The sequence below is a fragment of the Streptomyces krungchingensis genome (genome assembly GCF_054729265.1).
In genome coordinates this window covers 55,141-112,039 of record NZ_JBPUKY010000002.1, presented here as the reverse complement: position 1 = coordinate 112,039, position 56,899 = coordinate 55,141, and the positions used below count along the sequence as shown (strand labels likewise).

The 56,899-nt window shown below is 71.7% G+C and carries 49 protein-coding genes (2 of these 49 running past the window's edge); 18 read left to right on the top strand and 31 right to left on the bottom strand.

Features of this window, described 5'->3' with window-relative positions:
• The 3 genes from pgm to ACSYGO_RS41140 all read right to left on the bottom strand — a co-directional run.
• A protein-coding gene (pgm, locus tag ACSYGO_RS41150) for a phosphoglucomutase (alpha-D-glucose-1,6-bisphosphate-dependent) (RefSeq protein ID WP_435228378.1) crosses the window boundary here: on the bottom strand, nt 1–384 show its 5' portion. It extends 1,257 nt beyond the left edge of the window; 384 of the gene's 1,641 nt are visible here — the first part of the coding sequence; its start codon is at nt 382–384; its stop codon lies beyond the left edge, outside the window.
• A 145-nt stretch (nt 385–529) separates the two neighbouring features.
• Entirely contained in the window at nt 530–1,462 is a 933-nt protein-coding gene (locus tag ACSYGO_RS41145; protein WP_460389867.1) for an MASE1 domain-containing protein, read from the bottom strand.
• A 285-nt stretch (nt 1,463–1,747) separates the two neighbouring features.
• Nucleotides 1,748–2,584, bottom strand: coding sequence for a PP2C family protein-serine/threonine phosphatase (locus ACSYGO_RS41140; RefSeq protein ID WP_460389866.1), 837 nt, complete (start codon nt 2,582–2,584; stop codon nt 1,748–1,750).
• 387 nt (nt 2,585–2,971) lie between these two features.
• Here ACSYGO_RS41140 and ACSYGO_RS41135 point away from each other — a divergent pair, with 387 nt between their 5' ends.
• From ACSYGO_RS41135 to ACSYGO_RS41120, 4 genes are all read left to right on the top strand, one after another.
• Complete coding sequence (locus ACSYGO_RS41135) at nt 2,972–4,414, top strand: family 2B encapsulin nanocompartment shell protein (protein WP_426676354.1); 1,443 nt, start codon at nt 2,972–2,974, stop codon at nt 4,412–4,414.
• A gap of 25 nt (nt 4,415–4,439) precedes the next feature.
• Nucleotides 4,440–5,489: a family 2 encapsulin nanocompartment cargo protein terpene cyclase gene (locus ACSYGO_RS41130; protein ID WP_426676355.1), complete on the top strand. Its 1,050-nt coding sequence runs from the start codon at nt 4,440–4,442 to the stop codon at nt 5,487–5,489.
• A 74-nt stretch (nt 5,490–5,563) separates the two neighbouring features.
• Entirely contained in the window at nt 5,564–6,439 is an 876-nt protein-coding gene (locus ACSYGO_RS41125; RefSeq protein ID WP_426676356.1) for a geranyl diphosphate 2-C-methyltransferase, read from the top strand.
• A 379-nt stretch (nt 6,440–6,818) separates the two neighbouring features.
• On the top strand, nt 6,819–7,136 hold the full coding sequence (locus tag ACSYGO_RS41120) for a UBP-type zinc finger domain-containing protein (RefSeq protein ID WP_460389865.1): 318 nt from the start codon (nt 6,819–6,821) through the stop codon (nt 7,134–7,136).
• An 87-nt stretch (nt 7,137–7,223) separates the two neighbouring features.
• On the opposite strand, the gene ACSYGO_RS41115 is transcribed toward ACSYGO_RS41120, so the two are convergent.
• Nucleotides 7,224–7,481: a WhiB family transcriptional regulator gene (locus ACSYGO_RS41115; RefSeq protein WP_426676894.1), complete on the bottom strand. Its 258-nt coding sequence runs from the start codon at nt 7,479–7,481 to the stop codon at nt 7,224–7,226.
• A gap of 414 nt (nt 7,482–7,895) precedes the next feature.
• Here ACSYGO_RS41115 and ACSYGO_RS41110 point away from each other — a divergent pair, with 414 nt between their 5' ends.
• Complete coding sequence (locus tag ACSYGO_RS41110; RefSeq protein WP_426676358.1) at nt 7,896–8,783, top strand: oxygenase MpaB family protein; 888 nt, start codon at nt 7,896–7,898, stop codon at nt 8,781–8,783.
• A gap of 134 nt (nt 8,784–8,917) precedes the next feature.
• On the opposite strand, the gene ACSYGO_RS41105 is transcribed toward ACSYGO_RS41110, so the two are convergent.
• The 3 genes from ACSYGO_RS41105 to ACSYGO_RS41095 all read right to left on the bottom strand — a co-directional run bounded on the left by ACSYGO_RS41105 (nt 8,918) and on the right by ACSYGO_RS41095 (nt 10,945).
• A complete protein-coding gene (locus ACSYGO_RS41105; protein WP_460389864.1) occupies nt 8,918–9,595 on the bottom strand; it encodes an alpha/beta fold hydrolase in 678 nt (225 codons plus the stop codon).
• A 316-nt stretch (nt 9,596–9,911) separates the two neighbouring features.
• Nucleotides 9,912–10,448: a hypothetical protein gene (locus ACSYGO_RS41100; RefSeq protein ID WP_426676360.1), complete on the bottom strand. Its 537-nt coding sequence runs from the start codon at nt 10,446–10,448 to the stop codon at nt 9,912–9,914.
• Nucleotides 10,445–10,945 (bottom strand): ATP-binding protein, encoded by a 501-nt coding sequence (locus ACSYGO_RS41095; RefSeq protein WP_460389863.1) that lies wholly within the window; start codon nt 10,943–10,945, stop codon nt 10,445–10,447. Before ACSYGO_RS41095 ends, ACSYGO_RS41100 begins: the two co-directional genes overlap by 4 nt.
• Before the next feature lie 285 nt (nt 10,946–11,230).
• Here ACSYGO_RS41095 and ACSYGO_RS41090 point away from each other — a divergent pair, with 285 nt between their 5' ends.
• Complete coding sequence (locus ACSYGO_RS41090) at nt 11,231–11,461, top strand: DUF397 domain-containing protein (protein ID WP_063611268.1); 231 nt, start codon at nt 11,231–11,233, stop codon at nt 11,459–11,461.
• Between the two features lie 97 nt (nt 11,462–11,558).
• Nucleotides 11,559–12,479 carry a helix-turn-helix domain-containing protein gene (locus ACSYGO_RS41085; protein ID WP_460389862.1) on the top strand — a complete coding sequence of 307 codons (921 nt, stop codon included), beginning with the start codon at nt 11,559–11,561 and terminating at the stop codon, nt 12,477–12,479.
• A gap of 96 nt (nt 12,480–12,575) precedes the next feature.
• Here ACSYGO_RS41085 and ACSYGO_RS41080 read toward each other — a convergent pair whose 3' ends face one another.
• Nucleotides 12,576–13,394 carry an SAM-dependent methyltransferase gene (locus ACSYGO_RS41080; RefSeq protein WP_460389861.1) on the bottom strand — a complete coding sequence of 273 codons (819 nt, stop codon included), beginning with the start codon at nt 13,392–13,394 and terminating at the stop codon, nt 12,576–12,578.
• 282 nt (nt 13,395–13,676) lie between these two features.
• Between ACSYGO_RS41080 and ACSYGO_RS41075 the strand changes: the two genes are divergently transcribed.
• From ACSYGO_RS41075 to ACSYGO_RS41065, 3 genes are all read left to right on the top strand, one after another.
• Nucleotides 13,677–14,060 carry a hypothetical protein gene (locus ACSYGO_RS41075; RefSeq protein ID WP_460389860.1) on the top strand — a complete coding sequence of 128 codons (384 nt, stop codon included), beginning with the start codon at nt 13,677–13,679 and terminating at the stop codon, nt 14,058–14,060.
• A 185-nt stretch (nt 14,061–14,245) separates the two neighbouring features.
• Nucleotides 14,246–14,797, top strand: coding sequence for a cysteine hydrolase family protein (locus ACSYGO_RS41070; protein WP_426676365.1), 552 nt, complete (start codon nt 14,246–14,248; stop codon nt 14,795–14,797).
• Entirely contained in the window at nt 14,794–15,738 is a 945-nt protein-coding gene (locus tag ACSYGO_RS41065) for a GlxA family transcriptional regulator (protein WP_460389859.1), read from the top strand. The genes ACSYGO_RS41070 and ACSYGO_RS41065 overlap by 4 nt, the downstream gene beginning before the upstream one ends.
• A gap of 34 nt (nt 15,739–15,772) precedes the next feature.
• On the opposite strand, the gene ACSYGO_RS41060 is transcribed toward ACSYGO_RS41065, so the two are convergent.
• Nucleotides 15,773–16,885, bottom strand: a complete 1,113-nt coding sequence (locus ACSYGO_RS41060) for a PP2C family protein-serine/threonine phosphatase (protein WP_432189982.1) — start codon at nt 16,883–16,885, stop codon at nt 15,773–15,775.
• Between the two features lie 235 nt (nt 16,886–17,120).
• Here ACSYGO_RS41060 and ACSYGO_RS41055 point away from each other — a divergent pair, with 235 nt between their 5' ends.
• On the top strand, nt 17,121–19,865 hold the full coding sequence (locus ACSYGO_RS41055) for a SpoIIE family protein phosphatase (RefSeq protein WP_426676367.1): 2,745 nt from the start codon (nt 17,121–17,123) through the stop codon (nt 19,863–19,865).
• 30 nt (nt 19,866–19,895) lie between these two features.
• Here ACSYGO_RS41055 and sbnA read toward each other — a convergent pair whose 3' ends face one another.
• Genes sbnA through ACSYGO_RS41030 form a run of 5 tightly spaced genes read right to left on the bottom strand, consistent with a single transcriptional unit; the run spans nt 19,896 to nt 28,994 of the window.
• Nucleotides 19,896–20,918 carry a 2,3-diaminopropionate biosynthesis protein SbnA gene (gene sbnA, locus ACSYGO_RS41050; RefSeq protein ID WP_426676368.1) on the bottom strand — a complete coding sequence of 341 codons (1,023 nt, stop codon included), beginning with the start codon at nt 20,916–20,918 and terminating at the stop codon, nt 19,896–19,898.
• A 34-nt stretch (nt 20,919–20,952) separates the two neighbouring features.
• Complete coding sequence (sbnB, locus tag ACSYGO_RS41045) at nt 20,953–22,023, bottom strand: 2,3-diaminopropionate biosynthesis protein SbnB (protein ID WP_426676369.1); 1,071 nt, start codon at nt 22,021–22,023, stop codon at nt 20,953–20,955.
• The gene (locus ACSYGO_RS41040) at nt 22,020–23,024 is read right to left on the bottom strand and encodes a TauD/TfdA family dioxygenase (RefSeq protein WP_426676370.1); all 1,005 of its coding nucleotides are present in this window, start codon (nt 23,022–23,024) and stop codon (nt 22,020–22,022) included. The genes sbnB and ACSYGO_RS41040 overlap by 4 nt, the downstream gene beginning before the upstream one ends.
• A gap of 55 nt (nt 23,025–23,079) precedes the next feature.
• Nucleotides 23,080–26,382, bottom strand: a complete 3,303-nt coding sequence (locus ACSYGO_RS41035; protein WP_426676896.1) for a non-ribosomal peptide synthetase — start codon at nt 26,380–26,382, stop codon at nt 23,080–23,082.
• The gene (locus ACSYGO_RS41030) at nt 26,382–28,994 is read right to left on the bottom strand and encodes a Pls/PosA family non-ribosomal peptide synthetase (RefSeq protein WP_426676371.1); all 2,613 of its coding nucleotides are present in this window, start codon (nt 28,992–28,994) and stop codon (nt 26,382–26,384) included. The genes ACSYGO_RS41035 and ACSYGO_RS41030 overlap by 1 nt, the downstream gene beginning before the upstream one ends.
• 400 nt (nt 28,995–29,394) lie before the next feature.
• Here ACSYGO_RS41030 and ACSYGO_RS41025 point away from each other — a divergent pair, with 400 nt between their 5' ends.
• Nucleotides 29,395–29,604, top strand: coding sequence for a hypothetical protein (locus ACSYGO_RS41025; protein WP_426676372.1), 210 nt, complete (start codon nt 29,395–29,397; stop codon nt 29,602–29,604).
• Nucleotides 29,605–29,641: 37 nt separating this feature from the next.
• On the opposite strand, the gene ACSYGO_RS41020 is transcribed toward ACSYGO_RS41025, so the two are convergent.
• Complete coding sequence (locus tag ACSYGO_RS41020; protein ID WP_426676373.1) at nt 29,642–31,147, bottom strand: sensor histidine kinase; 1,506 nt, start codon at nt 31,145–31,147, stop codon at nt 29,642–29,644.
• Nucleotides 31,140–31,826, bottom strand: coding sequence for a response regulator transcription factor (locus tag ACSYGO_RS41015; RefSeq protein WP_426676374.1), 687 nt, complete (start codon nt 31,824–31,826; stop codon nt 31,140–31,142). Before ACSYGO_RS41015 ends, ACSYGO_RS41020 begins: the two co-directional genes overlap by 8 nt.
• Nucleotides 31,827–31,974: 148 nt before the next feature.
• Between ACSYGO_RS41015 and ACSYGO_RS41010 the strand changes: the two genes are divergently transcribed.
• Nucleotides 31,975–32,775 carry a PepSY domain-containing protein gene (locus tag ACSYGO_RS41010; RefSeq protein WP_460389858.1) on the top strand — a complete coding sequence of 267 codons (801 nt, stop codon included), beginning with the start codon at nt 31,975–31,977 and terminating at the stop codon, nt 32,773–32,775.
• A gap of 69 nt (nt 32,776–32,844) precedes the next feature.
• On the opposite strand, the gene ACSYGO_RS41005 is transcribed toward ACSYGO_RS41010, so the two are convergent.
• Both ACSYGO_RS41005 and ACSYGO_RS41000 read right to left on the bottom strand, forming a co-directional pair.
• Nucleotides 32,845–33,372, bottom strand: coding sequence for an MmyB family transcriptional regulator (locus tag ACSYGO_RS41005; RefSeq protein ID WP_426676376.1), 528 nt, complete (start codon nt 33,370–33,372; stop codon nt 32,845–32,847).
• A gap of 174 nt (nt 33,373–33,546) precedes the next feature.
• Nucleotides 33,547–34,062: a lamin tail domain-containing protein gene (locus ACSYGO_RS41000; RefSeq protein ID WP_426676377.1), complete on the bottom strand. Its 516-nt coding sequence runs from the start codon at nt 34,060–34,062 to the stop codon at nt 33,547–33,549.
• 629 nt (nt 34,063–34,691) lie between these two features.
• Between ACSYGO_RS41000 and ACSYGO_RS40995 the strand changes: the two genes are divergently transcribed.
• Nucleotides 34,692–36,713, top strand: coding sequence for an ATP-binding protein (locus ACSYGO_RS40995; protein WP_460389857.1), 2,022 nt, complete (start codon nt 34,692–34,694; stop codon nt 36,711–36,713).
• 51 nt (nt 36,714–36,764) lie between these two features.
• Here the strand turns inward: ACSYGO_RS40995 and ACSYGO_RS40990 are convergent, their stop codons facing one another.
• The 8 genes from ACSYGO_RS40990 to ACSYGO_RS40955 form a co-directional block, all read right to left on the bottom strand.
• The gene (locus ACSYGO_RS40990) at nt 36,765–37,805 is read right to left on the bottom strand and encodes a LacI family DNA-binding transcriptional regulator (protein ID WP_460389856.1); all 1,041 of its coding nucleotides are present in this window, start codon (nt 37,803–37,805) and stop codon (nt 36,765–36,767) included.
• A 26-nt stretch (nt 37,806–37,831) separates the two neighbouring features.
• Nucleotides 37,832–40,297 carry a glycoside hydrolase family 3 C-terminal domain-containing protein gene (locus ACSYGO_RS40985; protein WP_460389855.1) on the bottom strand — a complete coding sequence of 822 codons (2,466 nt, stop codon included), beginning with the start codon at nt 40,295–40,297 and terminating at the stop codon, nt 37,832–37,834.
• Between the two features lie 23 nt (nt 40,298–40,320).
• Nucleotides 40,321–42,075 (bottom strand): discoidin domain-containing protein, encoded by a 1,755-nt coding sequence (locus ACSYGO_RS40980; RefSeq protein ID WP_460389854.1) that lies wholly within the window; start codon nt 42,073–42,075, stop codon nt 40,321–40,323.
• Nucleotides 42,076–42,215: 140 nt separating this feature from the next.
• On the bottom strand, nt 42,216–43,310 hold the full coding sequence (locus ACSYGO_RS40975; RefSeq protein WP_460389853.1) for a DUF1996 domain-containing protein: 1,095 nt from the start codon (nt 43,308–43,310) through the stop codon (nt 42,216–42,218).
• Nucleotides 43,311–44,088: 778 nt separating this feature from the next.
• Nucleotides 44,089–44,748, bottom strand: a complete 660-nt coding sequence (locus tag ACSYGO_RS40970) for a hypothetical protein (protein WP_460389852.1) — start codon at nt 44,746–44,748, stop codon at nt 44,089–44,091.
• A gap of 26 nt (nt 44,749–44,774) precedes the next feature.
• Complete coding sequence (locus ACSYGO_RS40965; protein WP_426676384.1) at nt 44,775–46,022, bottom strand: MalY/PatB family protein; 1,248 nt, start codon at nt 46,020–46,022, stop codon at nt 44,775–44,777.
• 323 nt (nt 46,023–46,345) lie between these two features.
• Nucleotides 46,346–46,978, bottom strand: a complete 633-nt coding sequence (locus tag ACSYGO_RS40960) for an HAD family hydrolase (RefSeq protein ID WP_426676385.1) — start codon at nt 46,976–46,978, stop codon at nt 46,346–46,348.
• An 8-nt stretch (nt 46,979–46,986) separates the two neighbouring features.
• On the bottom strand, nt 46,987–47,742 hold the full coding sequence (locus tag ACSYGO_RS40955; protein ID WP_426676386.1) for a DeoR/GlpR family DNA-binding transcription regulator: 756 nt from the start codon (nt 47,740–47,742) through the stop codon (nt 46,987–46,989).
• A gap of 73 nt (nt 47,743–47,815) precedes the next feature.
• On the opposite strand from ACSYGO_RS40955, the gene ACSYGO_RS40950 reads away from it, so the two are divergent.
• Nucleotides 47,816–49,021, top strand: a complete 1,206-nt coding sequence (locus ACSYGO_RS40950; protein ID WP_426676387.1) for an MFS transporter — start codon at nt 47,816–47,818, stop codon at nt 49,019–49,021.
• Between the two features lie 95 nt (nt 49,022–49,116).
• On the opposite strand, the gene ACSYGO_RS40945 is transcribed toward ACSYGO_RS40950, so the two are convergent.
• From ACSYGO_RS40945 to ACSYGO_RS40930, 4 genes are all read right to left on the bottom strand, one after another.
• Entirely contained in the window at nt 49,117–50,190 is a 1,074-nt protein-coding gene (locus ACSYGO_RS40945) for a MerR family transcriptional regulator (protein WP_426676388.1), read from the bottom strand.
• Nucleotides 50,191–50,346: 156 nt separating this feature from the next.
• Nucleotides 50,347–51,168: a class I SAM-dependent methyltransferase gene (locus ACSYGO_RS40940; RefSeq protein WP_426676389.1), complete on the bottom strand. Its 822-nt coding sequence runs from the start codon at nt 51,166–51,168 to the stop codon at nt 50,347–50,349.
• A 178-nt stretch (nt 51,169–51,346) separates the two neighbouring features.
• Entirely contained in the window at nt 51,347–51,997 is a 651-nt protein-coding gene (locus tag ACSYGO_RS40935; protein ID WP_426676390.1) for a response regulator, read from the bottom strand.
• Nucleotides 51,994–53,193, bottom strand: a complete 1,200-nt coding sequence (locus ACSYGO_RS40930) for a sensor histidine kinase (RefSeq protein WP_426676897.1) — start codon at nt 53,191–53,193, stop codon at nt 51,994–51,996. Before ACSYGO_RS40930 ends, ACSYGO_RS40935 begins: the two co-directional genes overlap by 4 nt.
• 538 nt (nt 53,194–53,731) lie before the next feature.
• On the opposite strand from ACSYGO_RS40930, the gene ACSYGO_RS40925 reads away from it, so the two are divergent.
• Nucleotides 53,732–54,286, top strand: coding sequence for a GlcG/HbpS family heme-binding protein (locus ACSYGO_RS40925; protein ID WP_426676391.1), 555 nt, complete (start codon nt 53,732–53,734; stop codon nt 54,284–54,286).
• Between the two features lie 159 nt (nt 54,287–54,445).
• Nucleotides 54,446–55,042: an ankyrin repeat domain-containing protein gene (locus tag ACSYGO_RS40920; protein ID WP_426676392.1), complete on the top strand. Its 597-nt coding sequence runs from the start codon at nt 54,446–54,448 to the stop codon at nt 55,040–55,042.
• 112 nt (nt 55,043–55,154) lie between these two features.
• Here ACSYGO_RS40920 and hemC read toward each other — a convergent pair whose 3' ends face one another.
• Nucleotides 55,155–56,090: a hydroxymethylbilane synthase gene (gene hemC / locus ACSYGO_RS40915; RefSeq protein WP_426676393.1), complete on the bottom strand. Its 936-nt coding sequence runs from the start codon at nt 56,088–56,090 to the stop codon at nt 55,155–55,157.
• 477 nt (nt 56,091–56,567) lie between these two features.
• Here hemC and ACSYGO_RS40910 point away from each other — a divergent pair, with 477 nt between their 5' ends.
• A protein-coding gene (locus tag ACSYGO_RS40910; protein WP_426676394.1) for a hypothetical protein crosses the window boundary here: on the top strand, nt 56,568–56,899 show its 5' portion. It continues 151 nt past the right edge of the window; 332 of the gene's 483 nt are visible here — the first part of the coding sequence; its start codon is at nt 56,568–56,570; the stop codon falls past the right edge of the window.

The window sequence follows — 56,899 nt, the reverse complement described above, 5'->3', positions numbered from 1 at the left end:
GGTGAGGATGGCGTGCGAGACCGCGGGAGTGGGCGTGTAGCCGTCGGCTTCGTCGATGAGGACCGACACGTCGTTGGCCGCGAACACCTCCAGGGCGGTGACCTTCGCGGGTTCCGACAGCGCGTGGGTGTCGGCGCCCAGGAACAGCGGGCCGTCGATGCCCTGGCTCTCGCGGTACTCGCAGATGGCCTGGCTCGTCGCGGCGATGTGGTCCTCGTTGAACGCGGTCGCCAGGGACGATCCGCGGTGTCCGGAGGTTCCGAAGGCGACCCGCTGGCCTGGCTCCGCCGGGTCGGGGTGGAGCGCGTAGTACGCGGTGACCAACCGGGCGACGTCGACGAGGTCCTCGGGGCCGGCCGGCCGGCCCGCTCGCTCGTGCTGCATGTGCCCGCACCTCCACATCGGTGGTTCTTCGTTTGTCGTCCCATCTTTCCCCACCGGGCTCCGCGGTCGCACCGGGCCGTGACGACGGGACGCACAGTGCCGGAACGGCCGCTGCACCACTGCCGGATCGTCGACGCCCGCGCCCTCAGCCGTCGTTCTCCATGGGCGGCGGTCTGGAGGAAGCCTCCCCGGCGGTCAGATGTTCCAGGACTTCCACGAGTTCCTTGCAAGCCTGCTCCACCGAGCGCCTGGTGTTGCGCTGCTCGATGATCACGGCCGACAGGAGCAGCGCGGTCAGGGCCGCGGAACCGTTGAACACCTGGAGTTTGACCATCACTTCGATGTCGCTCAGACGGTCGAACGCACCGGTCCGCTCCGTCGCCGCGACGGTGGCCATGACGGAGGCGAAGAGGGCGCACAGCACACTGCCGCCGTGCTGGAAACGCAGTGCCGCCCAGATCAGCAGCGGATAGAGGAGGAAGAGCATGCTGAGGGGGCTGAGGGTGGCGAACGGGACGAGACCGAGGGCGATGAGTATCAGGACCGCGGCCTCCTTCCAGCGCGCGGGACGCAGCGGCGTGCGGACGCGGGACAGCATGAGCAGGACCGGGGTGACGATCAGGACGCCCATCGCGTCGCCCACCCACCAGGTCAGCCACACCGGCCAGAACGAGTCCGCGGCGAGCCTGCCGACGAGGACGAGGATGCCGGCCCCGGTCGTCGCGCTGATCAGCATTCCGGCGAAGGCCCCGAGGAACACGAGCGCGAGGCCGTCGCGCAGTCGGCTGAGCTCGGTGCGGAAACCCGCCTTGCGCAGCAGGAGGTAGGAGCAGAGCGGGGCGACGGTGTTGCCCGCGACGGTGACGATCACGTCGGGCCGGAACGAGGTGATGGACAGGACGATGAGCAGGGCACCGAGCGCGACGCCGGGCCACACCCGGACGCCGAGGATCAGCACGGCTGCGACCGCGACGCCGGTGGGCGGCCAGATGGGCGTGAACACCGCTCCGTCGAGGACGAGGTGTCGCAGGAGTCCCAGTCGGCCCGCACCGTAGTAACAGGCCGCGACCGCAAGCATCTGAAGACCGGCGCCGACCGGTCGAGACAGCTGCTCGGTACCCACCACAGCAGCCATCAGACACCGACGTGGCCCCGTCGGCGAGGCGAGGGGCGGGCCGTCCGGCCCTATGGCTGAACCTCTGAAGCGGCTCGCGCCCCGGGCCTGGTCCCGCGTACGCCCCGAACCCCAGAACCGGTCCCGCGTCCGGCCCGAACCCCGGGCCCGGTCCCGCGTCCGGCCCGAACCCCGCCGCCTACGCCGGGTGCGGCACGGGCCCCGGGCTCGGTCCGGATGCGGTCCGGACTACGACCGGCCGTGCGAACCCGGCGAGTCGTGCCGCAGCACCAGTACGGCCGCGTCGTCCTCGTGGCCGACGCGCTCGGCCCCTTTGATCACGGCTTCCGCGAGCTTCCCCGCCCCCACGCCGGCGACGGCCGCGACGCCGGCGAGGCGGATCACCTGGTCGAGCCCCTCGTCGATGCTCATCGACGGTCCCTCCACGACACCGTCGGTCAGCAGCACGAAGACCCCGCCCGAGCTCAGCCGCTGACAGGTCACCGGGTAGTCCGTGCCGCCCAGGATGCCGAGCGGTGGCCCGCACTCGTCCTCGGCGATGCCGGACCGCCCGTCCGCGGTGGCCCACACGCAGGGGATGTGTCCGGCCCGCGCGCTCTCCAGCACTCCGGCGGCCGGGTCGAGCCGCACGAACGTGCAGGTGGCGAAGAGGTCGGTGCCGAGGGTCAGGAGGAGCTCGTTCGTCCGGGAGAGGAGTTCTCCCGGATCGCCCGTGACGGAGGCCAGCGCCCGCAGGCCGACCCGGACCTGGCCCATGAAGGCCGCAGCCTCGATGTTGTGGCCCTGGACGTCGCCGATCGACAGGCCGATGCAGCCGTCCGGCAGTCTGAAGGCGTCGTACCAGTCCCCGCCCACATTGAGGCCGTAGCAGGCCGGCGCGTACTCGACGGCCAGGTGGAACCCCGGGGCGGTCGGCATGTCGCCGGGCAGCATGCCGCGTTGCAGGGCGATGGCCAGTTCCACCTGGGAGCGCTGGAACTCAGCGCGTTCGCGCACCTGGGTGGTCAGGGAGCCGAGCCTGGCCAGCAGCTCGTCGCCGTCGCCCGTCAGGCGCTTGCGGCCCATCGACCACTCCAGAAGGAATACACCAGTACCAATAAAAGGCGTGAAACAGCTTCAATCGGATGATAGCCGCCTCATCGAGGCGGCGGCCCGAGTCCGCCGACGGACGCCCCTCGCCGGTCCGGCACCGGACGGTCCCGGCCGTCGCCGGTGAGCCGATCGCGCGTACACCCACGGCACACACGTTCCCGGAGCGTGTGAACGGCGCGCGATCACCGCCCCACGTGCCACCTGCCTCATCCGGCGGGTTTGCACCACCAGAATGCGCAAACCGCCCCTCGTACGCCGTACCGCACAGCCCGTCACAGCTGTTTGCCTGGGATCTGCGCAGACGGACCTCGCGCACCGCCGACCGCTTCGCTCACCCTCGTTCACCTCCCAGGAGGGAATGTGTCCGTAACGGACAGCGCCACCGGTCCCGCCACCGACGAACCCGCCCCCGACACCGCCGACCAGCAACAGCTGACAAGTCTGAGCACCCACGCGGCGCGCAGACTGACCACGACCACCAAGTCCGCTCCGCAGATGCAGGCCATCACCTCACGATGGCTGCTCAAGATGCTGCCCTGGGTGGACGTCAAAGGCGGCGCCTACCGGGTCAACCGCCGCCTTCAGCTCAGCGTCGGCCGGGGCAGGGTGCAGTTCGAGCAGAACGGCGGGGACGACATCAGGGTCATTCCCGAGACGCTGACCGAACTCCCGGTCCTGCGTGGCTACTCCGACAACGCTGTCCTCGGCGAGATCGCCACCCGCTTCCGGACCCGGCGGGTGCGGGCCGGGCAGGTCCTCTTCGAGGCCGGGCAGCCGGTCACGGAGGCGTACCTGGTCGCCCACGGGAGGTTCACCCGCTACACCGCCGGCAAGTACGGCGAGGAGGAGGTCCTCGGGGTCGTCACCGACGGCGACCAGATGGGCGACGAGGCCATCGGCCAGCCGGACCCGCTGTGGCTGAGTTCGGTCCGGGCCGAGACGGCCGGCACCGTCCTGGTGCTGCCCTGGGACATCGTCAGGGAGTTCATCGAGCGGGCACCGTCCCTCGCGGCGCACCTGGCGGCGTACGCGGAGCGGCAGCAACTGCCGATGAACCGCAAGGGCGAGGCCGACGTCCCCGTCCAGGCCGGACACTCGGGCGAGCCGACCCTGACGGGCGGGTTCGTGGACTACGAACTGGCGCCGCGCGAGTACGAGTTGTCGCTCACCCAGACGGTGCTGCGGGTCCACAGCAGGGTCGCCGACCTCTACAACGACCCGATGGACCAGACCGAGCAGCAACTCCGGCTCACCGTCGAGGAGATCCGCGAGCGCCAGGAGTGGGAGCTGCTCAACAACCCTGAGTTCGGGCTGCTGCACAACACCGACTACGGCCAGCGGATCAGCACCTTCTCCGGCCCGCCCACCCCGGACGACCTCGACGACCTGCTGGCCATGCGGCGCAAGACCCGGCTCTTCCTCGCCCACCCGAAGGCCATCGCGGCCTTCTTCCGGCAGTGCAACCGGCGCGGCCTGGTGCCCGGCACCGCGAACGTCGACGGCCACGAGGTTCCCGCCTGGCGCGGCGTCCCCATCTTTCCCTGCGGCAAGATCCCGATCAGCCCCCAGCACACGACCAGCATCCTCGCTCTGCGCACCGGGGAGGAGGACCAGGGCGTCATCGGCCTCCACCAGACCGGCATCCCCGAGGAGTACCAGCCCGGACTCAATGTGCGGTTCATGGGCATCAACACCGCCGCGATCATCAACTACCTCGTCACCGCCTACTACTCGCTGGCGATCCTCGTGCCCGACGCGGCGGGGCTTCTGGAGAACGTCCAGATCGGACGGACCGCCGAATGACATCGCGCAGGAGAGGGGGAACGCGATGAGCGCGCCGCCGGTGTCCGCCGCCCCCTTCACGCCCCCGGGTCCGCCCGATCTGGCGGGCTCTCTCAGAGCCCGACGCGGCGGGGCCGTTCCCGGTCTGCACCACAGACCCGCGGTGCCCGCCGATCCGGCGAAGGTCGAGGAGGTGGATCGCAGGCTGGAGGCCTGGGCCCGAGGACTCGACCTGTTCCCGGACGCCTGGTTCGAGGACTTCGCGGGCTTCCAGTTCGGCCGGGCCGTGGTGCTCCAGCACCCGGGCGCGGCCGACCTGGAGCGCCTCACCACCGCCGGCAAGCTGCTGCTCGCCGAGAACGTCGTCGACGACTGCTACTGCGAGGACAAGGGCGGATCGCCCCGGGGCCTCGGCGGCCGGCTGATCATGGCCCAGTCCGCCATCGACCCCTTCCACGGCACCCCCGAGACGGAGACGCAGTGGAGGGGCGGGATGCAGGCCGACGGGCCGCTGCGCTCGTACCACTGGGCGCTCCAGGAGTACGCGGCCTTCGCCACGCCCAGTCAGACCGACCGTTTCCTGCACGACATCGCCCGGCTGCACCTCGGGTATCTCGCCGAGGCCGCCTGGGCGGAGACCCGGTACGTGCCGCGGGTGTGGGAGTACCTGGTGATGCGGCAGTTCAACAACTTCCGCCCCTGCCTCTCCATCGTCGACGCCGTGGACGGATACGAACTGCCCGAGGCCGTCTACGCCCGGCCCGAGATCCAGCGGATCACGGCGCTCGCCTGCAACGCCACCACGATCGTCAACGACCTGTACTCCTTCACCAAGGAGCTGGCGAACGATCCCACGCACCTCAATCTCCCGCAGGTCGTCGCCGCCGACGACCGCCGCGGGCTGAAGGCCGCCTATCTGAAGTCCGTCGAGATCCACAACGAGATCATGACGGCCTTCGAGGAGGAGGCCGCCGCCCTCTCCGCCGGCTCACCCCTCGTCGAGCGCTACGCCGAGGGTCTCGCCTCCTGGGTGTCCGGCAACCACGAATGGCACGCGACCAACACCCACCGCTACCACCTGCCGAACTACTGGTGACCGCTCCCGACCCCTGCAATCCGTCACCCGCACCGTCCCTGACCTGTCGTCAGAAGCATCGCGAGGAGTCACTGTTGACCACCGCCCCCCACATCACCCCGGCAGCCTCGGTCCCGGCCCAGTCCACGTACCAGTCCCGCGTCGCCGACTACTGGAACGCCGAGGAGAACCCGGTCAACCTCGAACTCGGCAAGATCGACGACCTGTACCACCACCACTACGGGATCGGCGCAGCCGACGACTCCGTGCTCGACGAACGGGACCCCGTCCGGCGCCACGAGCGGATCACCGCCGAACTGCACCGCCTGGAGCACGCCCAGGCCGAACTCCTCGCCGCCCATCTCGGCCCCCTCGCCCCCACCGACCGGGCCTTCGACGCCGGTTGCGGGCGCGGCGGCGGCAGCGTGGTGGCCCATCTGCGGTACGGCTGCCGGACGGACGGCGTCACGATCTCCGCCAAACAGGCCGAGTTCGCCAACGCGCAGGCTCGCAAGCGCGGCATCGACGGCAAGGTCCGCTACCACCATGCCAACATGCTCGACACCGGCCTCCCGTCCGGGGAGTTCGCCGCGTCGTGGAACAACGAGTCGACCATGTACGTCGAGCTCGACCTGCTGTTCGCCGAACACGCCCGGCTGCTGCGGCGCGGCGGCCGCTACGTCGTGATCACCGGCTGCTACAACGACACCTACGGGCAGGCCTCGCGCGAGGTCTCCCTCATCAACGCCCACTACATCTGCGACATCCACCCCCGGTCGGCGTACTTCCGGGCCCTGGCAGCCAACCGCCTGGTGCCCGTGCACGTCGAGGACCTCACCGAAGCCGCCCTCCCCTACTGGGAGTTGCGCAGTCAGGCCGACGAGCTCGTCACCGGCATCGAGGAGACGTTCATCAACGCGTACAAGAACGGCAGCTTCCAGTACGTGCTGATCGCCGCAGACCGGGTCTGACGCCGACCGCGCCGCCCGGTCCACCGACGCGGCCCCGGGGAGAGCCCGCGACGAGCTCTCCCCGGGGTCGCCGTGCCCCGCGGAAGGGCCCTCCGCGGGGCCACCGCGCCCACTGAAAGGCCGCATGTCCGGGGCCGCCGTGCCAACTGAAAGGCCGCATGTCCCGGGCCGCCGCGCCCACTGCAAGGCCGCATGTCCGGGGCCACCGCGCCCACTGAAAGGCCGCATGTCCGGGGCCGCCGCGCCCACTGAAAGGCCGTATGTCCCGGGCCGCCGTGCCTAGTAGAAGGGTGCGTCGTACCCGGACCCGCGCGTGCGCTCACCGAGGCGACGCGTTTTCATGGTGGGGACCGGTCGCAGGCCGAACCGAGGAGGTCCGATGGTCACGTGGGCAGTCGCCGAGGACGGCGGACGGCCGGAGGGCGGCGTCTGCGCGCACCTGGCCGCGGATCTGCCCGATCTCCCCCTCTCCCCCGGTGCCGGCTGCGAGGACTGCCTCACCGAGGGCATGCGTTGGGTGCACCTTCGGCTGTGCCTGACCTGCGGCCACGTCGGCTGCTGTGACAGTTCCCGCGGTCAGCACGCCACAGCGCACCACGAACGGACCGGACATCCCCTCGCCCGGTCCGTGGAACCGGGCGAGACCTGGGCCTGGTGCTACGAGGACCAGGTGTTCCTCCGCCCGGCACAGGGTTGACCGGACCTGCACCTGGGCGGGCGGCGCAGCTCCGTCGAGCCCCGCCCGTCCCCCCGGTGGTGTCATGTCCCCGTCCCCCCGGTGGTGTCATGTCTCGGGGCTTCGCGCGCTCCCGGCCATTCGGTCGCGGCGCAGGCTGCGGCGTTCCTCCGCCGACATCCCGCCCCACACCCCGTCGTACTCGGCGTGGCGCAGCGCCCAGTCCGCGCAGGCCCGGACGACGGGGCAGCCGTGACAGACCGCGCGGGCCTGCTCGATCTGGCGCAGCGACAGTCCGTCGTCTCCGATGGGGAAGAAGAGCTCCGGGTCCTCGGAACGGCAGGCCGCCGACTCGCGCCAGTTCACGGCGGGGATCCCGTAGGTCCGGCCGCTCCCGGTCGCCTTCGCCCCACGACGCGGCATCCTCTGTGCTTCTTGCATGGCTCGTCCCGTCCTCCGCCGCTCCTCGGGCCGCTCGCTCGGAGGCAGCCGGTCCACGCGGCGCGCTCCACGCCGCCCTACCCGGCAGAGGTACTGTCAATGTAGGCGTTTCCGGGGATTCGAGCCATGGTGGATGCTGCTGCCACAGGAGGTGCCCTCCGTCGCCCGATGCGGGGAGCGCCGCATCCGAAGGCCGCCGGGACGCCGAAGAGACGGCGGGCAGCACATCGCCCTCGCCCCGTGGCGGGACGGCGTGCCGTACCCCCCGGGTCTTTCGTCGACGGCAGCGGAAGACCCGGGCGCCGCACCGGCACCACGAGACCGGGAGGCCCAGCACCGATGAGACGCACCGGCACGGAACCACCCGGCCTGCGGGAGCGGCTGGGGAACAGCCTCTTCGCCCGCGTGGCGGGCCCGGAGGGACCCAGGAACCGCGCCCGGATCCACGGCACTCCCGGCCCGCGCTGGTTCGGCCCGGACCGTCCGATCCGCAGGGTGCACGGAGACGCGTCGATGTTCATCGGCGGACTCTCCGCGCTGCTGCTCCAGTCGCTTCATCCCCTCGCCATGGCCGCCGTCGACGCCCATTCCGGCTATCGCGGCGACCCCTGGGGAAGGCTCCAGCGCACGAGTACGTTCCTCGCCACCACCACGTACGGCACGGCCGACAGCGCCCAGGAGGCGTGCGACCGGGTCAGGGCGGTGCACGAGAGGGTGCGGGGCGTCACCGGCGAGGGAATGCGGTATCACGCCGCGGACCCGCATCTGCTCGGCTGGGTGCACGCCGCGGAGGCCTACAGCTTCCTGCGCGCCCACCAGCGTTACGGCGTACGGCCGTTGTCCTCCAAAGGATGCGACGGCTACGTCGCGGACATGGCCCGGGTGGCCACGGCGCTGGGTGTCCCCGACCCGCCGTCGAGCCTGGCCGAGCTCCAGGCGCGGCTGGCCGCCTACCGTGCGGAGACGCGCGCCACTCCGGAGGCGCGGGCAGCCGCGCGTTTCCTCCTGTTCGACCCGCCCGTGCCTCTGGCGGTCCGTCTTCCGTACGGGGTCCTGGCCGCCAACGCCGTCTCGCTGCTGCCTTCCTGGGCCGCGGCCGAGCTGCGGCTGCCGAGGCTGCCCGTGGTGGACAGCCTGTGCGTACGGCCGCTGGGCTGCGCCGTGACCTCGGCGGTCCGGTGGGCGATGGCGCCGTCGCGGCCCCCGACGGCGGTGCCGGCCGCCTGACGGCGGGCGTCCTGCGGCTGTGCATCACCTCCGGCTGTACGCCGTCTCCGGCTGTACGTCACCTGCGGCGCTCGACGGACGGGGCTGCCAGGCCCGCCGGCGTTCGCGGACGGGCGGGTGCGCGGGGTGCACGGTCAGCCCGCGGCGCCGGGGCCGGACGCGGCCAGCGCCGTGATGGCCGAGACCGCGGCCCGGTTCCATGCCCCGCGCGGCCGGAGCATGGCGTGGTCGCCACCCGCCATCACCACGGCATCGGCCCGGGCGCCCGCCTCGCGGGCCCGGTGCACGAAGGACACGGAGGCGTCGGGATCGGTGACCCTGTCCCGGTCGCCGTGCAGCACGACGACGTCCTTGCCGCGCAGGTGGGCCACCGGCTCGCCGTCGGGGCACCACGGGGCCAGGGCCAGGACACCTTGTACTTCTGCGGCCGCGGCCGCTCTCAGGGCCGCGCGACCGCCCATGGAGTGGCCCACGAGGACGACGGTCACGTCCCCGGTGAGGCGGGAGAGTTCCCTCAACGCTCTGCGTGCGTCCCGCAGGGGGTCGGCGTCGGGTTCGTTCCATCCCCTCAGGCGGTAGCGCACCTCGCCGACGAGGACGTCGTCGGGTACCGCTGCCGCCGCTGCCCGGATGAAAGGCCTCATCCGGAGCGCGGCCAGGTGCCAGGGCCTGGAGGGGGCCCGGCTGTGGGCCGTGCCTCCGTGCAGGAAGAGGACGGCGGTGCGGACCTCGGCGGGGGCGTGGTGCGTCACCAGCGCGGATGCGGGCCCGTCCGCCCCACCAGGGACGGATGTCTTCTGCTGCGCCGTCATCGGTGCTCCCCGTCTGCCACGCGTTCGCCCTCGCTCGGATCTTCAGTCTGTCACCGCTGATCCGTGGCGGGGCGCCCGGTGGCTTGGTCGGCCGGGTTCGCTCCCGCCCTCGGCCGCCTTGCGGTGTTGTCCGAAATCAGCCGTCCCGGGGCGTCCGGATGCGATGCCGTGCGGGATCCATGGGGCGCAGGGAAGCGATGCCGTGCGGGATCGATCCGATGCGGTGAAGCGATGCCGTCGCGATCGACGCGATGCGGCGGCGTTGCGGTGCCGGGGGCGTTGCGGTGCGGGATCGACGGCGTGCAGAGTCGATCCTTCAGTCCGTCAGCGCGGCGGCCAGTTCCTTCGTGGCCTGGACGAGTTCTCCGTCCGACTCGGCGAGGAGACCCCCGATGTCACCGCGGTGGGCGCGGACGGCCTGGCGGGCCTCGCGTTCCCAACCGACGTAGTTCTCCCGGCGGTTGAGCAGCTTGGGATAGGCGACGGCGGTGCTCTCCCATTGTCTGGCGTCCGCGATGTTCTTCAGCAGCTGGAGGATCTGTACGCGGCAGGCGACCTCGGAGTCCTGGGCGAGCTCCCACAGGAAGGGCACCGTCGCGGCGGTCGCCTGGTCCACGACGAAGCCGTACTGGCAGATGCGGTCGCGGAGACGCGCGAGGGCGGCGACGGCCGTGTCCGCGTCCTCCGAGGTGATCGCGCCGAGCAGTTCGGGGATCTCCGCGGCGGACCCGGTGGAGTCCCGCAGTTCACGCCACGGGACGTGACTCAGGCTCTTCAGGGGTGTCTCCATGTCTGCTTCTCCAGAAGGGGGCTGCTGCGCGCTCGACCGCTGTGCCGGCGGGGCGGGTCTCATGTCGGGCCCCAGGCCTCGGTGCCGTCGGGTGGAGAGGGAGCGCGCAGCATGGCCCAGACGATTTTGCCCGCGGGGAAGCGTGTCCAGCCCCAGTGCTCGGACAGGGCGTCGACGATCCCGAGGCCTCTGCCGTGGTCGTCCTGGGCGACGTCCGCGGGCAGGTGCACAGGCGGGCGGTCGTACGGATCGGTGACCGCGCAGACGAGGTGAGCGCGCCTGAGCGAGAGCTTGAGCCACACCTCCCTGCGCTCGACGGGGACCTTGGACGCCGCGTGCAGCAGCGCGTTGGTGGCCAGTTCGTTGACGACGAGCACGGCTTCGTCGCCGCAGGCGCCCGACTCCCATGCGGCGAGGGTCCGGCGGGTGAAGTCCCTTACGTGGACGAGGCCCTGCTGCGCGTCGGTGACACGCATCCTGGCGGGCCCCGGGAAGCGGCTCGCCGTCCGGTGACCGACGAGCCGCAGCGGGGCCGTGGCGTCGGGGTGCGCTCCCCTCACAAGCGGACGCGACCCGTCGTTCGGACCGTCCCCCGACGCGGTCCGAGCGGCGGAGCGTGGTGCTGAGCGCGCAGGTAACGACACGGCATTCTCCCTGATGGAACGTCAGGCTCGCACGGCTGCAGCGGCGTTGACTCCTCCGCTATTATCCACTCCGACAGCGCTCGGCGTGCAATTTCACGGGAAATTGCACGAGTGGCGACTCGAACAAGCCACGCTCGTCGGGTCCCGTCCCGCAGGGCGGCCGCGTCGAGCCCGTCATCGAACGTGAGCGAGGAGAGTCCGGTGCCATCAGTGCGAAACGGTGTGCCTGCCAGTTCACTGGCCGTCGACTGGGTCAAGAGCCGGCACAGCAACGCGGAGGGCAACTGCGTCGAGGTCGCTTCCCTCGCCGGGGGCGGGATCGCACTGCGCAACTCGCGCGACCCCGACGGACCGGCACTCGTCTACACCCCGTCCGAGCTGGCCGCTTTCCTGGCCGGGGCGAAGGACGGGGAGTTCGACCACCTGGTGTGAAGTGGAGTCACGTGGCCCACTTCTCCGGAGGCGTGCGGCAGTACGACTCGGGATGCGATGATGAACCCCGTCGTCTGCCGGTCTACTGGGAGTCAGGATGTCCGCCGAGTCACCTCGCATCTCCCGCCTCGAACCCTATCTGAAGCGGACCGAGCCCGCCCCGACACTGCTGAAGATGCTGGTCGGCGTACAGCTCGCGGGCATCCGCGAGGACGCCGGCCTCTCGCAGGACCAGGCCGCCCGTGAGATCGGGTTCAGTCCCGCGAAGCTGTCGCGGATCGAGGCCGGCAAGGGCCGTCGCCCGCCCACGGAGCGCGACGTCCAGGCCCTGCTGAACCTGTACAGGACCGGCGAGCACGAGACGTCGATCCTTCTCCAACTGCTGCGGCGCGCAGGTGAGCCCGGGTGGTGGCAGCGCTACGACAAGCGACTGATGCCCGAGTGGTTCGACCGGCTGGTCGGGCTCCAGGAGGCCGCGGCCGCCATCCGCACCTTCGAGATCCAGTACGTCCCCGGCCTGCTGCAGACCGCCGCCTACGCCAGGGCGGTTGTGGAGCGCGGGCTGCCGACGGCACCGTCCAGCGAGGTGGAGCGCCGGGTCGAGATGCGGATGCGCAGGCGTGAGCTCCTGCATCGCGCGGACACCCCGCAACTGTGGGCGGTCATCGACGAGTCGGTGCTGCTGCGTGTGCTCGGCAGTCGTGACGTCATGCGCGAGCAGCTGCAGTATCTGATGGACATGGCCGAACGTCCCCATGTGACGCTGCAGATCGTGCCGTTGGACGTGACGAACGCCTCCGCGCCCGCGATCCCCATCACCTATCTGCGCTTCGGCGGTCTCGACCTGCCCGACATCGTCTATCTGGAGCACATCAGGAGCGCGAACTTCCTGGAGGACCGGGACGAGACCGAGGAGTACCGGCTGGCGCTGGACCGGCTCGGCGACGAGGCCCTCACCCCGCGCGAGTCGCTGGAGCTCCTGAAGAAGACGGCGGCGGACCGCTACGCCGCATCCTGAACACGGTCACGGGTACGCCCGCCGCGGTGCGGGCGTACCCGAAGGCGTCGCGTCGGCGCACCGGGCGAGGGACGGCCCGCTCGGTGCGCCCAGTCGCTAGGGGAGCCGGCCGACTCCGCCGAACTCGACCCACTCCTGCGTGAGCTGACGGGGCGCCACGTCGTTGTCGGGTCGCCACGTGGACACCTCGACCAGCCCCGGCTCCAGGATCTCGAGGCCGTCGAACAGCGCCGCGACGTCCTTCTCCTGACGGACCCTGCCCCAATGCCCCTGGGTGACCTGGGCCATGAAGTCGGTGACGAACTCCCTGACCTTGGCGTCCTCGCTGACCAGTTGACACATCACCATGAAGCTGCCGGGCGCGAGGCGTTCGGCCACGCGGCGGACCACGGCGGGCGGACCGTCGGTCTCGCTGTCGGGGATGCAGTGGAAGACCGAGTTGAACAGCACGGCCACCGGCTCCGAGAAGTCGACGAGGCGCTGTGTGTCCGCGTGGGCGAAGATCTCGTCCGTGCTCCGCAGGTCCGCGTGGATGACCGCGGTGCAGTCGTTCTGGTCGAGCAGCGCCCGGCCGTGGACCAGCACCATCGGGTCGTTGTCCACGTACACCACGCGCGATGCGGGATCGACGCGCTGTGCGACCTGGTGGACGTTCTCCTGGGTCGGCAGGCCGGATCCGTGGTCGAGGAACTGCCTGATGCCGTGCTCGGCCGCCAGGGTCCTGACCACCCGCTGGAGGAAACGCCGGTTGTTCAGCGCGAGTGCCCCCGTGCTGGGCACGACCTTGTCGAGCTCGGCGCAGGCCGCGCGGTCGGCCGCGTAGTTGTCCTTGCCGCCGAGATAGTGGTCGTACATGCGCGCGGCCGTGGGCACGGTGGCATCGATCTTCGTGGACAACTGCCTACCAGCCTGCATCGTTCCCCCTGCTCCAAGCAGCTTCAAGTGGCCCGGCTAGGCAGACCATCCTAGGGAAAGGGCATTTGATCGTGCCAGCCCTTCGCCCAGAGGTCCCCCGGACGGCACCTCGAACCTTCCCGGCTGACGAACATTCAATTCACGTGCGCGCCAGGAGATTTGCGAACCGGATCCTTTCACGGCCCGCGCTGCGGGGCACGGGCGCGGCAGCGGACAGGGTCCGTACACGGCTGATCGTCGCGCCCCTTCCCGGGCGGGGTGGTGTCTGCCAAAGTCCCGATCATGAAGGACATACGAAGACAACAGGTCGGCCTGCTTCCGGGAGTCGCGCTCGCCGCCGCGCTGCCCGGCATCACCCTCGACGAGACCGGCAAGAGCACGCTGCTCGGTTACGTCGTCGCGTACGTCGTCTTCGCGGGCGTCAGCACCGCGATCTGGGCCACCCCCAAGGACCCGCGACAAGGCCTTCTGCTGCCCCTGCTGGCGATCATCGGCCTGCTCCAGGACACCCTCGTGTGGTACCTGATCGCATGGCTGTCCGACGTCCACGTGCGCAGCGTGTGGTGGGCGCTGGCGGGAGCCTTCGTGGTGCGGGCGTGCTGCTGGGCGGCCGTCTGGTGGCTGCCTTCCGGGACGGACGACGCGCAGGGCGCCACGGAGTCGTGACGCCGCTCCTGGCCGGCACGTCCGCCCGCCGTCGGGAGCACGCGTCGCCGGGCCCGGTCCGTGAGCGGACCCGGGCCCGCCGCTCGGCGATGCGTTCCGGAGGCGTTCCCACCGACCGGATCGTTCCGCCACAGGCCTGGATCGGGCCTGGGGTTCATGCGTCGCGGCAGCTCAGAATCGATGCCATGAACCGAGCGCTGATAGTCGTGGATGTCCAGGAGTCCTTCCGTGCCCGCCCGTTGTGGGACGAGATTTCCGATCCCGGGATCGCCGAGCCGGTCAACCGGCTGGTCGCCCTGGCCCGGGCGGCGGGTGACCGGATCTTCTGGGTGCTGCACACCGAACCGGGAAGCGGCGACGTGTTCGATCCCCGGTCCGGGCACGTGCGCCTGTTGGAGGAGCTGGACGGGCCGCGGCCGGACGAGGCGGTGCTGTACAAGACCTCGCACAACGCCTTCACGACGACCAACCTCCAGCAGCTGCTGACCGAGGCCGGGGTCGGCGAGCTGTGGGTCTGCGGGATCCGTACCGAGCAGTGCGTCGAGACGACGACGCGTGTGGGCAGCGACCTCGGGTACCGCATGGTCTTCGTCACCGACGCCACCGCCACGAATCCGATCGGTGACCTGAGCGCCGCCGCGATCATCGAGCGGACCGAGGCGGTCCTCCGTGACCGCTTCGCGCGCATCGCCTCGGTGGCCGAGCTGGAGGCCGAGCTGGAAGTATCGCCGGTGTGAGCCGAGTCGTCTTCGTCCTTCTGCCCGGGGTCCACCTCCTGGACCTGGCCGGTCCGGCCCAGGTCTTCAGCACGGCGGCGGACTTCGGGCAGCCGTACGCCCTCACGTACGTCGCCGAGCGGGAGCAGGTGGTCAGCGCGCAGGGGCTGCGGCTCGCCGCCGACACCCGGTGGCCCGAGCTGGGCCCCGACGACCTCGTCGTCGTGCCGGGGTGGCGGGCTCCCCGCCTGTGCCAGGGTCCGGAACCCGGCGCGGAGACGCTGGAGCGGCTGCGCACCCATCACGGCGCGGGCGGCACCGTCGCCAGCGTGTGTGCCGGGGCGGAGGCGCTCGGCAGGGCCGGTCTGCTGAACGGCCGGCGCTGCACCACGCACCACGACGTGCAGGACGAACTGGCCTCCCGGTATCCCCGGGCGACCGTCGTGCGCGACGTGCTGTTCACCACGGACGACCGTGTGGTGACGTCCGCGGGCATCGCCAGCGGCATCGATCTCGCCTTGCATCTGCTGGCGGTCCGGCACGGTCCGGCGCTCGCGGCCCAGGTCGCGCGGGACATCGTCGTCTACGCCCGGCGCAACGGCGACGAGCCCCAGGCGAGCGCCATGCTGCGGCACCGTTCGCACCTCGACGACACCGTGCACAGGGTCCAGGACCTGATCGAGCGACGCTTCACCGAGCCGCTGCCGCTGGCGGCCCTGGCCGCGTACGCGGGAGTCAGCGAGCGGACCCTGACCCGTCTGTTCAGCCGGGCCACGAACGGGCTGACACCGTTGCGTTACCAGCAGACCCTGCGGCTGGAGCGGGCCGAGCACCTGGCGGGGCACGGGGCCACGCTGGATGCCGCCGCCCGCGAGGTGGGCTTCGAGGACGCCCGGATGCTGCGGCGGCTGCGCTCCCGGGACCAGCGGGTGGGCGTGGACGCACGGGGCCGGGCGCAGTGACACCGGAGCCCGGCGCGCACACGGCACAGCCCGCCTACGCCGGACTCTCCCGGCCCTGTGTGTTCGGGCAGCGCACCGCGAGGGCCGCGATGTCGTCGTCGAGCCGCCCCCCGCTGTAGTCGATCAGGTCGTGGTGCAGGCGGTCCAGCAGTCCACGGGGCGGTTGCAGGGTCTGCCCCCGCATCCAGTCCGACAGCGGGAAGAACGCACCGGTCCGGTCCCGGGTCTCCGAGACGCCGTCGGTGTAGAGCAGCAGCTGGTCGCCCGCGCCCAGAGCGACCGTGTCGACGCAGTAGTGGTGCCCGATGAGCTCGGCGAGGTTGAGCGGGGGCGAGGCGATGGTGGGCTCCAGCACGCGGATCCTGCCGCCGTGCACGAGCAGCGGCGGCGGGTGCCCGCAGTTCAGGATGCGGACGCGGCCGCCGCCGTGGGGGATCTCGGCGATGAGCGCGGTGGCGAAGCGTTCGGGCAGGTCCTGGCCGGGAAACGAGGCGCTGTGGCGGTTGATGCTGGCTTCCAGGCGGTGGATGACGCTCCTCAGGTCGGACTCGTCGTACGCGGCTTCCCGGAAGCAGCTGATCACGGCCGAGGCCGCGCCGACCGCGGACAGGCCCTTGCCCCGTACGTCGCCGATGAGCAGCCGTACCCCGTACGGCGTGCCGACCGCCTCGTAGAAGTCGCCGCCGATCCGGGACTGCTCCTGGGCGGCGAGGTACAGGGACTCGATCTCGACGTTCTCGATACGGCGCGGCAGGGGGCGCAGCAGTACCTTCTGGGCCGCGTCGGCGACGAGCCGGACCTGGAGGAGGATCTCCTCCCGCTGGAGTCGGACATGGCTCGCGTACGCGGCGGCGAGGGTGACCGCGATGATGGCGGCCGAGGTGTACTGCGTGCCCAGGTCCTCGTAGAAGAAGCTGAGGACGATCATCACCACGAGGCAGAACCCGCCCAGCAGGATCGTGGGGACGACGGTCCACATGGCGGCGGCGAGAGCGGGGGCGGCGGGCAGGAGGCGGCTGAAGGCCATCTCCCTCGGCGTGGAGAACGCCAGGCCCGTGATGAGGACGGTCAGGATCACCGGTGACAGCTGGGCAGCTTGCCACCTGCTGCCGTAGGGGGATCGAGGGACCCGCAGCCGTCCGAACATGACCACAAACGGCATCATATAGGTCCAAACCGGACGTCGATCTCCGACAGGCATGCGCCCGGACACGGCGAGCGATCGCTCGCATCCCGGAGGAAACCCGCCCCCGGGCGGCTGTCCGGGCAGGCGGGACAGGCCATGCGGCACACGCCCCGAACGGCCCCGGAGGGCGAACACGACAAGATCCACTCCGGGGTGGGCCATGGCCACTCGGGATCACCGGTGCTAGAAAGGTCACATGGCGGATCGTTTCGCCGGTTTTCGACGCCTTTCACTGAGGTCACTGGTCAGCAGGAGCCCGCGGAGCGTAGCCGGGCAGGTGTTCCTGCTCCAGGTGGCCGTGGTGGTGCTGCTCGTGGCCTTCAGCGTCTTCGCCCTCGTCCTGCAGTCCGGACGTGACACGAATGCCGAGGCCAAGCGTCGTTCCATTGCCGTCGCGGAGACCTTCGCCCACTCCCCCGGCGTGCAGGCGGCGCTCGACGCCCCGGACCCGAGCAAGATCCTCCAGCCGCTCACCGAGGCGGCGCGCAAGGTCGCCGGCGTCGACTTCATCGTGGTCATGGACACAGAGGGCATCCGCTACACGCACCCGCTCCCGAGCCGCATCGGGAAGAGGTTCGTGGGCAACATCGAGCCGTCGCTCGCGGGAAAGGTCTACACGGAGAGCGTCAACGGTCCGCTCGGGCGCGAGGTGCAGGCCACCGTCCCCATCAGGGACGACGACGGCAAGGTGATCGCCCTCGTCTCGGCCGGGCTGAAGGTGAAGAACGTGACCCACCAGGTGGCCCGGCAGCTGCCGATCATCCTGGGCGCCGGAGCCGGCGCGCTCGTGCTGGCCACCGGCGGGACGGCCCTGGTGGGCAGGCGGCTGCGGCGGCAGACCCACAGCCTGGCGCCGGACGAGATGACCCGCATGTACGACCACCACGACACGGTGCTGCACTCCGTACGCGAGGGCGTGCTCATCGTCGGGGACGACGGACGGCTGCTGCTCGCCAACGACGAGGCCCGACGGCTGCTGGAGCTGCCCCCGGACGTCGAGGGACGGCTCGTCTCCGAACTGCCGGGGCTCGACCCCGAGACCGTCGAACTGCTCGCCTCCGGGCGCGAGGCCACCGACGAGGTGCACTTCGCCGGAGAGCGACTGCTGGCCGTCAACCAGCGCCCCACGGATCCGGACGGGGGTCCCAAGGGGGCCGTGGTGACACTCCGCGACTCCACCGAGCTCCAGGCGGTGACCGGGCGGGCGGAGACCGCACGGGAGCGGCTGAAGCTGCTGTACGACGCGGGTCTCTGCATCGGCACCACCCTGGACGTGAAGGACGCCGCCGAACAACTGGCACGGGTCGCCGTCCCCCGCTTCGCCGACTTCGTCACCGTGGATCTGGCCGACGCCGTGCTCCGCGGCGAGGAACCGGCCCCCACCGCGACGGGCATGCGCCGCTCGGCCGTGGAGGGCATCCGGAGCGACCACCCGCTCTACGAGATGGGGCGCCTGATCGACTTCGTGCCGTCCACGCCCCAGGCGCGCAGCTACGGCAGCGGTCACAGCGAGCTCGTGACGGACCTGGAGGGCGCCACCGGATGGCAGGAACAGGATCCCGTGCGCGCCCAGAAGATCATCGACTACGGCATCCACTCCCTCATCGCCGCCCCGATCCAGGCACGCGGCGTCGTCCTGGGCATGGTCAATTTCTGGCGCCGCGGAGACCACGAGCCGTTCGACGAGGAGGAGCTGTCCCTGGCGGAGGAGCTGGTGGCGCGCGCCGCGGTGAGCATCGACAACGCCCGCCGCTACACGCGCGAGCACGCCATGGCGGTCACCCTCCAGCGCAGCCTGCTGCCGCGGGCCCTGCCCGAACAGAGCGCCCTGGACATCGCCTACCGCTACCTCCCCGCCCAGGCGAACGTGAGCGGGGACTGGTTCGACGTGATCCCGCTGCCCGGCGGCCGGGTGGCGCTGGCCGTCGGGGACGTGGTCGGCCACGGTCTGCACGCCGCCGCCACGATGGGGCGCCTGCGGACCGCCGTGCACAACTTCTCCACCCTCGACCTGCCGCCCGACGAGCTGCTGAGCCATCTGGACGACCTGGTCGGCCGCATCGACCAGGACGAGACGGGTACCGAGAGCCCCGAGAACATCGTGGGCGCCACCTGTCTGTACGCGATCTACGACCCCGTGACGCGCCGCTGCGTCATGGCGCGCGCGGGACACCTGGCGCCTGCGCTCGTCCACCCGGACGGGACGGTCACCTTCCCGGACCTGCCGGGCGGGCCTCCCCTCGGTCTCGGCGGGATGCCGTTCCAGACCGAGGAGCTGGAGCTCGCCGACGGCACCCAGCTCGTGCTGTACACCGACGGCCTCATCGAGGACCGCACGCGCGATCTGGACGTGGGCATGGAACTGCTGCGCGAGGCGCTCGCCGGGCACCCCGAGCGGCCGCCCGAGGAGAGCTGCAAGGACGTGCTGGAGGCCCTGCTGCCCAAGCGCCCGAAGGACGACGTCGCCCTGCTCATCGCCCGTACCCGGGGGCTGTCGCCCGACCGGATCGCCGACTGGGACGTGCCCGCCGATCCGGCCGCCGTCGCGGGGATGCGCGAGGCCGTGGCCGAGAAGATCGAGGAGTGGGGGCTGGGCGAGCTCGCCTTCACCATGGAACTCATCCTGAGCGAGCTCATCACCAATGCCATCCGGTACGCCTCCGAGCCCATCCATGTGCGGCTCATCCACGACAGGACGCTGACCTGCGAGGTGTCCGACGGCAGCAGCACCTCACCGCATCTGCGTTACGCGGCCACGACGGACGAGGGCGGCCGCGGCCTGTTCCTGGTGTCCCAGATCGCCGAACGCTGGGGCACCCGCTACACCCCGCACGGCAAGGTGATCTGGGCCGAGCAGGCGCTGCCGAACGTCCTCGACGAGTCCGGGCCGGACACCGCCCTCCCGGAGGAAGGGGCGTCCGGCCCGGACGGCCCGGCGTGAGCCGGGCCCGGATCGTGCGACGACGGATCGCTAGGGACTCGGCCGGTGCGGCGTGGGCGTCACGGACTCGGCCGTGGCCGAAGGCGGTGTGATCCCCTCGGTCTCGAGGATGTCGTCGCCGTACAGATCCTGGAGCCAGTTGATCTGGTAGATGGTGTCGAGGTAGCGCTCGCCGAGGTCCGGGGCGATGGCCACCGTGGTGAGGTCGCGTGACCCGTGCCGGGCCAGCCAGTCCATCGCGCCGCTGACCACGGTCCCCGTGGAGCCGCCGAACAGGAAGCCGCGTCTGGCCAGCCGGTGACAGGTGCGGATGGTGTCCGCCTCCTCGACCCGGACCACCTCGTCCACGAAGGACTCGTCGAGCAGCGGCGGGCGCATGCTCATGCCCAGGCCGGGAATCATCCGGCGACCGGGCGGGCCGCCGAAGGCGACCGAGCCCACGCTGTCCACCGCGACGATCCGCACCTCGCGGTTCCATTCGCGGAAGTAGCGCGCGCAGCCCATGAGGGTGCCGGTGGTGCCGGCTCCGATGAAGAGCACGTCGAGCTCGGGGAAGTGCTCGGCGATCTCCGGGGCGGTCGTACGGAAGTGCGCCCGCCAGTTGCCCTCGTTGGTGTACTGGCTGAGCCACACGTACCGGTCGTCGGACGCGCACAGCGCGCGGACGTAGTCGATCCGCTTGCCGAGGAAGCCGCCGTTGGAGTCGAGGTCGGCCACGACGTGCACCTCGCTGCCGAGCGCCTCCATGAGGAGCCTGGTCGACAGGTTGCATCGGGAGTCCGTCACGCACAGGAACCGATAGCCCTTGCTCGCGGCGATCACGCTGAGCGCCACACCGAGGTTCCCGGACGAGGACTCGATGAGGATCGAGTCCGGTTTCAGGACCCCCTCGCGCTCGGCACTCTCCACCATCTCGTTCGCGGCCTTCAGCTTGATGGAGCCGGCGAAGTTGAAGCCCTCGCACTTCAGGTAGAGACGACGCCCGAATATCGGTTCGAGATCGACGTAGAGCCTGCTCTCGTTGAAGGCGTAGGGAGCGGTTATGACGGGCACGGTGGGCCTCCTGGTGCCTTGGCTGACGGTCGGTTCAGCCGTGTCGGCGCAGGTCGTGGAAGAAGTCGTCGATGATGCTGAGCTGACCCTCCCGGGCTACTTCGTCGTAGACGTACTTGCCGACGGCCAGATCGAGGACGCCGAGACCGAAGGGCGAGAAGATCACTGGCCGGTCGGTCGGCGGTGCCTGCCGTCCGGACATGACGTCGTCGAGGGTGCCGTCGAGGAAGTCACGGTTGCCGGTGAGCTGTTCCACGAGGTGGGGCGAGGTGTTCGCCTTGAGACAGTGCTCGACGTCGTCGACGAAGTTGGCCGAGCCGAGCAGGATCTCGGGGGCGAGGTCGCGCAGGGACACGTGCAGCACCAGCGGGTTGTGCGTGAACCACCCCGGGTCGGTGACATGCGGCTCACCGGCGACGGTGGCGAAGATCACCAGGTCGCTGGAGCGGATCAGCTCCTCGGCGCTGTCGTGGACGGTCACCTTCCCCGCGGCGCCGGTGTTGCGCAGGTAGCCGGCGAAACCGGCGGTGCTGTCCGCGGACAGGTCGTGCAGGCCGATCGTGTCGAACGTCCAGCCGGTGCCGGCCAGGAAGGTGTGGATGTAGCGGGCGATCAGCCCGGTGCCGAAGAAACCGACACGGGCCGGTCGGCCACGGGTGCGGCTGAGCCAGTCGGCCGCCAGCGCGGCGGACGCCGCCGTCCTGGTCGCGCTGATGATGGAGCTCTCCATGCAGGCGAAGGGATAGCCCGTGTCGTGGTCGTTGAGGATCAGGACCGCCGAGGCGCGGGGCAGGCCGGCCGATACGTTGGCCGGGAAGCTGGAGATCCACTTCAGGCCGTCGACGTTCACCGATCCGCCGATGGAGGCCGGCAGCGCGATGATGCGCGAGGCGGGCCGGTCGGGGAAGCGCAAAAAGTACGACGGCGGGTTCACCGAGTCACCGGCGCCGTGCAGCCGGTAGGTGGCCTCGACGAGCTCCACGATCTGCTGCTCGCGGCCACCCAGTGCCCGCTGCACCTGCGCGCCGGAGATGACGGCGAAGGTCGGCACCGAGGCCGGGTGGGACATGGCCCGCTCTTCGGCGGGCGACAACAGGTGGGTCATCGCGCGCTCGCCTCCGGTGCCGGGCCGCTGTCGGCGAGGCGTCGGGGCTCGGCCATGGCGACGAGCACCCGGCGCTCCCCGGTGTAGGCCTCGCGGCTGTGCGCGGTGCGGATGTTGTCCACGAGCATCAGGTCACCGGCCTGCCACGGCTCACGGCGCGTGTGGGCCTCGTAGGTGCTGTTGAGCACCTGGACGACGTCCTCGCCGATCGGAGATCCGTCCCCGAAGCGGGTGTTGAACGGCAGTCCGTCCTCGCCGTAGACGTCGACCAGGTACTCGCGGACCTCAGGGGCCAGGGTCCACTCGTTGAGGAAGGCGATCTGGTTGAACCAGCAGCGCCGGCCGGTGAGCGGGTGCCGCACGACGGCGCTGCGCCGCTGCCGGGTGTGCAGGGACCCGTCCGGCTGCCAGGTGAACTGGATGTCGTTGGCGTGGCAGTAGCGCTCGATGGCGGCCGGGTCGTCGGTCCCGAAGGACTCCTCCAGGGACGCGCCGATCTCGTCGTTGTAGCTGCGGGTCAGCAGCCACCCCTCCCGCTCGAAGCGTTCGCTCAGCGCGGTGGGCAGTGCCTGGAGCATCTGCTCGGCGTCGGCCACCGCCGTCGCTCCGCCGCTTTCCGGGGCGGTCAGGCACGCGAACAGCATCAGGCCCGGCACCTCGAGCGTGTAGCTCAGTTCGTGGTGCATGCACATGGGCTGGTTGGGCGGCCAGGTCGAGGACGAGTACACCCCGGGGCGGTACGTCTCGCGGGGAGCGAAGGCCTCGCGCTCGGTCATCAGGCCGCTGGTCAGGCCCTGGAAGACCGCACCGGTCTGCTCGGGCTCCCGCAGTGCCAGACCGCGGACGATCAGAGCGCCGTGTTCGGTGACCTGCGCGTGCAGGGCCTCGCGGTACTGGGTCGCCCAACTCGGCGCGTCACCGGGCGTCTCGACGTGCAGCACCGGTGGCCTGTCCGGCCGCAGGTCCAGGTCGAGCGGTGGTGCCATTGGTGAGGACGACATCTCGGGTTCCTTTCGGTCGGTCCTCCGGCGGCTCGGGTGATCTCCCGGCCGGGTCTCAGGGGGAGGCCAGTGGTTCGGTTGCGCCGAGGACGGCCTGGGCCGCCTCGGCCGGACGGATGCGCAGGAAGTAGTGGCCGCCGTCGGCGAGTTCGTGCAGTTCGACGTGTTCGGCCAGGTGCTGCCAGTCGCGGTAGCGGTCGCGATGTCCGGCGGTGACCGGATCGTCGGCGGCCACGACGACCGTGACCGGCGCGGACAGTTTCGCGGTCGGCGCGGTTTCCAGCGCCTCGGCGAAGTAGCGGTGTGCGCACGTGTAGTCGTGCCGGTAGGCGGCGCCGATCTGCGCGGTGTGCTGCGCGTTCAGCTCGCCGAGTTCGGTGTATCCGCCGTCCGCCGTCAGGCCCGCGGCGATCTCGGTGTCGCTGCGGCCGGTCAGTTCGGTGAGCGCGGCCCGCCGTTCGGCGGCGGAGCCGAGCAGCTGTGCGCCGAGGAACACCCGTGGGACGTCGATGCCGCACTCCTGGAGCCTGCGGGCGGTCTCCACCGCCGGCGCCGCACCCGAGGAGTGGCCCCACAGCATGACGCGGGTCAGACCACGCCGGGTGATCTCGGCGACGACCTGCTCCGCCACCTGGTCGATCGGGGCGAACGGCTCGTTCCGGGCAGCCAGGTCGTGTCCGGGGAGATCCACGGCGTACACCGCGAGCCGGCCCGGTCCGTCCGGACCGCCCGTCCCGTCGATGCCACCGGCTGCCAACGCGCCGGCCAGCGGCTGGTAGTTGACCGCGTTGCCGCCCGCGTAGGGGAAGCACACCAGGGCGCACTCGGGCACGCCGACCGATGCCGATGCCGACAGCGGCTGGAGCAGCTCCGGTTGCCGGCGGGCGGCACCGTCGAGCAGTGCGGCCAGGTCGGCGAGCACCGGGTGCCGGGTGATGTCCTTGAGGGACACCGCGCGGTCCAGGGCGATGGTGAGCTTCACCGCCGACAGCGAGGTGCCGCCGGAGTCGAAGAAGTGGTCCTGCCGGCCGATCCGGTACTCCGGGACACCCAGCAACTCGGCCCAGGCTCCGGCGAGTTTCCGCTCGGACGGGGTGAGCGGGGCGTCCTCGTGCTCTCCCGCGCCGTCGCTCTGCGCGGCCGGCGTCTGCTCGGCGAGCGCGGTCAGCGCCTTCCTGTCGATCTTGCCGTTGGCGGTCAGCGGCAGGCTCTGCTGCCAGTGGACGGCCGAGGGGACCATGTAGGCGGGCAGTTGGGCGGCCAGCGCCTCGCGCAGCTCGTCCGTGGGCAGTTCCCGGCCCGAGTAGAAGGCGACGAGGTGTTTGCTGTCGTCGGCCCGCTGGGCGATGACGACCGCGCCGTCCCGCACTCCGGACACCCGCAGCAGCGTGTTCTCGATCTCGCCGATCTCGATGCGGAAGCCGCGGATCTTGACCTGGTTGTCCCGGCGGCCGAGGAACTCCAGCTTGCCGCCGGGGTGCCAGCGTCCCCAGTCACCGCCCAGGTAGAGCCGTTCACCGGGCCGGTGGGGGTTCTCGCGGTAGGCCTCGCGGGTCCGCTCGGGGTCGTTGACGTATCCGCGGCCCACGCAGACGCCGGAGAAGGCGATGAGTCCAGGGGCGCCCAGGGGGACCAGTGCCAGGTGCTCGTCGACGACGTGGACGTGCACGTTGTTGACCGCGCGCCCCAGCAGGACCCGCTCGGGCACCCCGGTCATCACCTCGTGGTTGGTGTCGTCCGAGGTCTCGGTCAGTCCGTAGGCGTTGACCAGTCTGATCCCCGGCTGGATCGCGAACCAGCGCTGGACCAGCTCCCGCTTCAGCGCCTCACCGGTCACCGACACACAGCGCAGGTCGGGCAGTTCGCGCGGATGCCGTTCCAGGTACGACACCACCACTTCCAGGTAGGAGGGCACGACCTGCACCACTCCGGCCCGGTCGCGGACGAGCGTGTCGAGGAACTGCTCCACGTCGACGATCGCCTCCTGGGCGACCAGCAGTGTCCGACCGCCCACCAGCAGGGCGGACAGCACCTGCCACAAGGAGATGTCGAAGCACTGCGGGGCCGTCTGCGCCACCACACGCCCCTGCACGATCCCCAAGTCGTCGATCTTGGCGAAGAGATGGTTGAACATGCCCGCGTGCTCGCACATGGCGCCCTTCGGCTCGCCGGTGGAGCCGGAGGTGAAGTAGATGTACGCCAGCTGGTCGGCGGCGACGCTCACACCGACGTCGCCGTCGGCGTGCTGCTGCGCGTACGCGTCCTCGATCAGCAGCTTCTCGACCCCGGGCAGGGTGGTGAGCGCCTCGTCGAGGGTCTGCGTGCTGCCGGTTTCGGTCAGCACGAGCCGGCAGGCGGCCCGCGACAGCGTCGCCTGGATGCGACCGGCCGGGAAGTGCGGCTCGATCGGCAGGTACACGCCGCCCGCCTTGAAGACCGCGAGGATCGCTGCGGCCCAGTCGGGGTTGCGTTCGGTCACCACGGCGACGACGTCCTCGCGCCCGAGTCCGCGCTCCAGCAGGGCGCGCGCCAGCCGGTTCGCGTGGGCGTTGAGCTCGCCGTACGTCCACTCGCGGTCGCCGTGCACGACGGCCACCGCCTCCGGGTGCTCCCGCACCCGCTGCTCGAACAGCTCGTGCGCCCGCGCCTCGGGCAACTCCCGGCGGGGTCCGGCCAGTCCTTCGAGCTGCTCGCGCACCTCGTCGGCGGACAGCAGACTCTGCCGCGTGTGCTCGGCGTCGGGGTCCGCCGCCACCGACCGCAGCACGGTCAGGTGATAGCCGCCGATCCGGGCCGCGCACTCGCCGTCGATGACCTGGGTGCGGTACCGCAGCCGCATCAGCAGCCGTTCGCCGCGGTCGCACCACCTGACGCCGAGCGCCGTGTCGTCGTCGAGACCGCTCGCGGAGGCCGCCGCGTCGAAGGCGACCTCGTACGACGGCCCGGCCACACCCAGCTCCCGCCGCAGCTCGGCCATCGGGAAGTCCTGGTGCGCCAGCAGCTGTTCCTCGACGCGCTGGACACCGGTCAGCAGCGCGCGCCAGGATCCGGGGCCGACGGTCAGCCGGCACGGCAGCGGTCCGCTCCGCGAACCCGTGACGTAGCCCGTCACCACCTCGGGTTCGCCGGAGAGCGCGGCCAGCACCTTGGCGTGCGCCGCGAGGAGCACCGTGCTCAGCGGCACGCCGGACTCCCGTACCAGCTCACGCAGGGCCCGCAGTACGTCGTCCGGCACGGCCACCTCGTACTCGGCGACTCCCTGCACGGGCTCGCGAGCCCACCGTGGCACCGCGGTGAACCCACCGGCGGTCAGGACACGGCTCCAGAACTCCCGGTCCGACTCCACGCGCGTCTCCATCATGAACCCACCTTCGCCGCAGTGCCGTTGACCGAAGGCGTCGTCGCTGTCAGCGTTTCGACGCCGAAGGGCTGTTGTTCGAACAGATCCGGCATGTCCGCGGCGGGATTTCCGCCCCACCGCGCCCTCGCCGGGACTTCTTCGCCCTTCATGAGGAAGGAGTCGGCCGCCAGCACGGCGCCGTCCCCCATCGTCACGCCGTAGTGCACGTGCGCTCCCACGCCGAGCGTGCAGCCGGCACCGAGGGTGGAGACGTCGGACTTGAACGTGCCGTCCTCCTGGGAGTGGCACTGGATCTTGCTGCCGAAGTTCAGGGTGCACTCGTCGCCGATGGTGGCGAGGGTCCGCTCCGTCAGGTAGCAACCGTCGTCGAACACCCTCTTGCCGATACGAACCCCCATGAGCCGCCAGATCACGTTCTTGAAAGGGGTTCCGTTGAAAATGTTCAGGTGCTGGTCCGGCACCTTCCAGATGCGCTCGTGCCACCAGAAGACCGGGTCGTAGATGGAGCACAGTTGAGGTGTCAGCCGGCGGAACCGGCCGGCCAGACGCTCCACCAGGATGTAGTAGCCGGCGGTGAACGCGAGCGTGATCGCCAGATACGCGGCGATCGCCACGTGCCCGAACACACCGTAGAAGTCGATGGAGGCGAGGGCGAACAGCGTGAGCACGAAGGTGAACACCCAGCGCGCGAACAGCATGACCGCCATCGAGCGGAGGTTGTAGCGGTTCTTCGCGGACAGGCGGCGGCGCAGTTCGTCTCCCGTCCTGATGTCGTCGAACCGCGCGTCGCGTTCCACCGAGCGGGGAATCTCGAAGGAGGGCGAGCCGAGCAGCCCCACGCCCTCGCGGATCTCACCGTCGAGAGGGATCAGGACCTTGGTCGCGAGCAGGCAGTTCTTGCCCGTTCTGCCGCCCGCGGGATAGGCGATGTTGTTCCCGAGGAAGTTGTGCGGTCCGATCGAGGCCCGGGACACCCGGAAGGACGTGCTGGAGTAGTCCGCGTTCACGATCGACAGTCCGTCGGCCACCATCGTCCCCGTACCGACGGTCACCAGATACGGGTTGTCCTGCTGCAGCTCGGTGCCGAAGTTGGACCCCGTCTGCTGGACTCGGGACAGGTCGTATCCGAGACCGCGCAGGTAGTGCACGACGTACGAACTGTCACCGAAGAGCCAGCCGAAGAACTTGATGTTCGTCATGCGGGCGATCGCCCGGTGCGCCGCGTAGTGGAAGCCGTAGAGCGGGTACACCTTGTCGGGCCGGACGGCCAGATTCAGCACACGGGGGACGGTGCACAGCCAGATCAGGCCCAGGACGACGAAGCCGAAGAACACCACGACGGAGAGGTACAGGGCATCGGTGACCAGCACCGACGTCGTGAGTCCCGTCGTGTCCGGCCCCAGTCGCCGGCCGAGTTCCGGAACCTCGATGAACAGCATGTACAGACCGCCGACGCCCAGCGGCACGTACAGGAAGAACATCTGGAGCACGGTGACGAGGCCGAACCAGGTCCGTCGCAGGGCACCGCAGCTCGCCGGGGCGACCCTCACGTGTTCGATGTCGGTGGGCTGCGCCGGCGATCCGTGCCGGTGCTCACCGGCCGGAATCGCCTGACCACGGTGCAGTGCGGAGGCGTGACCGAGCTGGGCTCCGTCGCCCATCGAGGTGTCGATGTCCAGGACGGTCTTCTCGCCGACGAACACATCGCGTCCGAGCGTGACCCGGCCGGTCTGGATACGCCCCGCATGCGCGCGATAGCAGAGGAAGGACGAGTCCTTGCGGATCACACTGCCCGAGCCGATCGTGAGCAGGTCGGCACAGACCGGTACGGAGTGGGAGAGGATCGTGACCCCGCTGCCGATCCGCGCGCCGAGCGCCCGGAGATACAGCACGAACAGCGGGTTTCCGGCCAAGAGGACGATGGGATTGCTGTGGAGCAGCGACTTCACGATCCAGAAGCGCATGTAGGCCAGGCCCCAGACGGGGAATTCACATGGCTTCGAGCGGCCGATGAGAATCCATTTGGCAGCGATCGGAAGAAGGAACACGGCCAGGAGACCGCAACTCCCGAACACGACCGATCTCAGGTAGATGTCGACCACACCTGAACCGGCGGCGACCCACGCGTAACCCCGAGCGGTTATCAGTCCGAACGCAACGGAGTACGCCAGGAAAATAGACAACTGGAACGTGCCGCAGAGGAAATAGTTCAGCTTGTTCGTCGGATGCGGCATCGGCTGGAGCACCGGCGTGGTGCGCACCGCCTGCGATGTCTGAGCGTGTACGCCGACCGTCGCGGTATCCGCCACTGTCAGGGCCGCCGCCAGACTTCTGATCGAAGGGTTCCGATAGATGTCCTTCATGGACGCGGACGGCAGGCCGGGTATCTTCCTGATTCGCGCACAGAATTGCGCCATCACCAGAGAATTGGCGCCGAGGTCGTCGAAGAAGTGCGCGTCGACCGGAACGTCTTCGACACAGGTGACCTGGGCCAGCACTTCCGCGAATTTACTCTCGGTGTCCATCTCCAACGCGCCGGCGCTGCTGTGTTCGCCGACAACGACCCGGTCCGGCCCGGCTATATGGACCTCGGAGGACTTCTCCACCATTTGACCTCCTGGAGGACGTCTCTCTCGCCGATGCCACATCGGCACGAAATGGTTGCCTGTTGTCCTCGTGCCACTGTCCTCGTGCCACGGCTAACAGCCCGATCGGCCGTCGGCCGCGGACCCGTGTTCGCTTCTGATCACGAACCGTAAAGTCAGTCTCGTTCGGGCACTGGGAGATTGCCACTCCGAATCGGTCGCAAAGCGTGTCGGCAGCGGCCGTTGCACCCGTATCCCTTGGTTTCCAAGCCCTCTCGGGGTAAATAGGGATCACCCGAACGGCCGTTCATCCCGCGGGCCCGGCAGGCGGACGGCGAGCCTTCCGCGCGTCACCGTGTTCGGCATTACCGGCCGTCACACGGCCCCGAATGCGCGGGCCGGAAGCCCTCGTCACTCTGGACGCATGCAGATATCCGCGGTCGTCTACGCCCCCGCCCCCGACGGTGGCCGTCGGGTCCGTGTCGGCGAACGCTTCGTCGGCCTGGCGTACACGCTGGTCGACATCGCGGAATTCCTGCGCCGGGCCGGTTGGGAGGACATCGAGGCCTCGGACGTCGAGACCGCCGAGTGGATCGAGTGGCGCGGCGGCGGGCCCGGCGTCTGGGCGCACTGACGTACCCGCCGAGGGTATGCGGGACCCGAAGACGCCCTCAGTCCGCCCGGGGCAGCCGGACCTCGAAGGCGGCACCGCCGCCCGGTGCGTCGGTGACGGTCAGTGTTCCCCCGTGCCGGTGTACGACGTCACGGGCGATGGCCAGCCCGAGGCCCGCTCCCCCGTCGTCGCGGCCACGGGCCTCGTCGAGGCGGACGAAGCGCTCGAAGACGCGCTCCCGATCGGCCGGGGCGATGCCGTGGCCGTCGTCCGCGACGGTCAGCAGGACGACGTCCCCCTCGGTCTCCAGGCCGACGGTGACCGCGGCGGACGCGTGCCGCTGGGCGTTGTCCAGGAGGTTGGCCAGGACGCGGGACAGCTGCCCACCGCTGCCGCGGACCGACAGCAAGGTGTCCTCGATCTTCAGGGTGGGGGTGATGCGGCCGGACTGGGCGCGCCGGGCGACGTCCTCCGCCACCAGCACGGCCAGGTCGACCGCGGTGCCGCCCGGCTGTTCACCCGCGTCGAGGCGGGCGAGCAGCAGCAGGTCGGCGGCCAGGCCCTGGAGGCGCACGACGTCGTGCAGCAGGTCGGTGGTGTTCAGCAGGCCCGGGTGCTGATCGGCGACTTCGAGCTGGGTGCGCAGACTGGCGATGGGGCTGCGCAGTTCGTGCGAGGCGTCGGCGACGAAGCGGTGCTGCCGCTCGACGGACTTCTCCAGGGCGGCCAGCGTCTCGTTGGTGGTGCTCGCCAGCCGGGCGATCTCGTCGCGTGAGCGGGGCTGGGGCACACGGCGGGCCAGGTCCCCGCTGCCCGTTATCTCCGCCATCTCCGAGCGGATCCCCTCCACCGGGCGCAGCGCACGCCGGGTGACCAGCCATGTCACCCCGGCGACGACCACCAGCAGGAACGGCAGACCGGTCAGCATGGCCCGGGACACCTGGGCGAGCGTGGCCTGCTGGTCCGCGAGGGAGGTGCCGGCGTACACCGTGTACGTCCGGCCGCCGTAGGTGGTGCCCTGCACCGCGGCGAAGGTGTAGTCGTGGGCTTCGCCGTCCGCCGTGACCCTCAGTGTTCTGTGGTCCACGTCCGTGCCGACCCTGCCGCGCGGCGGGCTGATGTCCGCGTCGTCGTCCCCGCTGTCGTCGTCACGGCCGCCGCCTCCATGGCTGCCGCGGCCGTGGTTGTCGCCTCCGTGGTCGTCGCCGCTGCCGTCGGACTCGGTGCTCGAGGGGGTGTCGGCGTCGGCCGGGGCGTAGTCGGCGACGGCGGCGCGCCCGTCCAGGTCGTCGCTCGCGGCCAGCACCCGGCCCGCGGAGTCGACGACCTGGACGAGGGCGTCCTCGTCGTCGGGCAGATCCAATCCGCCGAAGTCGCCGTTCAGCGCGGCCTGGGCACCGGCCACGGTGCGCGCCCCGACCTCGGACTCCAGCCCCGCGCGGTCCGTGAGGTTGTGCCGCAGGACGGCGACGACCGCCGTGCCCGCAGCGATCAGTGCGACGCACACGACGAGGGTGGCGGCCAGCGCGGCCCGGGCCCGGACCGAGGAGAACGGCCTAGGCATCGCGACCGCCGTCGGCCTCCAGCCGGTACCCGGCCCCGCGGACGGTCCTTATGGACCGCCGTCCGAACGGCTGGTCGATCTTGCGGCGCAGCGCGCTCACGTAGACCTCGACGATGTTGGGGTCGCCGTCGTACGCGAAGTCCCATACGCCACCGAGGATGTCGGCTTTCGACACCACCTGCCCGGCGTGCAGGGCGAGGTGTTCCAGGACCGCGAACTCCTTCGCCGTCAGCACCACTTCGGTCCCGGAGCGGTCGACGCGCCGGCCGTCGGGATCGACCGTCAGGTCGCCGATCCGCAGCACCGGTGCGCCACCGCGCGTACGGCGGCGCAGCAGCGCGCGGACTCGGGCCTGGAGCACGACGTAGGAGAACGGCTTGGTGAGGTAGTCGTCCGCGCCGGTGTCCAGGCCCTCGGCCTCGTCGTACTCGCCGTCCTTCGCGGTGAGCATCAGGATCGGGGTGTCGTCGCCCGCGGCACGCAACTGGGCGCAGATCCGGTACCCGTTCAGGCCGGGCAGCATGATGTCCAGCAGGATCAGGTCGTAGTCGCGCTCCTGTGCCAAACAAAGCCCGGTGACACCGTCGTGGGCCGTGTCGACGGCGTAGCCCTCGGCGGCCAGGCCGCGGGCGAGGGCCATGGCGAGACGTCTCTCGTCCTCCACGATCAGCAGGCGCATGAGCACAGCGTCTCAGACCCCACCTGAAGTGATCTTCAGGATGCTTCAGCCTGGCTTCAGGGTGTCCCGTCCATGGTGGTGCACGTCAGGCCGACTCGTCGGCTCCGCTGCGGCCGAGCCGCAGACGCCAGGAAAGGACCACTCCACGATGAAGGCTCTCAAGCGCTCGCTGACAGGTCGTCACCGCACGCTGGCCGCCGTGCTCGCGGCCACCGCCCTCCTCGGCGGCGGCGCCGCGGCGACCGCGGCGGCGGTCGCCGACGACCGGCACGACGACGACACCCGTACGACCGCGGGCGGCACGCTCGCATCACGCCACGACGACAACGGCCGTACGGACGACGGGCGGGACGACTCCGGTCACCACCGTGTCGTCGTGGACGGCACCGACGTCGATCTCAAGTCCGCCGCCGAGGTGGCCGCCAAGTCCGTCGCGGGCACCGTCACCGAGGTCGAACTCCAGGGACGCGCGGGCCGGACGGTCTGGAAGGTCGAGGTCGTCGACTCCGCGGGCGTGGAGCGCGACGTCACCGTCGACGCCGGTGACGGAAGGATCCTCGGGATCGGTGTCGACCGGGACCGGGACGACGACACGCGGGCCCGGACCGCCGGGGCCGATCTGGGCCGCGCGGTGGACGCGGCGCTCGGCGCCGTCGACGGTACGGCGGTCTCCGCCGAACTCGACGACCACGCGGGCGGCACCGTCGGGTGGCACGTCGACGTCGTCGACTCCGCTGGTCTGGAGCACGAGATCGGCGTCGACGCAGGGACCGGCTCGGTCGTGTCCACGCGGGCCGACGACGGGCACCGTGCGGGCGCCGACCGCCATCGTTCCGGCGACGACGACCATGGCAGTGGCGACGACCACGGCGGCGATGACCACGGCAGTGGCGACGGCCACGGCGGCGACGACGGCAGCGGCGACGACCACGGGCACGGGCGCGACTGACGCCAGGCCGGGCCGGGCCGGGCCAGCCGGGCCGCCACGCGAGAAGTCCGTCGTCGGGCGCGGGGGCGGCTACTCGCCCGGCGACGTGCGCGCCGCGGCGTCCGTGTCCTGGCGGGCGGCCGGGTGCCCCTCCTCCGTGGTCCCTCTCGCGAGCAGTCGGAGGGCCTCGCGGGACGCGCAGCCCGGCTCGGCGGTGCAGCCGATCAGGGTGAGCCCGCCGGCGGCCGCGATCTCCAGCGCCTCGAAGCGCAGGGTCAGCTCCCCCACCGGCGGATGTCGGACCCGCTCGGTGCCGCGCCGGTGGGCCTGCACGTCATCGGCCGCCCACCGGGTGCGGAACTCCTCGCTGCGCGTGGCCAGTTCGCCGACCGGCCCGGTCACCGCCCTCGAATGACGCGAACGGGCCGCCTCCGCGTGCGGCAGCGCCACCACCGTGTCGGCCGCATGGTCGCGCGCCGGGAACACCTCGTCGGCGCGATCGGCGAGGTACACGAACCGGGCCGGGTTCGGCCGCCCCACCGCCCGCTCGCACACGCCCGCGTACGGGGCACGGCCCGGAGCCGGGCCCCGGCGGCCGCAGCGGTGACCGCGAACCACCGGGCGTCGGGATCACGTTCCGCCGTGCTCGGAGTGCCGGCCACGGCCCGTGGCCTGGGGCACGGGCCGTGGCCGGCAAGCGGGGCGGCGGCGCACCGCCGACAGGGAGCGGTGCGCCGCCGGTCAGGTCATGCCGGTCGCAGGGTTCCGCGGATATCGGCATGCGCGGGCCCGTCAGCGGCGGCCGTCGTGGTCACGGTCGTGGCGGTTGCCGTGGTGGCGGCGTCCGTCGCTCCACGAGGCCTCGTCGACGAAGCGGCCGCGGTCGGTGCGGAGCGTGGCCGTCCCGTCGTGGTTGTCCCACACGTGGTCACGACGGTCCTGGTACACGTCGCGCGCGCCGTCCCGTCCGACTCCGGTGTGGACGCGCACCGTGGCGTGGCCGTCCAGCCAGAAGTGGCGGAAGGTGTACGTACGACCGTCCTCGTTCGACAGCGTCCAGCCGTCCAGGTTCACGTCGTGCCGGCCGGTGTTGGTGATCTCCACCCACTCCTTGTTCAGGGAGCGGATGGAGCGGTTGTCCCAGCCGGGCGCGTCGTACTGGACGCCGCTGATGATCACACGGTCGCCGCGGTCGCCCGGGTGGTGGCCGGCGGCGACGGCGGGCAGTGCCACCGCGCCCACGACGGCCGCGGCGACGGCCGTGGCGCCGGTCAGACGGCGGGCGATCGAGGAAACAGAAACGGACACTAGGTGTCCCCCTTCACAGGATGAGAGCACACCCCCGCCGGCGCGTACGGCAGCAAAGCCGCAGGCCGGCACGGTGTGTTGTGCAGTGGCGGCCGGGCGGCCGCGCATCCACACCCTCCAGCCGGCGCACCGGACCACGGCTCCGGCACGAGGCCTGTTACGGATCCCGCACATGCTCGTGATACTCGGATGTAACGTCCATCTATGCGTTGAATGACCCATTTTGATGCCCCGTCGCACCGGATTCCCCACCGGCAAGGGCGACTCGTGTCTCCCCGGCAGGCGGGCCACGTCTCCCCCGCACAAGCCCTCACCCGAAAGTGAGCAACAGACACATCGACGGCGCGTGGTCGGCGGGGGACGGCGGACCGGTCGCCGTACGGCGGGTCCGCTTCGCGCCGTGCCTCGATGGGGTGACGTTCCGTGAGTGCCCCGCGGCGCAGGTCGGGCGGCCAGCCGACCGTGGCCGGCGGCGTCGCGGCCCGGCGGTCACCGGCTTTGCCCCACAGTTCCGCGGGGGGGGAGTCCCGGCCGGGCGAGCCGTACGGAGGAGGGGGCCGGGCCCGCACCGCGACGCCATCTCGGCGGAACCGGCCCGTCGGGGCTCGCCGGGACGCAAGACTGGTGGGGTGTTGAGCAATCTGCCCGAGGTACCCACGGGATTCGTCGGCCGCGGCGGCGAACTGGCCCATCTGGCCGACGCCTTGGCCAGGGACCGGCTGGTCACGCTGACGGGGCCCGGCGGGGTCGGCAAGAGCCGTCTCGCGCTGCACGCCGCGGACCGGGCGTGGCACGACGGCCGTTCGGTGGCCTGGGCCGATCTCTGGCAACTGCGGGACGACCGCCTGCTGGTCGCCGTGGTCGCCGACGCGCTGGACTTCGCCGACCACACCGCGGCCACACCGCTCGACACGCTGAGCGCGTGGGTGGGCGACCGGGACCTGGTCCTCGTCCTCGATTCCTGCGAGGGCCTGCTGAACGGCTGTCGCGCGCTCGTCACCCACCTCCTGGAAGCGTGCCCGCGCCTGACCGTGCTGACCACGTCCCGGGAACACCTGGGACTGGCGGACGAACATCGGATCGCCGTGGAACCGCTGCCCGTGGCCACCGACGCCGTGCGGCTGCTGTGCGAGCGCGCGGCGGCCGCCGGCACGCCCCTGGCCGGTCCGCAGGGCCTGGTGACGGCCGCCCGCCTGTGCCACGCCCTGGAGGGCGTGCCGCTCGCCATCGAGCTGGCCGCCGGACACCTGGCCCACCAGGACATCGACCAGATCGAACGGGTCCTGCGCGCCCGCCTCGACCTCCACGGCGCACGGGGGTTCGGCCCGCCGCACCATCGTGTCCTGCGCACCGCGATCGGGTGGAGTCACGAGCTGTGCGAGCCCGCCGAACGGCTGCTGTGGGCGCGTCTGTCGGTGTTCCGCGGCGCGGTGGACGCCGGCACCGTGGTGGCGGTGTGCGGCAGCGGCCCGCTCCCGCCCGAGGAGGCGGTACGGGCGCTCGAAGGGCTGGAGCGCAGATCGGTCGTGAAGCGCGACGGCGAGCGCTACCGGATGCTCGACACCGTCCGCGAGTACGGCCGCATGTGGCTGGACGAACTGGGCGAGTCGGCCGAGGCCCTGGACCGCCACGCTCAGTATTTCCGGGACCGGGTGCGCGCCGCGGACGCCGCCTGGTTCGGTCCCGGCCAGATCCACGCCTACCGCTGGATCGACGCCGCGCACACCGACCTGTGCGCCGCGCTGGACCATCTGCTCGACGCGCGGCCCGAGGCCGCCCTCGACCTCGGCGGACGTCTCGGCTTCTTCTGGAGCTGCTGCGGTCATCTCCGGGAGGCCACCGACTATTTGGAGGACGCGCTGTCGCAGTGCAAGGAGCCGGGCCCGACCCGGATCCGCGCGCTGTGGGCACTGGGCGTCACCCTGGTGCTGCGCGGCGAGGCCGGCCGGGCCCAGGGCCTGGCGGAGGTGTGCCGCGAGGAGGCCGAACGGTGGGAGGACACCGACGGCATCCTGCGGTCGGGGTACCTGCTGGGGCTGACGCACCTGCTCGGCGGCCGGCCGCTGATTGCCGCGCACCAGATCGATCAGGCCTTCGCCCGCATGGGGGGCGGCGTCCCGGACACCGCGTCCGCGGTGCTGTGCCGCCTGGCCCGGGTGTTCGCGCTGACCGGGCAGGGCTTCCTGGAACAGGCCCGCGACGAGGCCGAGTCCCTGCGCCGTCGCTCACTGGCCCGGGGCGAGTGGTGGACCCGCTCGTACGCCGACTACCAGCTCGCCGTCATCGCGCTCTTCGAGGACCGGGCCCGGGACGCCGTGGTGCACGCCCGCTCCATGCTGGAGGGCAAGCGCCGCATCGGGGACAGCTTCGGTCTGGCACTCGGGCTCGACGTCCTCGCCGCCGCGCTGGCCGCGCAGGGCGCCGGGGAGCCGGCGGTCGCGGCGTACGCCACCAGTGAGACGTACTGGAGCGCGGTCGGTCACCCGCAGCGCGGGACACCCGAACTGGGGCCCGTGCGCGTGCAGTACGAGCGCACGGCCCGTTCGCTGCTCGGGGACGACCGGTACGACCAGGTGGCTCTGGAGTCGGTGGTCCGCGGCCCCGATCAAGTGCTGGGGGAGATCCTGGGGCAGTCCGCGCAGGGCTCCTGAGGCACGGTCCACCGGTCCGGCGGAGCGAGTCCCGGCACCGGGGGCGACGGCTCAGGCCGATTCGCGGACGATCAGCTCCGGGTCGAAGCCGACCGCCGTGGCCTCGGTGCGTATGCCGCGGATGTGTTCGTCCAGGAGGCGGGCCATTTCCGCGCCCATCCGTTCCACGGGCTGGCGGACGGTGGTGAGCCGGGGACGGCTGGTGACGGCGACACTGGAGTCGTCGAAGCCCACGACCGCGACGTCGTCGGGCACCCGCCGTCCCCGCTCCCTCAGGACCTGGCACGCACCGTGCGCCATGAGGTCGTTGGCGGCGAACACCCCGTCCACGTCCGGGTGTTCGGACAGCAGGCGTGCCATGGCCGTGCTGCCGCTGTCGAGGGTGAAGCCGCCTTCGACGACCGGCACACAGGGATGGCCGTGCCGGGCGAGCGTGTCACGGAATCCCGCGAGGCGTTCCTGACTCGCGAAGACCCCCAGCGGACCGCAGACGGTGGCCGGTCTCCGGCAGCCGCGCGCCACCAGGTGCTCCGCCGCGAGGCGTCCGCCCTCCCAGTGGGCCAGATCCACGTAGCTGAGCGGCACCGGTCGCGCGGGGCGGGCGAACAGCACCGCGGGCAGTGCCGCGTCCGCCAGGAGCGCGGGCAGCGGATCGTCGGGGTGTGTGGACACCACGAGCGCCCCGTCGGCCCGGCCCTGTCGCAGATACGTCAGCACCTCGTCCCTGGCATCGTCGGACTCGGCGAACATCAGCACCGGGTGCATCGACCTGGGCCGGAGGAATCCCACGACACCGCCGACCACCCGCCCGAAGAAGGGATCCGCGAACACCCTTGTGGCGAAGGCGTTCTGACTCTCGTCGGAGTGGTCGCCCGCACCGGACACCACCAGTGCGACGGTCTCGGCGCGCCGGGTGACGAGCGCGCGGGCCGCCCGGTTGGGTGCGTAACCGGTGCGGTCGATGGCCTGGCGCACCGTGTCCCGGATCGCCGGATCCACGTTGCGTACGCCGTTGACCACCCGGGACACGGTCGCGCGGGAGACACCCGCCTCGCGGGCGACGTCCTCCAGCGTCGGGACGCGTCTGCTCATGGCCGCACCCTAACGGCACGGTGCGGTCACGGCATAGAGCGCTCTCCCGGCACGCCGGGCCCTCCCTCCGCGCACACCGTGACCTCCGTGCACAGGGGCAGGTCGCCCGCCGAGCGTCCGGCCAGGACCCGGCAGGTCCCGGGCTCGATCCGCCAGTCTCCCGCGTCCTCGTCCCAGTGCCGCAGGCTGCGCGCCGGCACCCGCACGGGGACCGTCACGGCGTCCCCGGGCCGGGCACGGACCGCCGTGTAGCCCGCCAGCCACCGCTGCGGATACTCCACGGCGGCGTCCGGGCGGGCGAGGTACACCTGGACGACCTCGCGGCCGGTCCGCCCGCCCGTGTTGCGCACCCGCACCCGCACCGTGAAACCGTCGCCGGGGACTTCGGCCGGGGCGCCGATCTCCTCGTAGGCCCACGTCGTGTAGCCGAGTCCGTGCCCGAACCAGTAGGCCGGGGTACGTCCGGTGCGCAGCCAGCCTCGGTAGCCGATGTGCAGGCCTTCGCCGTACTCGAGGCGGCCGTCGGCGGGCCGGACCCGGGTGACGGGCGCGTCGGCGAGTTCGGCGGGCCAGCTGGTGGGCAGGCGTCCACCGGGCTCCGACCGCCCGAACAGCACGTCGGCCAGGCCGCCGCCCCCTTCCTGTCCGGTGAACCAGGTGAGCAGGAGGGCGCCGACCTCCTCGCGCCAGGGCATTTCGACGGGGCCGCCGCTGTTGACGAGGGCCACCGTGCGCGGGTTCGCCCGGGCCACGGCACGGACGAGGGCGTCCTGCGCGGGCCCGAGGGCGAGTTCCGTGCGATCCCGTCCCTCGGACTCGCCGTGCTCGGTGGTGCCGACGACCACGACGGCCACGTCCGCCGCGCGTGCGGCCCTCTCCGCGGCGACCAGGGCCTGCGCGGCAGCGGTGGCTGGTGGGGCGGCTCCCACGACCGTCGCTCTGCCGGTGCCGGGGGCGAGTTCGCGTCGCGCGACGAGCAGCGGGGCGGTGCCGCGGGTCAGCGGGGCCGTGGCGAGACGTGCGGGCGGGTTCACATGGACGATCGCCGGGTCGTCGGTGTCCTTCACGAACTCGCCGTCCAGCAAGGGGCGGTCGTCGAGGCGAAGGCTCATCCGCCCGAATCCCGCGACGCTCAGAGTCCAGGCTCCCGAGGTCCGCGGGTGCAGCCGTGCGCTGATCTCCACCGTGTGCGCGCCGGGGACCAGGGTGGGCTCCAACTGACGCCCGGTACGCCGGTGTTCGGCGTACAACTCGCGGCCTTCGACATCGAGCACACGCAGCATGACCCCCGGCAGGCCGGAACGGGGGTGCGTGCACAGGGCCGTGTCCAAGGGGGCGGGCGGCTCGTCGGGCACCGGCCCGGGCACGTGGACGACCTCGGCCCGGCCGCGCAGACTGCTCCTGATCCCGTCGAGGACACAGACCTCGTCCTGCGGGAAGACGCCGGCGCTGCCGCCGCCCTGGGTACGGGTCCGGGCGGCATGTGCGCCGATGACGGCAACCGTCGCCAGGCGGGCGGGGTCCAGGGGCAGTACACCCCGGTTGGCCAGCAGAACCGCGCCGGCCGCGACGGCCCGCCGGGCCACCGCCCGTGCGCCACTCGCGACCGACGACGTCCGACGCGGAGGCGGTGCCTCCCCGAGCGCGCCGCAGCGGGCGGCCAGCCGCAGCAGCCGGCGCACCTTGTCGTCGACGACGGACTCGGCGACCGTGCCCTCGTCGACCGCACGCACCAGGGCGTCGCCCCAAGCGCCGTCCGGGCCCGGCATCACCAGGTCCAGGGCGGCCCGGGCGGTGTCCTGTGTGCCCCGCACGGCTCCCCAGTCGGACACGACGACTCCGTCGAAGCCCCATTGGCTCTTCAAGGGCTCGGCGAGCAGCGGATGCGCGGTCAGGGTCGTGCCGTTGACGCTGTTGTACCCGGCCATCACCAGCCGGACGCCGGCGGCGACGGCGGCCTCGAAGGGAGCGAGGTAGACCTCCCGCAGGGTGCGCCGCCCGGCCCGCACGTCGACGGTCAGCCGCTCCGTCTCGGAGTCGTTCGCGACGAAGTGCTTGGCGGCGGCGGCCACACCGCGGGCCTGGATGCCCCGCACCAGCGCCGCACCGATGCGGCCGGTGAGTTCCGGGTCCTCGGAGAAGCATTCGAAATGGCGCCCGCCGAGCGGGCTGCGATGCAGGTTGAGGTTCGGCGCAAGGACCACGTCCACGCCCTTGCGCCGCGCCTCGGAGGCGAGGAGGCCGCCGATCTCCTCGACCAGTTCGTCGTCCCAGGAGGCGGCGAGCGCGGAGGCCGAGGGGAGCAGTACGGAGGTGTGCCGCTCGTCCCAGGTCTCTCCGCGTACGCCCGCCGGTCCGTCCGACAGCACCATCTGCCGCAGGCCGACAGCCGGTTCGGCGTGCGTGCGCCAGGTGGTGGCGCCGGTGAGCAGCCGGACCTTGGCCCGCAGGGTCAGTTTGTCGAGAAGCCGGTCGAGTTCCTCGTCGGTCATCCCCACCCCCTCGTGTGAATCGGTCAGTTGTAGACACCGAACTCGTAGAGCGAGTAGCCCCAGCCGGTGCCGCGTTCCGTGCCGTTGATCCGGACGTAGCGGCCGGTTCCGCTGACGTCGAAGTCGTCGACGCCGCCGTTGCCGCCCGTCACCGTCTTCACGGTCTGCCAGTTCTGTCCGTCGTCGGACGTCTGGACGGTGTACGTCTTGGCGTAGGAGGCTTCCCAGACCAGTTGTACGTGCTTGAACGACGTGCGCGTGCCGAGGTCGACCCGGAGCCACTGCGGGTCGCTCCAGTCGCTCGCCCAGCGTGTCCTGGGGTCTCCGTCCACGGCGTTGGCCGGCGTGCAGGGGCAGTCGCCGTAACTCGCCTGGTAGGACGAGGCGGTGGCCGGCTTGCTCCGGGCGACGTTCGTGCCGTCCACCGTGGGCGGGACGACCCTGATCGAGCGCGTCTCGACGCCGACGTTGCCCTTGCCGTCGGTCGCCTTGACGTAGATCTTCCAGACACCGGGACGGTCGGGTGCGGTGACCCTGAGACGGCCACCGCCGAGGGCCGTGGAGGCGAGCGGGGTCAGGTTCTTGCTCTGGTCGATGTACATGCTGTTGCTGAGGACCTCGTACGCGACCTGGTCGCCGTCGGGGTCGGTCGCCTTGACGGCGAGCGTCAGGTCACGGCCCGCCTGCACCTTGCCCGGGTCGCCCTCGACGGTCAGGTCGACGACGACCGGCGGGGTGTTGTCGTGGGCGGTGTCCCCTCCGTAGGCGCGCTTCACCGCGTAGTACGACAGTCGCTTCTGGCCGGCGGGCAGCAGGTTGAACCAGATGCCGCCGAAGTCGTACTCCGTGCCGTAGTGGAACATCGTCGCCCCCAGGGCCACACCCCTGTGCCCGGTGACGCAGCCCCAGGCCTTCGTGTAGCCGGCGGCCTTGGCCTGGTCGGTGGGCTCCTGCGGCACGCCGTTGGCGTCGTCCGGCACCTCCCACTCCCCCGCGGGACCGGTCTCGGTCACGATGTACGGCTTGGTGTAACCACCCTGCTCCCAAGCGGACTTGATGTCGCAGACCGCGTTGTAGGAGTTGACGGCGTACAGGTCGAGATCGGGCGCGTTCCTCTTGTAGTAGGGCCAGGCGCCGACCCACGCGTCGGTGGAGGTGACCGGGTGGTTCGGGTCGACGGTGTGGATCCTCTTCGTGATGTCGTTGACGAGGGTGGTGTAGGCGTCGCGCTGCCTTTCCAGTTCGTCGCCCGTGTAGCAGTTCTGGAGCCCGAGCACCGACTCGTTGCCGACGTCCCACATGAGCACACCGGGGTTGTCCTTGTAGGTCTGGACCCACTGGGGGAACTCTTCGAGCATCTGGTTCTTGTACGCCGTGTCGGTCACGTAGTTCACGCAGCCGCCGCTGCCCGGTCCTCCGCCGGGCTGGAGCCAGAATCCGGCGACGACCTTGATGCCGTTCGCCGCGGCCGCGTCGAGGAGGGGTTTGCTGGAGGCGTCGGTGCCCCAGGTGCGGATGGTGTTGACGCCCATGGACTTCAGGTCCGGCAGGTACGTGCCCGCGTCGGCGACCGCCGGGCCCCAGCTCAGGCCTTTGACCTGGTAGGGCTGCCCGTCCACGGTCAGCTGCCAATTGCCCTGGCTGCCGGTCACCTTGACGACGCTGTCGGCGGCGTGGGCCGGTGCGGCGGGCAGGGCGGTGAGTGCGCCGACGGTCAGGACGCCTGCGGTGAGGGGCGCCGCGAGGCGGCGCGCACGAGTGCGGGGCGGTGGATTCATGGTGGTTGCTCCGGTGTGGGGGTGGAGGGGCGGCCCGGCCGCGGCGGGGACGGTGGCGGCAGGGCCGCCCGGTTCTGAAGACTTCCGCCGCGACGGACGTCACGGAGGAAGTCCGCGGGGTGTTCTGTCGGCGAGGGTGTTCAGGGAAGCCGGTAGTTCTCGTCGAGTGCCGCGCCCGCCTCCGGGTGCGTCTCGTCGTACCCGCGCGCGTTGCACTGCAGGCCGCCGACCACACAGTGGTCGACCAGCGCCTTGAGGGTGGCGTCGTCCCAGGCGTTGAAGAAGTCGTAGTGGAACGAATAGCTCGGTCCACTGGCCAGCCTGACCCGGGAGAGGTCGCCGTTGACGGGGAAGGCCATCTTGAACTCGATCATCGGCAGCGCCACCGGGTGATCGGCGGGGCAGACGTTGTCGTTGGTGCCGGGCTTGACCACCGGGTAGGCCATGTGGCTCTTGTGGTCCGGCGTGTCCAGGTACCTGCCGTCCCAGCAACTGGGGGCCTGGAAGCGGATGTTGAGCTGTACGTCGGCGCGGTCGGGACAGTTCGTGGGGAAGTCGACGTTGAAGAAACTGTCCCCGCATTCCCAGCCCTCGACGAAGCCGGGGTGGTGGCGGAACTCGTCGGCGGTCTGCATCGGGCTGCCGACGACGTACCGCAGGCCCTTCGGGAAGGGCCGCACGCTCGTGTAGTCGGTGACACCGGCCTTGTAGTAGATCACCTGCGGGCCGAGCGGCAGCACCGGCTGGTCGCCGTCGAAGAGCGTCGGCATCCAGTAGCCCGACTTGTCGCCGGGCGCCTTGCAGGTGGTGGTGCCGGCCGCGAGGGAGGCCGTGGTGCTGGCGGCGTTCGTCGTGGTGTTGCCCATGAAGGTGTGGTCGTGGGACTTGCCGGGCTGCTGCGGATAGACGATGGGGTCGTCCGGCTTGGTGTGACTCACCGAGCAGTTGGCCTGGAATTCGTGGAAGTACCGGTGGGGCGGATTCTGTGTGGACGGGGTGACGCCGGTGACCGGCGGGTTCGCCGGTATGTAGCCGTCACCGTCCGGGTCCTCGGGCGAGGAGGCGGTCGACACGGCCATGGCGTGGCCCGCGTGTCCCGCCGCCGACGACGTCGTCTGCCCGCTGTCCTGCACCGGCGGACCGGCACTCATCGCGACGCCGCCCAGGCCGAGCGTGGTCAGCAGTAACGCGCCCGCGACCAGCGTCCCTGAGAGGACCTTCGATCTCCGTGGCATGGCGAACTCCTGGATGGGAGGTGGGGATTGGCGTGAGAGAGCGCTCTCCCATCGACTGGAGTGTTGGCGCCGTGACATGAGAGTGTCAAGAGGTTCAGTCGAAGGATCACTGCCGTGGGATACGCCCAACTCGGCGCCCAGCAGCGTCGATTGGCGCCCGGCAGCGTCGATTGACCTTCGGTCGGCGACGCCATCCGAAATTTCGGTCGCATCCCTTGACTCCTGGTTCACGCCGCAGAACCATCCATCGTCGAGAGAGCGCTCCCCGAACTCGGCGGCGCGTCCCGACCGTACGGTCGCGCAGTGCGGCGGTCGCGCGGTGCGGCGGGCTCGCCGGCGCGTGCCGGAAGCGGTCGGAGCGTGCCGGAAGCGGCCGGAGCGTGCCGGCGACATGGTCAGAGCGTGCCTACCGGGTGGGCGGGCCTCCGACCCGGCCGTCGGAGCGTGTCGGTGACTTCGTCGGAGCGTGCCTGCCGGGTGGGCGGCCGTCGACCGGGCGGTCCGCGCGGACCGGTGCGGCCGCCGGAGGGTCCCGGCCGTGTGGCCCCTGCGGCGGGGCTGGTCCACCGGCGCGCGCCGGTGTGGCCGCCGGAGCATCCCGGCCGTGTGGTCGCCGCCGCGCGGCGAATCCACGGGTGCGTGCCGGTAGGGCCGTCGGACCGCACCGGCCGCGTGGCCCCTGCGGCACGGCGAATCCACCGGTGCGCGCCGGTGCGGTCGCCGGACCGCACCGGCGAGGCCGTCGGAGCGGTCCTGGCCGGTGTGCCGTGCGTCCGGGTCAGCGCAGGGAGAAGACGGCGGGCTCGCCGCTCATCGACAGGTGATTGACGACAACATGACCGCCCGTCACGGGGATCAGCTCGGGACTGATCGAGAGAGCCGCATCCTCGGCGTCGGCCGGCTCGATCCGCCCCCGCTCGGCACCGGCCTCGTCGAGCAGGACGACCTGTCCGCCGTCCACAGTGGAGACCAGCACTGCGATGCGACCGTCCGCTTCACGGGCCAGAGCGTCCGTGGAGAGTCCGTCGGTCCGGTACTCCCACACCTTGTGCCCGTCCTTGAGGGAGTGGGCGACGACCACGTCGGGCACCAGCTCCTTGCGCTCGGTCAAGGTCACCAGCAGATCGCCGAACACGAGGGGCCGGCCCTCCCTGCCGGTGCCCGCGGGTATGCCCTCGGGCACGACGACGTCCCCGTCGGACCCGCTCAGCGGCACGGACGCGGTCGGCGCGCCCCGGTCGTCGAAGCCGAGCAGGGCCCGGGTGCCGCGCCGGTCGTCCTCCGACACCGCGAGAACCGCCGGTGTCACGGAGACCACGGCGGCCGCGGTCCTCGACTCGACGGGCAGGCGCCTGGCCCACTGTTCCTTTCCGGTGCGGGTGTCGAGTGCGATCAACTGCCGGGCCGTGCCGCCCCCGGTGACCGCGGTCGCGGTCACCGGCCCTCGGCGTCGCTGCTCAGACCTCACAGCCCGGCCAGCGCGCGTCCCATTCTGGTGAGCGCTTCGCGCAGGACCGTGGGCGAGGTGGCGAAGTTGAGGCGTACGCAGCCCGCGCCGCCGGTGCCGAAGACGTGTCCGGAGCTGAGGGCCACCCGGGCCTCGTCGAGGAACATCTTCGCCGGTCCGGCCACGTCGCCCACCACGCCCGGCCCGTCGACGGAGTGGTGGTCGGTGTGCAGGTTCAGGTGTGTGCAGTCCAGCCAGGCGAGATAGGTGCCCTGCGGCGGCAGATACCGTACGCCGGGGAGGTGTTCGTCGACGAGCCGTCCCAACAGCGCGCGATTGGCGTCGAGTCCGGTCAGCAGGTCGTCGAGCCACTCGCCGCCGTCACGGAACGCCGCGGTGTGGGCGATGACTCCGAGGTGGCTGGGGCCGTGGCCGACCTCTTCTGGCATGCGGTGCAGATCGTCGGCGGCCTCCGTGCCGGCGACGGCCAGCGCGGCCTTGAGTCCGGCGAGGTTCCAGGCCTTGGAGGCCGAGGTCAGGGCGAAGGCGTTCTCCGCGCCGGGCACCGTCAGGAAGGGGGTGAAGGTGGCTCCGGGCAGCACCAGGGGGCCATGGATCTCGTCGGACACCACCCGTACGCCGTGCCGGCGCGCGAGCTCCGCGACCGCTTCGAGTTCCTCGCGTGTGTGGACGGTGCCGGTGGGGTTGTGGGGGTTGCTCATGAGGAACGCCGCACGCCTGCCGTGCCGCCGGGCCCGTACGAACGCGTCCTCCAGGGCGCCGAGGTCGATGCGCAGGCCGGGCCCGAGGGGCGCCTCGACGATGTGACGGGCGTCGTGGGAGACGAACGCGTAGAAGGGCGGATACACCGGTGAGCACACCACTACGGCGTCGCCGGGTCCGGTGATCAGACGGAGCACCTCGACGATGCCCAGCATGACGTCGGGCACGACGGTCGTGTTCTCGACGCGAAGGTCGTCCCACTGCCAGCGCTTGCCGGCGAAGGCGGCGAGCGCCTCGGCGTAGGCGGTGCCGTGGGGGTATCCGGTGTCGCCCAGATCGATGGCCGTGCGCAGCACGTCGGCGACGGCCGCCGCGAGCGGGACGTCCATCTCGGCCACCCACAGCGGCAGCACGTCCTCGGGGTGCGTACGCCACTTCATGCTGGTGCGCGTTCTCAGCTGTGCCAGCGACAGCTGGACGAGTGGATCCGTCCGCCGGCCGTCGCCCCTCTCGGACGGCGCCTCGCTCGTGCGCTCGCTCACGCGCTCCTCCCATCCCCGGACGAGACCGGGACAGTGCGGTCACGGTGCTGGTCGGCTGCGGGACGACGCCCGGATCACGGCTTCCGGAGCCCGGACCGCCCCGCATACAGGATCGTCCCCCCAGGCCGAACGCGCGCCCCTTCGGCCGCTGCTTTCCTCTTTCCTCCCACGTCCACCGAGCGCGCGCCGGTACGGAGCGGCGGCCGGACAACCCGCCAGGGGCCGCGTGAGCCTGCTCAGGGGCCGGGCGGGGGCCGGTGAAGGCCGCCCGCCGACGGGACGCGGCAATGGTGTGAGTCCACCGGGAGTGCCTCGGCGGACGGTCAAACCTCGCCGCCGCCATGGGCGTTGGAGGTCAGCACGGTCCTGAGCGGGGCGGTGCCGGTGAAGAGGTGGCCTTGTATGCCGAGCTCTTCGGCGGCCCGTACGTTCTCGGGGCGGTCGTCCACGAAGAGGATGTTCCGGGGCTCGGTCCCCAGCGCGTCGACGCACCACCGGAAGGCGGCCGGGTCGGGCTTGGCGTGGCCGATGCGGCAGGAGAACGCGCGCAGCCGGAAGTGTCCGAGCCAGTCGTGGTGGTGCTCGTAGTGGGCGGCGAGTTCCGCGGGGATGTTGGAGAGGAGCGCGATGTCGCGGCCCGCGGCGGAGAGTTCCCGGACGAGGCCGATCATGTCGGGGTCGACGCCGTCCCAGCCGGCGATGTCGGCGGCGACGAGTGCGTCCGTGCGCCGCGCGTCGAAGCGGGTGTCCAGTGCCTCGGCCACCTGCCGCCAGTACTGCCGCCCGTCGGTACGTCCCCTGTCGTAGTCGGGCCGCAGGGACCAGTAGGCGTCCCAGAAGCGGTCCGCGGAGTGCGCCGCGGGCAGGTCCGCCGCCCGTACGAGTCGCTCGCGGTCCTCGGGCGACTGGGTGCGGGCGATGACGCCGAAGAGGTCGAACAGCACGGTGTCCGTCATGGGGTCGGTCACACCTTCCGGATCACGGCGCCCGCCGCGGCCAGGGCCGCGGCGGGTTCGTCGGGGGCCGAGGTGTCGGTGACGATCGCGTGCAGCGCGGCGGCGGGGGCGACGAAGGCCAGGGCCGTGCGGGTCAGCTTGGGGGCGTCGGCGACCGCGATGACGCGACGGGCCGAGCCGATCGCCGCGCGCTTCGTCGCGGCGTCGGCCAGGTCGTAGGCGGTCAGGCCGTCGGCCGCGGTGAGGCCGCAGCAGCCGATGACGGCGGTGTCGAAGCGCAGCGCGGCGAGCGAGGCCTCGGTCAGCGGCCCGGTCAGGGCGAGTTCGCCGGGGCGAGGCTGGCCGCCGGGGACCAGGAGGGTCACCTCCGCGCCGCCCGTCAGCGCGTTGACGGCGTGCAGGGAGAGCGGCATCACGGTGACACGGCGGTCGTGGAGGACCCGCGCCACCTCCAGGCAGGTGGTGCCGCTGTCGAGGACGACCGACTCGCCGTCGGAGATCAGCCGGCAGACCTCTTCGGCGATGCGGCGCTTGGTCTCCTGGCCCTCGGCGGCGCGCAGCGCGAACGGCGGCTCCTGGCCGCGCAGCAGCAGCGTGCGGGCCCCGCCGCGGTAGCGCTCCAGGACGCCCTGCGCGGCCAGGACCTCCAGATCGCGGCGGACGGTCATCTCCGACGCCCCGGTCAGCTCGGCCAGCTCGGCCACGCCCATACGGCCCGCCGCGCGCACGGCATCCGTGATCTGCCTCAGTCGTTCGCTGCTCATGCACCCTATTGAACATCAAGCATGTTCGAGATGGGAGTTTACGAACAAAGAAAGTGTTCTGTATGTTCGCTGCATGCCACGCTCGCTTCGGTTCGCCCGCTGGGCCACCTTCTTCTACTTCGGCTTGAACGGCTTCGTCATGGGCATGTGGATCGTGCACATCCCCGTGATCGAGCACCGGGCCGGGATCAGCCACACCGTGCTCGGCTGGCTGCTGCTGTTGCTCGGCGCCGGCGCGTTCGCCGGGATGCAGCTGGTCGGTCCACTCACCGACCGCCTCGGGGCCCGCATCGCCGTACCCGCCGGGGCGGCGCTGTGCAGCGGAGCGCTGGCCCTGCCCGGACTGGCGGGCGGCCCCCTCGCGCTCGGCGGCGCCCTGCTGGCCCTCGGCTTCGGCAACGGCTGCCTGGACGTCGCGATGAACGCCCACGCCGTCCACGTCGAACGCGCCTACGGCCGCCCCGTCATGTCCGCCTTCCACGCCGTCTTCTCGATCGGCGGTGTGCTGGCCGCGCTGCTCGGCGCCCGCACCCTCGGCGAGGGCGTCTCCCCGGGCGCCACCCTGGGCGTGGTCGCCGCGCTCGGGCTGACGACCGGCCTGCTCGCCGCGCCCGCCCTGCTGCGCACCTCGCCCTCGCAGGGCAGCGCCGCCCCTGGCGGAAGGCCGGTACGACGGCGGACCCCGCCCCGTGTCTGGGCACTGGCCGCGCTCGCCCTGATGCTGATGCTGTGCGAAGGGGTGGCCAACGACTGGTCCGCGCTGCACCTGCGGGACGTCCTCGACGCCCCCGCCTCCACCGCGGCCCTCGCCTACGGGGCCTTCGCGACCGCGATGACCGTGGGACGCCTGCTGACCGACCGGATCGCCGCCCGCGTCGGAGCGGTCGCCGTCCTGCGCCACGGAGCCGGTGTCGCCGCCCTGGGCCTCGGCACGGCGGCTCTGGCACCGTGGGTGCCCCTCGCACTGGCGGGCTGGGCCCTGTTCGGGATCGGCCTGTCCGGCTGTGTCCCCCAGCTGTTCAGCGCCGCCGGACACACCGATCCCGAGACGGCCGCGACGAACGTGTCCCGGGTGGCGGGTCTCGGCTACCTCGGCATGCTCGCCGGTCCCGCCGTCATCGGACCGCTCACCCACCTCGCCCCGCTCGACGTGGTCCTTCTCCTGCCGGTCGCCCTGTGCGTGGTCGGCGCCGTCACGGCCGGCATCCTGCGCCCCGACCCCGACACCCCGCAGCAGACGGCGACGCCGGTGCGGAGCGCCGAGGCGAGCAACATCTGAACACCGAGGAGGGACAGGGCCGTTGCCCGCGCACGGGGCGACAGCCCGTGCCCGGCGAGCTGCTGCGCCCCGGAGAAGGGCCGGCCGCCGCACTCCTACTGCGGCACCTCCGACACGTCCGCGACCACACAACTGACGTTGTCGGGTCCGCCGGAGCGGTTGGCGAGGGCCACGAGCTCGCGCACCGCCCGCTCCGGGTCCGCGACCGTCGTGACCACCCGGCGGACCTCCGCGGCGTCGACGACCGTCGACAGGCCGTCGGAGCAGAGGAGATAGCGGTCCCCGGACCGCACGTCGTGCAGGCGCATGTCGGGGGTGCCGTCGGCACCCCGTCCCAAGGCCCGTATGAGCAAGGACCGTTGGGGATGGGACAGGGCCTCCTCCGCGCTGATGCGGCCCTCGTCGACCATCGACTGCACCACGGTGTGGTCGTGGGTGATCTGGAACAGCTCGCCGTCGCGCAGGACATAGGCACGGGAGTCGCCGATGTGGACGAGCGCCAGCTGCGACCCGGTCCAGAGCATCGCGGTGAGCGTGGTGCCGGCCGCCTCCGGCGAGGAGCCGGCCACGTCGCACACGGCCTGCCGGGCCTGTTCGACCGCGTCCTCGAGGACGCCGAGGAGGCTGCCCGCGGGGATGCCGCCGGTTTCGAGGTGCTTGAACGCGTCGACGGCGGCCGCGCCGGCCGGTGCCCCCGCCCTGCCGAAGCCGTCGGCGACGGCGAGCAGGCGGGGTCCGGCGTACGCGGTGTCCTGGTTGCCGGAGCGGACCAGTCCCGCGTCGGAGAGGGCGGCGTAGCGGATTCCGAGGGTGCCGGAGGTCGGTGTCATGTCAGGGTCCTTCCTGGACAGGTGGTCGACGAGGAAGGTGGCCAGATCGCGCCGTGCGGCGGTGTCGGCCTCGACCTGGGCCCAGAACGCCCGGATCTCCTGGGCCGCCGCTGCCGGCTCCAGCGTGCACACGTGCCGGATGCGGGCCAGCGGCATTCCCAGGCGCCGCAGCCAGGCGACGGTGCGGGCACGGTCCAGTTGCTCCGGGGCGTAGAGCCGGTAGCCGGTCACCGGGTCGACGCGAGCGGGGGTCAGCAGGCCCAGCTCGTCGTAGAGACGCAGCGCCTTCGGCGACAGCCGGGACGCCTTCGAGAACGCTCCGATGGTCAGCAGCCCCATGCCCACTCCTCCTCTGCCGGGCAGGTCGCCCGGCCCCACCCATGCTGTGACCTGCCCCAAGGTGAAGGTCAACAGGCGCCGCGCCACGCACACCCGTCGGCGTCCGCGCACCCGCCGACGCGGGCACACCGTGGCGCCCGCCGCATCGGCCGGCCTCTAGCGCAGTCGCGCCGTCGCGAGGTGCATCGTGAAGGCGCAGGGGACGATTCCCTGAGGCGTCGTCAACTCCGCCGCCTCGGCGAAGAAATCCTCCCGCAGCCGCTCCACCGTGGTGTGGTCCAGCGGGCCGAGGTCGTAGAGGCCCGACACCGTCGCCCACACCTGCTCCACGGGGCCGCTCAGATCGATGGTGAAGGTGTCCCACTCCACGGGGGCGAAACCCGCCGCCCCGAGGACGTCGTCGAGACCCTCGCGCGTGCGGGTCCTTCTGTCACCCAGCGCCGGGATGCGCCGCGAGGGCGGCAGCTCCTGCATCATGGAACGCAACAGAGCGACGAAGCGTTCGTACGCCTCGCCACCGGCCGCGCCGCCACCCACCACACAGGCCAGCACTCCTCGCGGCGAGAGCACCCGGGCCACCTCCGCCGCGACCCGCTCGATCTCGGCCATGAGCATCAGCGCCATGTGGGAGACACAGGCGTCGAAGCTGTCGTCGGCAAACGGAAGGGCCTGGGCCCGGCCTTCCTCCAGCCGCGCCCCGGACAGGGCCGGCCGCCGTCGGGCGAGCGCCAGCGATTCGGGCGACAGGTCCACCCCGGCGAGCCGCCTGCCGTCGCTGCGGGCCAGCAGCTCCAGGAGCAGACCGTCGCCGCAGCCGAGGTCCAGCACGCTCCCGCTGCCGGCGACTTGGTCGCACAGGATCTCGTAACTGGACCGGCCGTCCGGAGCACGGCCGCGCCCGAACGCCTCGGCGGTCACCGCCGGACGGTCGGCGTGGAAGGCCTGCAGGAACGCTTCTTGCGATGCGGTGGTCGTCACGCCCCCAACCTATGGTCCGGGACCGACAGCCCGGGGCCCGACCCCCGATACGGCCCGACCTCCGGCCCTCGTCATCGCCTGGCCTCCGGCCCCCGCGACGGCCAGTGCCCGGCCACGTGACGGCTCGAAGCCTCGCCGCCGACAGGCCGACGATGACGGCCTGCCGGCGGTGACGGCCTCAGGGCAGCAGGCGTTGTTCCTTCGCCACGGCCACGGCGCCCGCCCGCGTGTCGACGCCGAGCTTGTCGTAGATCCGGCCGAGGTGCGTCTTCACCGTCGCCTCGCTGATGAAGAGGGCCTTGGCGATCTCCCGGTTGCCGAGGCCCTGCGCGAGTTGCGTGAGGATGTCCCGCTCGCGGTCGGTGAGGGTGGGGCGCGGGCTGCGCATGTTGGCCATCACCCGGCTGGCGACCGGGGCCGAGAGCGTCGTACGGCCCTGCGCGGCGGCCTGGATGGCGGCGAACAGCTCCTCCGGCCGCTCGGCCTTCAGCAGATAGCCCGTCGCCCCCGCCTCGATCGCGCGGGTGATGTCGGCGTCGGTGTCGTACGTGGTGAGGACGAGGACGTGCGGGCGGTCACCGGGAGCGGCCGTGAGACGACGGGTGGTCTCGACCCCGTCGATGCCGTCGCCGAGCTGGAGGTCCATGAGCACCACGTCCGGATCGAGCTTCGTCGTCAGGGCGAGCGCCTCCTCGCCCGTGCCCGCCTCGCCGACGACCTCGATGTCCGGGGCGCTGCCGAGCAGGGCGAGCAGACCGGCCCGTACGACGGCGTGGTCGTCGCAGAGCAGGATGCGGACGGGGCGGGAGGCGTCGTGTGCGCCGTTCACCGGGGCGGCTCCAGGGGGATCGCGGCGGACAGGACGGTGCCCTCGCCGGGGTCGGATTCGACGGTGAGGGTGCCACCGAGCTGGCCGGCCCGCGCGCGCATCGCGGGCAGCCCGTGGCCGCGGACGCCGGGTGCGGACGCGGACGCGTCCTCGGGTGCGAAGCCGTGACCGTCGTCGGCGACGTCGAGGACGACCTGGTCCTCCAGGAGCGTGAGGGTGAGGGTGGCCGTACGCGCACCGGAGTGCTCCCGTACGTTGGCCAGGGCGCCCTGGGCGATGCGCAGCAGGGCGGACCGGACCCGCTCCGGAAGGCGGGGCGCGCGACTGCTGTCGTCCACGTGGACCCGGACGGTGAGCCGGTCGCCGGACTCACGGGCGGCCAGCGCGCGCAGCGCGTCGTCGAGGCCGCCGCCGCGGGCGAGATCGGCCGGGGCCAGGTCGTGCACGAAGCGGCGCGCCTCGTCGAGGTTGTGCTGGGTGACGGCCTCGGCCGTCCGTACGTGCGCGCGTGCCCGCGCCGGGTCGGACTCCCAGAGCCGGTCGGCGGCCTGGAGCAGCATCTGCTGGCTCGACAACCCCTGGGCGAGCGTGTCGTGGATCTCCATCGACAGCCTCTGCCGCTCGGCGAGGGTCCCACCACGGCGCTCGGACGCGGCCAGTTCACGGCGGGTGCGGATCAGATCGTCGATGAGGGCGCGCTGGCGCGCGGTCTGCCGCTCCATCTGGAGGAAGACGGCGGTCGCGATCGCGGCGACGGCGGGCGGCGCGAGCAGCAGATTCGGATCGAAGCGGCCCGCGAGACGGAGCTGCGCTGCGACGACGAACACCGTGAGCACGGCGACCAGCACGAGGGCGGCCCGGGTCGGCAGCATGCGCAGCCCGGTGTAGAAGAGCGGCACCGCGCACCAGGCGAAGCTGGGCGCGAGCACCACGAGGACCATCCACACCGCGACGACCACGGCGAGCCGGCCGAGCCCCAGCGCGGTGGGCCGCGCGCCCTCGCCGCCCGGGCCGGCGTCCCGGCCCAGCGGCGCCCAGCGCCCCTTCGCCGCGGCGGTTCCGGAGGACGGGATCGCGTAGAGCAGGGCCAGGACGACGGACAGCGCGATGATCCACGGAGTGCGGGGCTCACCGGGGTGGCGGAGCAGGAACCGGGCGAGCGCGCCGCCGAGCAGCAGGAAGAACGCCACGTGCATCACGGCGCCGAGCCAAGGGCCGTCCGCGTCGTACGTCGGGTCCGGGTGCGCGTACGCCCCGTGGTCCCGGCCTGTTCGCGCGTACGCCGCCCGGTCCCGGGCCGCTCGCGCATAGGACGCGTGATCGCGGCCTCCCGTGCGCGTGGAGGAGGCGTGGTCCTGACCCGTCCGCGCGGAGGACCCCTGGTTCTCCCCCGTCCGCGCGGAGGACGCCTGGTCCCGGCCCGTCCGCGCGGACCGCGTCCGCCGTCGGTCCGTTCGCGATGACGCGGCGCGCGCCGGGTCAGCGCCCGCCTCGGTGTCGTACCTGCGGTCCGCCTCCGGGTCCACGTCATCCACCTCCTCCACCGCTCCTGCCAGGTCAAACACTCCCATTGTCGCCAGTCTCGGCGACCTCGGGGTCATCCGATCGGCTGACCCGGGCGTCGGCCGGTCGGCGGCCGGTCACCAGCCGGAACGCCGACCGGACCGGACCGCGTACGGCACCAGGCTGGAGAGCGGAAGAACCGATTGCCCTCCGACACCAGGAGTCGACCTCATGAAGAAGCTCTCCCGCCGTGCCCGCATCGCCACCGGCGGTGCCGTGATCGCGGCCGTCGCCGCCGGCACGTTCGGCACGGTCTCCGCGAACGCCTCGGCGCCCGCCTCCCCCGCGGCCGCTCCCGTGGCGAACGTGAAGAGCGGCAGCACCACCACGTCCACGCACCTCACGGTCGACGCCGCCACCGAGGCCGCGCAGGCCGCGCTCGACGCCGCCGAGCGGGAGAACCAGAAGATCACCGTCGCGGTCGTCGACCGCAACGGCAACACCGTCGTCACCCTGCGGGGCGACGGCGCGGGCCCGCAGTCGTACGAGTCCGCCCAGCGCAAGGCGTACACGGCCGTCTCCTGGAACGCGCCCACCTCCGAGCTCGCCAAGCGTCTTGAGCAGGCTCCGAACCTGAAGGACATCCCCGGCACCCTGTTCCTCGGGGGTGGCGTGCCCGTCGCCGCCAAGGGTGCCCCGATCGCCGGGATCGGCGTCGCCGGCGCACCCTCCGGCGACCTGGACGAGAAGTTCGCGGCGGCGGGCGCGGCGGCGCTGGGCCACTGATCCGGTGACCGATCCGCCGGCCGACACATGATGACCCCTGCGGCACGAGCCCGTGCCGGCTCGCGCCGCAGGGGTCCGCGTGACCCGGACGGCCCGCCCGACGGGATCCGTGGACCCTTCCGGCCCGCCCGCAGGTGCAACAAAGGGAGCACAGCCACCATGAACACGCAGCAACGCACTCTGCTCGACGCCGCCGGGGAGGGTGACGCCGACGCCGTGCGGGCCGCACTGACCGCGGGCGCCGACCCCGAGACCCGTGACGAACACCGCCGTACCCCACTCCTCCTCGCCGCGGTCGGCGACCACGTCACCGCCGCGGAGGTGCTCCTCGCGGCGGGCGCGGACCCGAACGCCCAGGACGACCGCGACGACAGTCCCTGGCTGGTCACCGGGGTGACCGGCAGCGTCGCCATGATGCGCGCCCTGCTCCCAGCGGGCCCCGACCTGAAACTGCGGAACCGCTTCGGCGGCATCGCCCTCATCCCCGCGGCGGAACGCGGCCACGTGGACTACGTACGAGCCGTCCTTCGGGAGACCGACATCGACGTCGACCACGTCAACCGCCTCGGCTGGACGGCCCTGTTGGAGGCCGTGATCCTCGGCGACGGCGGGCGCGCGCACCAGGAGATCGTGGAACTGCTCGTCACGGCGGGCGCCACGCCGGACCTGCCCGACGGTGACGGCGTGACCGCCCTGGAACACGCCGAGCGACGCGGATTCAGCGAGATCGCCGGTCTGTTGAGGGCCCTGAGGTAGCGGTACGCCGGCCCGCGCGGCGGGCGGATCGCCGCGCCGGGCGGGCCGTCGCCCGCCGGACGCTCTCGCACCGGCGTCGTGCCACGCCGGACCGGTGGGCGACGGAGCCGGTTCAGTGGGCGATGGAGTCGATGAGGTCGCGGGCACCCTGGCGGAGCAGGGCGACGGCGACCGCGGTGCCGAGCGTGGCCGGGTCGAGGGGCCCGGCCCATTCGTGGGCGTTGAGAACGGTCTTGCCGTCGGGGGTGAACACGCAGGCGCGCAGCGACAGATCGCCGTTGCGCTCGGCCTTGGCGTACCCGGCGATGGGCGAGTTGCAGTGTCCCTGGAGCACATGGAGGAACATCCGCTCCGCGGTCGCCTCCCGGTGCGTGTCGGGGTCGCCGAGGGCGCTGACGGTGTCGATCAGTTCGGAGTCGCCCTCCCGGCACTGGAGCGCGAGGATCCCGGCACCGATCGGGGGCATCATCACGTCGGTCGGGAGGATCTCGGTGATCACGTCCTGACGGTCGATGCGTTCGAGCCCGGAGACGGCCAGCAGGAGGGCGTCGGCATCGCCCGCGGCGAGCTTGTCCAGGCGGCGGTTGGCGTTCCCGCGCATCGGGACGCACTCCAAGTGGGGGTAGGACGCGGCGAGTTGGGCCACGCGCCGCACCGACGAGGTGCCGACACGGGTGCCGGCGGGCAGCTCGTCGAGGGTGAGGCCGCCCGGGTGCACGAGTGCGTCGCGGATGTCGTCGCGCCGGAGGAAGGCGGCGAAGACCGTGCCTGCCGGAAGCGGGCGGTCGGCGGGCACGTCCTTGACGCAGTGCACCGCGAGGTCCGCCTGTCCGTCCAGCAGCGCGGCATCGACTTCCTTGGTGAACGCGCCCTTCCCCTCGACCTGGGCGAGATCCCCCATCCACTTGTCGCCGGTGGTCTTCACCGGCACGACCTCGGTGCGGATCCCGGGGTGGAGCACGGCCAGTTCGGCGCGCACCCGTTCCACCTGTGCCAGGGCCATGGGCGAGTCGCGGGAGACGATGCGGATCAGTTCTGGGGCGGACATGCCGTCACGATAGCCAATCGCCCGTCGGCTTCGAGCAGCAACCCCGAAGGCTCATCTCGGATGCGCGAAACGCACGTTGAGGAGCCGGACGCATGTACGAGAAGGGGGACGGCCGTGCGAAAGGGCGCGGTCCGCGGCTGTCGGCGGGTCCGGCTTCGGGCCGGTTCGAGCACTCCCGCCGTCCGCTCGTCGCCGAGTCGTGCAATCCCTACAGGGCTGTTCTTCGTATGCATGGACAGGAGGCGATCCCTCCGAGACGACAGCTCCGCGACGCCGGGCTCCACGTGGTGACCGGCGCGGGGTGTCCCACGGTGGCGCCCGGCGCGCGGATGCGTCCCGGCCGGCCGGTGCCCGCCCGCGATCCGGCCCGTGCCGCGCTCTGGTCCGTACCGCACCGCGCGGCGATCCCCCGGCCGGGACGCCTTTCCCCGTGTCCCCCGTGGGCCCTGCCCGTGCCCATGAACACCTGGAGTCGCCATGACGTCCCACAACGCTGCCGAAGCGGCCTTGCGGGGACTGGGCGTGTGCTGTGCCGTCACCAACACGGTGCTCCACACGATCCTCGTCCCCGACCACCTGGAGGAGATGTTCTACATCGGTGTCCTGTTCGCCGTGGGCAGTGCGGTCATGCTCGGCGTGGCCGTGGCACTGATCCTGATGAAGCGAGCGCTGATCGCCTGGCTGACCGGGGCCCTCGTCAGCCTCGGCATGATCGTCGGCTTCGTGCTGTCGCGCACCGTCGGCCTGCCCGGCGGCTACTACGAGCCCGGTTGGGAACCGCCCTACGGCCCCCTGTCCGTGCTCGTCGA

Bases quoted from the DNA above. Each gene is read 5' to 3' on its own strand.
- ACSYGO_RS40985 (WP_460389855.1), bottom strand. From the start codon at position 40,297: ATGACCGACGAGGAACTCGACCGGCTTCTCGACAAACTGACCCTGCGG.
- ACSYGO_RS41080 (WP_460389861.1), bottom strand. From the start codon at position 13,394: ATGCAGGCTGGTAGGCAGTTGTCCACGAAGATCGATGCCACCGTGCCC.
- ACSYGO_RS41110 (WP_426676358.1), top strand. From the start codon at position 7,896: ATGAGACGCACCGGCACGGAACCACCCGGCCTGCGGGAGCGGCTGGGG.
- ACSYGO_RS41140 (WP_460389866.1), bottom strand. From the start codon at position 2,584: ATGGGCCGCAAGCGCCTGACGGGCGACGGCGACGAGCTGCTGGCCAGG.
- ACSYGO_RS41030 (WP_426676371.1), bottom strand. From the start codon at position 28,994: ATGGTGGAGAAGTCCTCCGAGGTCCATATAGCCGGGCCGGACCGGGTC.
- ACSYGO_RS41025 (WP_426676372.1), top strand. From the start codon at position 29,395: ATGCAGATATCCGCGGTCGTCTACGCCCCCGCCCCCGACGGTGGCCGT.
- ACSYGO_RS41130 (WP_426676355.1), top strand. From the start codon at position 4,440: ATGAGCGCGCCGCCGGTGTCCGCCGCCCCCTTCACGCCCCCGGGTCCG.
- ACSYGO_RS41145 (WP_460389867.1), bottom strand. From the start codon at position 1,462: ATGCTTGCGGTCGCGGCCTGTTACTACGGTGCGGGCCGACTGGGACTC.
- ACSYGO_RS41060 (WP_432189982.1), bottom strand. From the start codon at position 16,885: ATGTTCGGACGGCTGCGGGTCCCTCGATCCCCCTACGGCAGCAGGTGG.
- sbnB (WP_426676369.1), bottom strand. From the start codon at position 22,023: ATGACCCACCTGTTGTCGCCCGCCGAAGAGCGGGCCATGTCCCACCCG.
- ACSYGO_RS41075 (WP_460389860.1), top strand. From the start codon at position 13,677: ATGAAGGACATACGAAGACAACAGGTCGGCCTGCTTCCGGGAGTCGCG.
- ACSYGO_RS40945 (WP_426676388.1), bottom strand. From the start codon at position 50,190: ATGGGGCTGCTGACCATCGGAGCGTTCTCGAAGGCGTCCCGGCTGTCG.
- ACSYGO_RS41010 (WP_460389858.1), top strand. From the start codon at position 31,975: ATGAAGGCTCTCAAGCGCTCGCTGACAGGTCGTCACCGCACGCTGGCC.
- ACSYGO_RS40980 (WP_460389854.1), bottom strand. From the start codon at position 42,075: ATGAATCCACCGCCCCGCACTCGTGCGCGCCGCCTCGCGGCGCCCCTC.
- ACSYGO_RS41070 (WP_426676365.1), top strand. From the start codon at position 14,246: ATGAACCGAGCGCTGATAGTCGTGGATGTCCAGGAGTCCTTCCGTGCC.
- ACSYGO_RS40955 (WP_426676386.1), bottom strand. From the start codon at position 47,742: ATGAGCAGCGAACGACTGAGGCAGATCACGGATGCCGTGCGCGCGGCG.
- ACSYGO_RS41015 (WP_426676374.1), bottom strand. From the start codon at position 31,826: ATGCGCCTGCTGATCGTGGAGGACGAGAGACGTCTCGCCATGGCCCTC.
- ACSYGO_RS41055 (WP_426676367.1), top strand. From the start codon at position 17,121: ATGGCGGATCGTTTCGCCGGTTTTCGACGCCTTTCACTGAGGTCACTG.
- ACSYGO_RS40990 (WP_460389856.1), bottom strand. From the start codon at position 37,805: ATGAGCAGACGCGTCCCGACGCTGGAGGACGTCGCCCGCGAGGCGGGT.
- ACSYGO_RS40950 (WP_426676387.1), top strand. From the start codon at position 47,816: ATGCCACGCTCGCTTCGGTTCGCCCGCTGGGCCACCTTCTTCTACTTC.
- ACSYGO_RS41020 (WP_426676373.1), bottom strand. From the start codon at position 31,147: ATGCCTAGGCCGTTCTCCTCGGTCCGGGCCCGGGCCGCGCTGGCCGCC.
- ACSYGO_RS40920 (WP_426676392.1), top strand. From the start codon at position 54,446: ATGAACACGCAGCAACGCACTCTGCTCGACGCCGCCGGGGAGGGTGAC.
- ACSYGO_RS41100 (WP_426676360.1), bottom strand. From the start codon at position 10,448: ATGAGACCCGCCCCGCCGGCACAGCGGTCGAGCGCGCAGCAGCCCCCT.
- ACSYGO_RS41040 (WP_426676370.1), bottom strand. From the start codon at position 23,024: ATGTCGTCCTCACCAATGGCACCACCGCTCGACCTGGACCTGCGGCCG.
- ACSYGO_RS41120 (WP_460389865.1), top strand. From the start codon at position 6,819: ATGGTCACGTGGGCAGTCGCCGAGGACGGCGGACGGCCGGAGGGCGGC.
- ACSYGO_RS41085 (WP_460389862.1), top strand. From the start codon at position 11,559: ATGTCCGCCGAGTCACCTCGCATCTCCCGCCTCGAACCCTATCTGAAG.
- ACSYGO_RS41105 (WP_460389864.1), bottom strand. From the start codon at position 9,595: ATGACGGCGCAGCAGAAGACATCCGTCCCTGGTGGGGCGGACGGGCCC.
- ACSYGO_RS40925 (WP_426676391.1), top strand. From the start codon at position 53,732: ATGAAGAAGCTCTCCCGCCGTGCCCGCATCGCCACCGGCGGTGCCGTG.
- ACSYGO_RS41035 (WP_426676896.1), bottom strand. From the start codon at position 26,382: ATGGAGACGCGCGTGGAGTCGGACCGGGAGTTCTGGAGCCGTGTCCTG.
- ACSYGO_RS40930 (WP_426676897.1), bottom strand. From the start codon at position 53,193: ATGCACGTGGCGTTCTTCCTGCTGCTCGGCGGCGCGCTCGCCCGGTTC.
- hemC (WP_426676393.1), bottom strand. From the start codon at position 56,090: ATGTCCGCCCCAGAACTGATCCGCATCGTCTCCCGCGACTCGCCCATG.
- ACSYGO_RS40975 (WP_460389853.1), bottom strand. From the start codon at position 43,310: ATGCCACGGAGATCGAAGGTCCTCTCAGGGACGCTGGTCGCGGGCGCG.
- ACSYGO_RS40960 (WP_426676385.1), bottom strand. From the start codon at position 46,978: ATGACGGACACCGTGCTGTTCGACCTCTTCGGCGTCATCGCCCGCACC.